The following is a 57671-nucleotide window of genomic DNA, read 5'->3' as shown; positions in this document are numbered from 1 at the left end:
TCAGCAGCTACCACGCTATGTGGAGTATGGACAAAGCTTCGAGCTAAAGCTAGTTATTGAAAAAACGCTTCAAACACCTCCGGTCTCTTTCCAATATGAGTTAGAGCTTGAGCATGCAGATATTATTGATGGTCTTGTCGATGGTAAAGTTGTTTTCAGTGAGCCAACCGATGCGAATGCCACAAGATATGAAAAAATAATTACATTACGCGCGCATCCAGCTGATGGAGATGAAAAGAGCAAACAGATTCAATTATCTTCAGTTTCAAGTAGCGCAAAGCTAGTTATCGGAGAGCGTTTGTTGTATGAGTTATCTCAGCCTAAGCAGACGGTTCAGATTAGTAGAGAATCGGTCGCAGAGCGAATTCTTCATGCTTACTATGCACGTCCATTGGATCAAGCGATGGAGGCTCCGAGTGATCCTTGTATTTATATCGCGCAAATTAATTTGTTGCAGATGGGTGCAAGTTATGTCATCGACAAAGTCATTCAGCAGCCGTTTCATGATTATGTTGTGAATCCAACGCTGCTCTATAAAATGCTGCTAGCTAGTAATCTTTCAGCTCCTGAGCATGTAGAGCAAACGGTGCAAGAGGAATCTGTTAAGTCAGAAGAACAGATTATTCCGTTCCCGACCATTGAGGAGGAATTTGCTAGACTGATCCCACCTCAGATTGAAGAGTTAGAAGAGCAGCAGGTGATTACGGGGATTGTAGAAATCTCGATTGAGCCTCCGAAGAAGTTGAAGTGGTATCATCGTAAGCAACGTCGCTTTATTTCAGAGGAAATTGAGCATGGATTCGATGCTCATCTTCCAGTACTGCTTACACTTGCGCTTAGTGATGAGGATGGGCAAAGTAATATTCCTGTTCCTGAAATGTGGAAGCGGAGTGATACGATTGTAGTGGGGGATAAAGATGTATTTAAGGGAAGTGAGTACGAATTAGATTTCCCTAAAGTATCACTAGCACATATTCAATACCCGAGTAAAGGTAGCTTCCGGATTGGGGTAAAGGTGAATCAGAAGACGGAAAGATTACGTTTGCGAGTACGCTGGTGGGCAGTGAAGGCAGTAGAAGAGGAAGCGGCAGGATTAGCTGCTGAAGCGATTGAGCAAAGTCACAATAGCGCGGCAACAGGCCAAGCGTAGTAGGTGGGTCTAGTGAGAAATAAAAAGGGATGCTCCAAAGTCATGGGGGAAATATGACTACGGAACATCCCTTCTTTATGCTTATTAAGGGAGTATAAGATTTGGTGGAACCGAAGGTTCCACCTTTTTCTGTCTGTCTGGAGTACCATGTATGATGCATAACGAGGAGAGATAGAATTAGAACAGAAATAAGATGCTGTAGCGTCAAAATTGATGTTACAGAGCGAGTAGGCAGTTTGCTCGGATTATTGCTCCACAGACACTAGTTTTTCTTGTTTTTTGTGAGAATTGTACAGCAACGCCACCGCGATACGAAATAAAGGTAAAAGTAAACTTGTTTTTATCCTTTCACCTACATCCTAGCGATTTGGTCTCGCAGCAGTCTCCTATTTGTTATTTCGGTTCATCGGGTACTTTGGACGGTGTTGGTAAACCATTTATCGATTGCGTCGTTAGATCTACTATTGCCGAGACGGCTTTTTCATCACGATTAAGTTTGATTTGATACGTAATATTATCAATTGAGAAAGATCGCGTTAATCCAGATGCGATTAGCTTAACTCTATCTGGTGCAGCTGTTACTCGTTCCAGCAGCTCCTTATAAAATTGATCGAGTACATGCCCCTCTGATATCGTCATCGATAGCAATTCATATTCCTCAACTGAAATATCATGCTGCCTCGTTGTAAACGTTAGACTTAGCTGAGGATAGAAGTGCTGTACATCAGCTCCTTGTATAATAGCTGCCTGCTCCGTTGTTACTGGAGCAGTTGTAGTAGGCTGCTCAGTTGTTTCAGACGATAACATAGACTCTAATGCTGCGGTAACGATTGTAGAACTACTATTATTAAGCGCAAGTGCTTCCATAGGCTTAGAAGCTGCTTCTGAAGGATCAGCTTGCTCGTCAATAATAGGTTCAACAGGTGGAATAACTTCAGGCAATTCATCTAATTGTGTCTTTACGGAAGCTGGCTTACCGAGTAATGCTTCTCGTTCAGAAAATGATAGCTTAAGTGTTTCATTAAAATCGATATAGTTATCTTGGAAGTTCCCGATGTAGATAATGCGAGTTCCATCCTCATACCAATTGCCAATTCCGTTAAGTTTATTGTATTTGAAGCTACCATCATACTCTAACAAGCCGTCACTATTATATTTCTCACCAGAACCATGATATTGATTATTCATAAAGCTTCCAGTATAGATTGTATTTCCTTTCAGGTCGAATAGCGTGCCATTTCCATGATATTGATTCGACAGAAATTCACCTTGATATTGCACATTACCTTCTTCAAAAAACTCCGTGCCTTGACCCGAGCGTTTACCATTACTGAAACTACCCTCATACGCTATAAATCCATTATCATATAACGTTTTTCCTGCTCCGTGGTAGTTTCCATTCAAAAATTGACCCTGATAAATAATCGTCTGCTCCGTGTCATATAGCGTTCCTGTTCCGGTATAAATGCCATTAGACCATTCACCTTCATAGACTAATACATTGTTCTCAGTATATTTCCTACCTTGCCCGTGCGGAATAGCAGCCTTGAAGTTACCTTGATAGGATGCAGTACCATTGCTGTAATATAACGTTCCTTCACCTTCATAGATACGATTAACAAAGCTACCTGTATAAATGAGCGAGCCATCGTTATGGTACTGGGAGCCTTCTGTTAATATACCTAGCGTAAAAACTCCTTGCTCAATGAGTTTACCATCCGGATTGAATAGCTTGCCTGCTCCTTCATATTGACCATTGGCAAAGCTACCATCGTAGACCAATAAACCGGTATCAGCATATAGTTTTCCTATACCATGGAATTGGCCTCTTGAAAACTGTCCTTCATAGTGTAATTCTTTATTCAAATAATAGAGTTTACCTTTACCTTCATAGACGCCATTAGCAAGTTCACCTTCGTATATAAGCGCTTTATCACTAGTCAATAGCTTTGCTTTGCCCGTGTAGGCTGTAGCTGCACCGTCTGCCTGTACAGTAATCGCAGGTGTACGATTTAATAACTTATTGATGAATTTAGGTGGCTTAATAAAAATAAAGAAATATAGGACGAGAATAACGATAATAATAATGATAACGAGTTTTTTGGATATGTAATAATTACCTAGAGCAAAATAACTTTCCCTCGTCGTTTCTTTTTTACCTAATATTTGTTTAAACTTGCGTTTAATCCATTTTGCAAGAAGCTTAGGCCAATTTTTTAACCGCTTAAGCGGCATAATTATACGCTTTTTAATCGGATTAAGAAACGGCTTAATAATTTTTTCAATCATGAGCCATTACTCCTTTGTACTTCTATAGGTGATAAGATAGCTAAGGTACCTGAACAGTAAATTGACCTGGTGCATTAATAGAGATTACACCTCCAAAAGAGCACATACATTTTGAAGAATTGTTGAGTGCAGGCATATTGGCGATCATAACGGTGGGAGAGCCTGGTGCCCATGGTGCAACCGTTACAGGGACACAAGGCATTGGTGTTAATACGCCGAGTGCAACTGCCGTAGCAGCAGCTACTGTGGGGTTAGCAAGTGATGAACACATCGCAAAAGGTAATATATTAACCATAGGTTTGTTATCTAATATGTTGGCGTAAGGAAGTGTGGTTGTCACTCTATTGATTGGGAGAGAGAGAAAGATACTAGGTGCCATTCCAAAACTACACTGGAGCGATGCTCCGCCGCAAACGAGTTGTCCGATGTTTATCACCTATCTTTATATAATAATATTCGTATGCCATATTGAGAGGAATATCACATACATATGAGTAGAAAGGGAGGATTCCATTTCATTTTACTATTAGTATTGTAGTAGGGCAATAAATAAGTACAAAATCAACACAAAATTACTTAAATATAGTAAAATAAAGTTAAGTGCCGTATAATAGCTAGGTTTCTCGATGGATTAACATAAATCAATTTCAAGTACAGGAGAGATTGTATTGAGAACAAAGCTAATGTTATTACTTGTGAGTATACTTATTTGTATTGTTTTTATCGTTAGTTTAAGAGATATGGCCACCTTCCAGCCAGTTAAATCTAGCGAGCAATACGCAATGATCTCCCAAGCTATTAAAGGTGAGCAAGGATCATTGTACACGATTGCTGATTCTAAAAAGTTTTTACGGAAAATCGATGCTTCAGGTAAGCTTATTTACTCGCTAGCAAGTGAGATGAATCAAGATGCTAGACATACTTATATGTTCAATGATGTCACGACAGATACATATGGAAATGCCTATGCATTACTTACCATTCTCGATGATTATGGACTGCAAGTGACAGGCGAGAAAATATTGAAAATAAGCGCCGATGGTAAGGAGCAATTAGTTATTCATAGCGAGCAATATGACGCATCAGATTCTCTAATGCGGGTAGGGCGCATACAAAACTTGTACATCGAAGGCTCGGAACTTTATTTTTTCAATGTACAGACACATGCGACAACGATGTTCAGTATGAATGTTAATAGTGGCTTGCTGCAATATCCGACTCAAGTTTCCCGATTTGAAATGCCAAGTAATCATTTTTTGAAAGAAGTGACTGGCAAACCTAACTCCCCAGTTTTTTATACTACAAAGCAAGGATTCCTTTTCTCCCAAAAAGGAACAGAATCAACGGGGCTATTCCCTGCTGCTGAGGCAGATATCCTTAACTTTCCGGTTGAAATTGATATAGCACAAAATTCTTATATTTATTATTTGGATCAGCATGCTGAAGCTGTCATGCGTATTGCATTGGACAACCAGCAAGCAAACCCAGAGCAAATACTTTCACGATCACAGCTTATGCAGCAATATGACGATATCGCATGGTCTAACTTTACTGATCTATCGCTTGACTATGGAAATATTCTCGTTACGACGTCTGAGCATATTATTGAGCTTGACTCGCAGGGTCAGGTTGCAAACATTTACGATGGATACAAATATAGTTCAATGCACAATGTGTTAGCTGTAGCGTTCTGGATAATTGCTGCGTTGCTTCTATTTGTTGTTATCTATACGATTCGATTTATTTATCGCGATTTGATGAAGCGCAAAATGTATCTTCTGATGAAGCAGTTGCTTATTATACTGCCTGTACTATTACTATGTATGGCTTGGTTGTCTTACACAGTCTATCAAACAGTTTCGGCAGAGAAGAAGCAAGACGCATTTAAACAATTGAAAATATTAGCTGCCAATGGTAACTATCTTGTTGATGGAGACGAGCTGGAGCAATTAACATCTCCGCTAGATTATAAGAGTAGCTCGTTTGTCTATGTGAAGCAACGATTGAACGAAGTATTCTCACTTTCTGGTGAGGAACGTGATGGTCTATACAATACGATCTATCGTTACATGAATGGCAAGCTATATATTGTAATGGACGATGATGATGGTATTACGATGTTTACACCATTTGAAATTACGGAAGATAATCAACTTGTGCTTGAGAAAGGTGAACTTGTATTAGGTGAATGGCAGGATTCCAGTGGTGAATGGATGTTTGGGCTTGGACCAATCTACAATAGTGCAGGCGAAGTCATTGGAATTTATGAGACAGGTAAAGATATGGCGAGTATTACACGCAGCAATATGAATTTACTTGGTAAAGTACTGGAAATCGTTGCATGGATCGGAATTGTGCTAGCTGTAGTTATTACAATTATGACGATTTACTTTTTGGCGTCAATTCGTAAGCTACGTCGTAGTGTTAATCAAATTGCGAGTGGTGAATGGGATGTTAATGTTCAAATTACGACAAGAGATGAAGTGGCTGAATTAGGGGATCGCTTCAATATGATGGCAGGTGCCATCAAAAGGTATGTACTTGAAGTGACCAAATTAAGCAATATGTATTTCCGATTTGTACCACAGCAATTTTTGGAGGTACTTGGAAAAAAGAAGATGTCCGATGTACAACTAGGCGAACAACAGACGCGTAATATGACGATACTCGTTTGCTATATGCGTCAGTTCAATGATATGTCCAGTAAGCTGAGTACTGCTGAAAACTTTATTTTTATCAATTCATTTCTGAAGCAATTTGGACCGATTATTCGTGAGCATGGTGGATTTATTAGCCGTTACTTAGGACCTGGTATGCTAACGATGTTCCCGAATGACACGAATCATTCGCTAATGGCAGCGTATCATATACGTCGTGCACTTGAAGAGTACAACGAGCAACGAACAGAGCAAGGTTTGCCGTTCATTGATATTGGTGTAGCTATTCATGCAGGCGATGTTATGCTGGGTATTATTGGTGAAGAGCAGCGTCTTGAAGGTAGTGTTGTTTCTAATCATGTACAGCTTACACTTGACCTTGAACGGTTATCTGAAAAGCTTGGCGTATCTGTATTGTTGACTGCGCATGCAAGAGAGCAGTTAGATCTTGCAAGAACGATGCAATGCCGTTCTCTAGGGTGGATTCAGCTAGATTCGGATCAAGCGCCTATTCAATTATTTGATTGGTATGAGGGTGATTCTATCCATATTCGCCAATTGAAAGCAGAAACAAAGAAACAATTTGAAACGGCGATTGAAGCTTATCGCAACGGAAGATTTTATGATGCGCGTGAAGGTTTTGTACAGGTAGTGAAGCGCAATCGTTATGATCTTATTGCGAAGTTATATTTCTTTGAAAGTGATCGTTATTATCAAGAGGGTGCGCAATTAAACTGGAATGCCGCTCTAAAAATATCATAAGTGAACAACAGATGCTGGAAATGAGGGTGAATTATGAATGAGATGATTCAACAACATATTAATATTAAGCCTGTCACAACTGGAACGGAAGCGGGCAAAGTATCAGACTTTTTGCTAGGTGAGGATTGTTTTGATGACCAACGATTTACACCTGGGGAGACGGAGCAATTACGTTGGTTGCCGATGCGAAGTTTACAAGAGAAACATGTATTTTGTTGGTTTGAAGAAGAGGATGATCACATTATTTCTGCGATCATATTTGTTGAAAATGAACATCGTAGTGGTGGTTATCGATTAGAATATTTCGGTGTACATCGCGAATATCGTCACCGTAAGCTAGGCTGGAAGCTGATGGATGCTATGTTCCAATATTGCCAAGCGCAGCAAGGCCGCTATATTGAGACGTTTACTTGCGATCTGCCTGAGTATGAAAGTGCTAGAAAAATGTTTCAGCGCAACGGTTTTACATTTATGTGTCATATGCCGGAGTATTATTATCCGGGTGAAGGCAAGCTATTATATATAAAGCAATTATAGAGGAAGAGGGGAAGTTCAAAACAGCGGACTTTGATAACGAAGATTATGCTAACGGAGCTTAGTCTGCGTCGAAGCTGCCATTCCTCGGAAGCTTGTGTTATTCATTACTAATAGGGTGCTACATATGCTGTGATTTGATCTCATTGTTAATATGCAATGGTGGTCACAGCAGCAGTGTAGTCCCTTTTTTTAGCTGGAATCAGATTATTATTTAATCTATCGGGCAATATCTTGTATAATGGAAAGTAGAGTAGAAAGTGAGGCGTATTTATGAATCCAATTGAGGTTGAAGATATTCAGAAACATATCGATGCTTTTCGAAACACTCCATTATATATCCATTTGGAATTAACGACAGGCGCTTACGCTGCACATTTGGATGCAACAAAGCATCCAGCAGCTAATTTTATACGGAACGCAGTTATTACGTATTCACATGGTTCAATTGAAGGGAAAGGTCCCTACCGAGTGGGCTTAAAGCTTGAGCATGGTTGGGTTTATGCAGAAGGATTAACACATTTTGTGGATGATGAGCAAGGTAGGTTGGCATTGGCAGGAATTAATTCGGAGGGGAAGCTGGTCGTAGCCCTACAACTCAGCACAACCCCCTTCTAAATAGGTAACTCTAAACGTCCGACTGTGATCACGATGATTATGCTGACGTAGCTTAGTCGACATCGAATATGAAGCGAACTTGGAAAGTACGGTTCGCATGTACCAATAACGTACATTTACGCTTCCGCCTTTCACAAGTAACGCTCCATCTTCTCGGTGCTGACAGCCGAACGTTTAGAGTCTTATTATAATAGGTAACTCTAAACGACTGACTTGTGATCACGACGATTATGCTGACGTAGCGTAGTCGATGTAGAATATGAAATTCATCTTTACACCTAATAATAGGAGGTTTCACCATGTCAGAAAAAATATTGGTTGTTTTACCGCATCCTGATGATGAAGCATTCGGGTTATCAGGTACGCTTGCGAAATTTATAGATGAAGGTGCTCAAGTCACTTATGCATGCTTAACATTAGGCGAGATGGGACGAGGACTTGGTAATCCTTTGATTGCTGATCGAATTAGTTTGCCCCATTATCGTAAGCAAGAATTAATTCAAGCCTGTAAGGCGATTGGTTTTGAAGATGTACGCATGTTAGGATTTCTTGATAAAACCGTTGAATTTGAGCCGAAGGAATATATTGACTCGGTCATTAGAGAGATATATAACGATGTACAGCCAACGTTAGTGCTTACATTCTTCCCTGGGTTCAGTGTTCATCCCGATCATGATGCTACTGGTGCCTCGGTCATTCGCGTTCTTGAAGATATACCAGCAAGTGAACGTCCCCCCGTGTGGTGCATTGCGTTCGCACATGATATGTACGATATGAATGGGGATCCTGATATCACTGTCGATGTGTCATCGTATCTGAAGCAGAAAAAAGATGCGATTGCGGCACATGCTACGCAGTTCCAAATATCAGAGATGTTTGGTAATGGTGATACTGAATCACCAGAAGTTAAATCGAAATTCGGTAAGGAACATTTCTGGACATATCATTTTAACAAGTAAAATAAACAATATAGGTGGTATGGGAAGAGTCATCTTACGATGGCTCTTCTTATGTCCTTACAGCTAGGAGAGATAGAGTGGAGCATTATAACAAGTTAAGAAAATCTGTACAAATTCAAGCATTTAAGTATCCGAATCGCTTACATTATGAATGGGAAGCTGACTTAATTGAGCTTAATGAACAATATGCGATGGTTGCCTGTCACGCAGGTCGGAAATTTCACCATTATACAAAGCAGAAGCAATTTATTATGCCTTACCCATCCATAGAAATTTTCTTTTTTGAAGAGTGGTATACGTTTTCGGTATCATTTCGAGAAAATGGTGAAATGATGCACTATTGTAATGTAGCAATGCCATCCCGATTGGATAATGGTATTATTTCATTTGTTGATCTAGATCTTGATTATTTGCAGGAGCCGCATGAGGATTGGAAAGTAGTAGATGAAGATGAATTCCTTCATAATCAACAAACATATAATTATCCTAAAGCGTTAATTGAGGGTGCCCAATTAGGGCTAGCAAAGCTGCAGCAACTCGTTGCCACCAAACAATTCCCGTTCGATGGAAAAATAGATATTAAAAAGTATGAAAGCGTTTTATAATAGTAAAGAGCTCATTCCGCAATGACCACTGCTGACGGGAGAATTTAATGAGGACGGACATCCATAATAAGTGGGAAATAGGAAGCAAAGGCTTAAAAACGAAATGGGCAGATCAAGTTACTCCAGATCATATATTACCCCATTATCCGAGACCTTAACTAGAGCGATCCTTATGGCACAATTTGAATGATTTATGGGAATACTGCGTTACAAATAAAGATGAGCAATTGCAAGAGAAACCCTTTCAGTCAGAAGGTAAGATTCTTGTGCCATTTCCAATAGAATCTGCATTATCAGGTGGTTATTGTGCTTTTTATTTCGATATTACTAAGTATATTGTTCAAGGTGGTAATAACGAAGTACTAGTAGCAGTGTGGGACTCAACAGATCAAGGATATCAGGAGCGCGGTAAGCAATCATTAGAGCCAAAAGGGATATTCTATACGGCAGTAACAGGCATATGGCAAACGGTTTGGCTTGAAAATGTTGCTGCTAATGGTATTGCGAAACTTGTATGTACTCCGAATGTGGATGAACAATTAATATCATTACATATATATAGCATGAAGGAAGGGCAACGACACACGCTGAAAATTACTGTGTCGTTCAAAGATCGAGTCGTAGTACAGCAGGATGTTCAATGTAAGTTTAATAGTAATCAATGTGACGTTAACATTAGGATAGAGAAAATGGAGCTTTGGAGTCCTGAGCAACCCAATTTATACGATTTGAAGATTGAAGTTTGGGATCTGGTTCAGTGCATCGATCAAGTGAGTAGTTATTTTGCAATGAGAAAATGCTCTATTGAGCGCGATCGTAATGGACAAAAACGGTTATGTTTGAACAATCAACCGTTAATTCAAGCAGGACGTTTTGCCAAATCGCGTTTTCAAAAATAACGGAGGTGTAGTTATGCAATATGAAATTGTTACTCCAGGTCCACTACTTAGTAATGATGGTATGTTGAACCAGAAAGGCTACAGTACATCTGCAGTATTAACGTATAATCGCGAACATATTAAAGCATCTCCATGGCAAATTAAAGAATGGGATTTCTATCAAGTAAATAATGCGGATTATTGCTTGCAGATGACCATTGGTCATGTCGGCTATGCAGGTCATGTATCTGTTAAATTATTTGAATTTGCATCAGGTCAGCATTATGAAATAACAAAAATGATAGTACTACCTTTTAATAGTTTGAAAATGCCTCGCTCTGCGGAACAAGGTGATTTACATTATCGTAGCAAAGATGTAGAGATGCATTTTGAAGTATATGCTGGTGGTAGAAGGTTACGTTGCCGTTCAACGAGTAAACAGCATCCGACGATTGAAGTCGATGTTACTTTATCACAGCCAGATCTTACTTCACTTGTAATAGCAACTCCTTTTGCAGAGAAGGAAACACAATTCTTCTACAATCATAAGACGAATTGTATGCCGGCTACAGGAGTTGTGAAGATCGGAGAAGGCGAGAAAGAGTATACGTTTGAACCTGACACTGCATTCGGTCTAATCGACTGGGGCAGAGGCGTATGGTCGTTCAGTCATGAATGGATTTGGGGTAGTGGCAGTAGCTATGTGAATGGCAAACGTTTTGGCTTCAATATCGGCTTTGGATTTGGAGATACTTCGGCGGCTACTGAGAACATGCTATTCTATGACGGAAAAGCACATAAAATAAGTAAGATTAATATTACGCTGAATGAGAATGGCTTTATGTCTCCTAAGAAAATAACGAGTGAAGATGGCCGCTTTGAGATGATGTTCATCCCTATATACGACCAACAAACTGCTACGAAAATGTTATTCGTTGATAATAGTTGTCACCAAGTTTTTGCTAGATTCGATGGTAAAGTCATACTGGATAACGGAGAAGTGTTGGAGATTAATAATTTGGTAGGTTTTGTGGAGCATGCGATTAATAATTGGTAGAGTTACAAAAAAAGATTAGATATTAAATGACTTTAGGGGAAATCAGAGGCTATTTCAACAGACATAATGTCTCATGTAATCGTTATTGCATCGCCAAGAGAATAAGAACTGCTTCCATCGCTATTATGCTCCCGTTTCTTATGTTTGACTAATTTGAAATGGGAGACATAAGGGCAAACGTATTGCTATTCAGCTAGTTTATATTCTCTCCGCCGCGAAGTATTTTATCTACTGAAAACCTTCCACTTTTCATGCGCCTACGAATTAGTAAACCGAAATACTAGCTTATCACTTCCTTCTGTATCCTTTCCATGCTCTTCCGAATATTGTCCATTGGTGTAAGCGGCTAAAGCCTTACGCCAAAACATTTGCGCTCTCATATTTCGATCCATTAGCCCTGTCTGTACTTCCCAGTTTCCTTTGAATTGGTCAAACACCTGCCTAGCAGCTTCTTCTCCCACACCCTTGCTACGGAAAGGGCGTAGCAGGAAAAATTCATTCAAATAATAATTAATATATGAAGGGCAAGGTGTAAATGGCGGGGTTGCGACAAAAGCAAGTCCAGCAGGAATATCATCAACCGTAATTAGGAAAGGGAATAATAGGGATGGTTTTTCCCACCATATATCAAACACTGTATTTTGCTCAATCAGCGTCATCATGTCATTTTCTTCATACACCCCGAACCGATTAGGTTTGTTTTCCCATATTTCAGATAAATCGTGCAGATAGAGCGGGTAGATATTATTTATAATAAACTTGTTATCTACATCACAGAGCTGAACTTTAATATCCATTGTTAAATCCTCTTTTCTATTTTAGGGGGCTCTTTGATCTCGACCGGCTCGATAGGATTGAACAGGAATGGAGCACCCTTAATATACTCTCTTATTATGGCTTGAGCGTATGGTTGTTCTTCGATTAATCCGGCAGTTTCTCTCGGGTCGGAGGCATGACTACAGTAATTCGTGATCATGGCCATTACAAAGAAACAAGATAAATCCTCGATGTAGTTAGGTTCAAGATTTCTAACGCTTTCATAAGCTTGGAGAAACAATTGCCGCTGATAGGGATACAATCCAACAAGAGCTCCTGCAATATCATAGAGATGATGCCCATATCCACATCTGCCAAAATCGATAGGAAACGGATCATCGGCTTTGAATACAACATTGCCTGTATGCAAGTCTGCATGAATTAACCCATAGTTATGATCGTTTATTTGCATTGCCGCAAGTTGAAGCTCAATTTTCTCAGCAGCTTCTTGGTACGAGCTCCATGCCTGGTCTGTTAAAAAACACTCATAGTAAATTTTTAGCTTAGTCATATCACTCTTTAAGCTATCTGCTCCCCAAGTTGGACGCGTAAAATCATGAGTTGGCACGAAGGTTGCGGCTGCTTCATGTAGATTCGCCATTAATAACCCCATATTCATCACCTGACGATCTGTTAGACCAGTACACTGCTGATCTCCTTCTAACCAGCTCATCAAAGTAACGTATATGTGACTGTCGTGATTTGTTGCAATCTCAAGCACATAGACGCCGTCACGTGTTGCTATCCCATTCGGAACGATGGTACCCTCACATTGGTCTAGCGCATTAAGCCATATGATTTCAGAAAGAATTTCCTCTTTAGTCATATCATTTGAATGAATTCGTAGCAGGAAACAACCATCCTTCTCCGTCTCTATCTTGAAAGTGATCGTATCAGATAATTGATTAAAGTGGATACTTGTCCATGCCAGGTCGTACGATTGTATTGCTGACAATGCTGCTTTTCTTGCCTGTGCAAGCAGTCCACTTACATCTTCCTCCATCTCTAATTGAAAAAAACTATTCATTTGCTACCCTCCAGTTTTCTCATTTCATGGTAATATGGATTATACTACTATACAAATGAGCTTGGCAATGAACCAATCTTGCGCTTTTTTCGAAAGGGGTTAGAGATACAGATGAACAGAAGCATGCTTGAAACGATTGAATCCGCTCTGATTTATATACAGTCGAGGTTGAAATACAAATTAAATGTTTTAGAAATTGCACAAACTGTTCATATGTCCAAATATCATGCGCATAGATTGCTAAGTCGCGCAGTCGGGCAATCACTTATGAACTATATTCGTGCAAGAAAGCTATCCGCGAGCATCGAATTGTTATTAGAGTCGCGCTACAACGTTATCGATATTAGCAATTACTTCGCATTTGAGCATGAGCAGTCTTATATTCGTGCATTTAAAAAGCTGTACGGTTTAAGCCCCACCCAATTCAGAAAAACACAGCCCGAGTTATCTCTCACAGAGAAAGCTGACCTATCCCATTTAACGGAACTTCATGGGGGCCTAATTTTTACACCAACCGTTGTGTTCAAGTCTGCTATCAATTTAGTCGGTTCCAAACATAAAATTATGCAGGAAGAAANCATTTAAAAAGCTGTACGGTTTAAGCCCCACCCAATTCAGAAAAACACAGCCCGAGTTATCTCTCACAGAGAAAGCTGACCTATCCCATTTAACGGAACTTCATGGGGGCCTAATTTTTACACCAACCGTTGTGTTCAAGTCTGCTATCAATTTAGTCGGTTCCAAACATAAAATTATGCAGGAAGAAAACTTGAATAATTTCACGGCAAATACGGTTGGGAATGAATTTTTTATGAAACATAGAGATTCCATAAAGCATAAGATCTACGATCAAGTTTATATCGGATTGACAAAATACGAGTCTTGGGAAGAGGAGTCATACAGCTATTATTTCCCTTCTGTCCAAGTGTCTTCATTCAACGAAATTCCTGCTGGCGTGGAAATGAATTCCCTTCCGGCGAGCAAGTACGCGATTTTTACATACATCGGTGATTTCCATCCGAGGAGTTTGACTAGCAAGCATTTGGAACAGATAGGGGTTTATATCCAGAACTATGTCCGTTTACATAAGCCAAGTTTCTATCAATCCGAACTCTTTCATTATGAATATATCGATGAGAAATTAGCTACTAATCATTACTGTGAGGTGGATATTTATTTTCCTATCAAGTCATTGACAGTAAAAGAGGGACTTTGTTAAAGATCAAGGGGATGTTGCTACAGTCAGAAAAATTGCAAAAAGGTGGTCTCCAGCTTGGAGATCACCTTTTTGCTTACTGTTCTATCTAGTTATCTGCATCCACAGGTCTTTCTTGCTCATCTTTTACAACTTGTTCTTCATACAATACTTTCAAATCATCCTGTACACTTATGGGAGCAAGTGGTGTACCGTAACGATGTGCAGAACGAGTAACAAGATGGCCAGCGACAGGAGCGGTTAGAAACACGAACACGATCGCTAGCAATAGACGAACACTTGAAACGCCATGTGTGAACGAGAAATAAATAAATGCACCTAATAATATGGATAGTATTCCTAATGTAGCGCTCTTCGTTGTGGCATGAGCACGATTATATACATCCGGCAGGCGAATTAGTCCGAACGAGCTTAGCAAACTCATCGCTGTGCCAAATAGTACGAGGATAATGACAATCCATTCAATCATTCCGTTTACGCCCAATGACGACACCCCTTTCCATATATCTGCTTAATGCAATCGTACTAAGGAATGCTAGAATACCGATCAATAATATCGTTTCTAGATAAGCATGAGAGTTGAGATGGATCGATAATATGGCCACTATTCCGATAATGATGTAGGCAATAGAATCGAGCGCAAGAATTCGATCATGAATCGTCGGTCCTTTAATAATACGATAAAGCGTAATAATAAGTGAGATAGAAAGGAGAAACATCGCAAGCAACATAATTGTATTAAACATTATCGCATCACCTCGATAATCGCATTTTCGAATTTCTTCTTAGTTTTTGTAATATTGTTATGAAAATCTTTTGCATCCATTGCATGTATATACAATACCTTTTGCTTTGGATCGACTTCCATGACGACTGATCCTGGTGTTAACGTAAGCAATGAAATAAGTAATGAGATTTCAAAATCAGTTTCAAGAATCGTCTCTGATTTGAAGATGCCGGGCTGAATCGTTAACCTAGGACGAAGAATTTCCTTAAGAACGGTGATGCTTGATTTGAATAGTTCAACGATAAATAGTAGCAATAGTTTTACTGCAGCAGACAGCTTCTTCCCATAGAATGGAGTAGCAAAAAAGCGTCGCATCGTTAGGATGATGATAAAGCCAACTACGTAGCCGACTGCAAAAATAACGATATTCCAGCTTTCATTCAGTAGCATCCAAATAAAAGCAATTAATAGGTTAATTAGTATCTGCGTTGTCATTGATTTACACTTCCCTTTTACTTAGGCTGGGGTCAAGGACTAATCTGCTGGAGTACCGCCTCGATATATATATTTGGATTGACCATAACATCCGTTGCTTGTGAGATAAATGTCATGATCCATTCTGCACCAATACCCATACCAGCAATACAGATGACAAGAATCGTACCTGGTAGTAATGCGTTTGTGCCAGTAGAATATTCTTGGCCTTCACTCATTAACGTCTCGCCCCAGAAGCTATGGATAAATATTTTCATGACGGAGTATAGCACGAGTAAGCTTGTTAACAAGCCAATAATCGATATAATTAATTCTCCTTCGGCTACGGCACCTTTCAAGATCATTACTTTACCGACAAAGCCGCCGAGAGGTGGAACACCTGCTAATGCTAATGCTCCGATAAAGAATAACCAGCCAAGCAGTGGACGGAATAGAATTAAGCCGCTAAATTCTTTAAGCTTGTCTGTACCAAAGATACTAATGATCGCACCGCCAGTAATAAAGATTAATGCTTTAGAAAGCATATCATGAATGAGATAGAAGAGAGAGCCACTAAGTGATTGCTCGGTCGCTATCGATACTCCGAATAAGATGAAACCTACAGAAACGATAACATTATAGGAGAGAATCTTCTTAATTTCCCATTGTGAGATTGCGCCAAGAGCGCCGAGTATCATCGTTATGGCGGCCATCCACATCATCACTGTATGTGTAACCTCCGGATTATGGTAGAAAATAAGTGTGAACATACGGATAATCGTATATACACCTACTTTCGTTAACAATGCTGCAAACAATGCTGCAATCGGTGCAGGTGGGGCACTGTATGAACCAGGCAGCCAGAAGAACAGCAATAGCCCTGATTTCAATCCGAATACGGTTAAGTATAAGAAGCTTATTGCTGTAAGTAGGCCATCTAGGCTAGCCATTGCAACACGCTCAGATAGATGCGCCATATTCAAAGTTCCAGTTACAGAATACAAATAACCGGTTGCGATAACGAACAAGGTAGAAGCAATAACATTGATAAGTACATATTTAATGGATTCTCGCAGCTGAATTTTCTTACCACCGAGTACGATTAGTACATACGATGCAATTAACATAACCTCAAAAAATACGAATAGATTGAAAATATCTCCTGTTAAGAAGCTACCATTGACACCCGCAAGTAGTATAAGAATCATCGGATAGACAAAATGGCGTTTATGACCAACTTCGAATGAATTGAAGCCAAATAGTAAACACATTAACGTTACAAAGCTTGCTACCGTAACTAGAATAACAGCTAACATATCACCAACGAGCACAATACCATAAGGTGCGGACCAACCACCTAGCTCAAGCACGGCAATGCCTTGCTCAGAAACATGGTAGACAGTGAAAGCAGATATCGCAATAACAGCGAGTACACTTATACCGGTTAACCATTGCTGCAGCTTAATTTTTTCGCGAATAAATACAAGAACCATTGCCATTAGCAAAGGGATAATAATGGGATAGATTAGAATATTACTCATGCGATTCTCCTTTCAGCTTTTTCATGTTGTCAGTTCCAAGCTCGATATAGGTTCGATAGCCCAGCACAAGTAATAATGCAGTAAGTGCGAAGCTAATGACGATAGATGTTAATATTAATGCTTGTGGAATTGGATCTGTATAAATTTCACCGTGCTCACTTAGCAATGGAGCATTACCTTTCTTAAGTCCGTTAATAGCGATTAACATAAGGTGAGTAGCATGACTGAACAATGTTACACCCAGAATGATCCGCAGAAAGTTTTTATTCAAAATAAGATAAACTGCAATCGTAAAAAGTATCCCAGCAATAATAATAATAAATGTTTCCATTAGATGTCATCCTCACTTATGCTCGTAATGATCGTCATTGTCGTCCCCAGAACGGTCAAGTATACACCTAGATCAAAGATCGCTGCACTTGCGAGCTCTGTTTTCCCAAGGAAAGGCAGATCAACGTAAGTGTAGGTTTGTGAGAGAAAAGGAACATCCAGCACAAGTGAAACGACGCCTGTTAATACAGCAATAAGTACACCTGTTGCAGCAAGTTTCTTGAAATCAACAGGAATAATATCACGTACCGATTGGAGATCGAAGGCAATATAGAGCAATATTAGCGCAGAAGCAGTAATTAACCCTCCAATAAAACCTCCACCAGGATTATTATGACCTGCAAAGAGTACATAGATAGAGAAGGTCATGATTATAAATACGAGAATTTTCGTAGCTGTTTGCAAATAAACATCAGTAAACTTCATATTTTATTCATTCCTTCCCGCATGTCTTAATTTAATCAAAGTGTAAATTCCGATACCGGCTGAGAACAATACAACAATCTCAAGCATCGTATCGAAAGCTCGGAAATCTACAAGGATTGCATTAACGATATTTTTCGCACCAGCTAATTGATAGGCATCGTTGAAGTAGGATGCGATAGGCTGGAAAATACGATGACCATAAGCAGAGAGACCAATTAACGTTAATGTCGTTCCAACCCCTACAGCGACAATCGCATTAGTAAGTTTGAATTTTAGAGATGTAATATTCGTCTTCAACTTCGGTAAAAAGTAGAAGCATAGTAAGAACAGTGTAGTAGAGATCGTCTCGACAACTAACTGAGTTAAGGCAAGATCAGGCGCTCGGAAAATGACGAAGAAGAGCGACACTGTAAAGCCGATAACGCTAACTCCCATAATAGACATTAGTCGTGATTTGGAGAATAGAACAAATACTGCAGCAATAACAGTCGCGATACCTAATACGAATTCATACCATTCAATTGGCGAATCATTAGATATATCTAAGTAAAAGGAATTTGTTGCCAACAACGTTCCGAGTACAGTAATAATTAAGAAACAGAAAATATAAATTAAATAATGTGTCGTAGAGCCCGTCATATAACTACGAGTTACTGCCGCACCGAATTTTTCTAGGTTTACAATGCCTTTATCATATAACTGATTCAAGCTATATCGTTTGGACAATAAAGAAAAGATGGGTGATTTCCATTTCTCTATTCTCAAAAATAGGAATATTCCGATAATAATAAGCCCAATCGTCATAAATAATTCTAAGTTAAGTCCATGCCAAGCAGTAATATGAGGTGCATGCCAGTTGGGATCCTTTGCAAATACATTAGGTGCCATCCCTTTAACCGTAGGTTCTAAAATAGAGGTTACGATAAGACTAGGGAAGAAGAATAGAGCAATGGCTAATATAGAAAGTGTTGCAGGTGACGCTAACATCCCAATTGGAGCCTCATGAGGCACACGTTCTAACAGATTAGCATGATACGTCCCTGTGAACGATTTGAAAATAATAATCATACAGTAAATAAATGTGAAAATACTTGCTATCCATGCGACAACAGGAATGATGTTGACCCATGAACTATTGTTTTCAGATAACGTAAGCATGCTAGTAAAGAACATTTCTTTACTAAGAAATCCACTAAATGGCGGTAAACCAGCCATCGAGAAGGCACCTATCATCGTCAATGTGAATGATATTGGCATAAGATGCATAATACCACCCAGTTTACGAATGTCACGTGTACCTGTTTCATGATCGAGAATACCTACCATCATGAACAGACTACCTTTGAACACAGAGTGATTAATAAGGTGGAAGATCGCTGCAAGAAATGCGCCCATAAAAGCAAAGCTTATTTCATCCTCAAACATTCCATTCATCCCCAGGGAGCCGACACCGAGTAAACTCATAATTAATCCGAGTTGACTTATGGTGGAATAAGCGAGCAAAGCCTTTAGATCGTATTGCTTGAGCGCATTGAATGAGCCCCAGAACAGCGTTACAATACCGACAATAATAATGGTCCAAGACCATTCTAGCTGAGCACCGAATATTGGCGTCATCCGAGCGACTAGATATACACCAGCCTTCACCATCGTAGCTGAATGTAAGTATGCGCTAATTGGTGTAGGTGCTTCCATCGCATCAGGCAACCAAATATGGAACGGAAACTGTGCTGATTTCGTAAATGCTCCTAGTAGAATAAAGAACATTGCTGGAATGAACAAGTAATGTGCAGAAACAGTATCACTCATTGCAATAATTTCACGAATGCTGAACGTGCCGGAGGCTACATATAAAATAATGAAGCCTAGCAGCATGGAAAAACCGCCTGTCATCGTAATGTACATTGCTTTCTGAGCACCATATCTTGAACGCTGTCGTTGATACCAATAAGCAATTAGTAAAAATGATGAAACGCTAGTAAGCTCCCAGAACGTATATAATACAAGTAAATTATCTGATAGTACCGAACCAAGCATTGCGCCCATAAATAACATAAGGTAGGTATAGAAGTGATGAAGTCGTTCGCGGTCCTTAGATAAGTAAAAGATGGAATAAAGAACGACTAATGAACCAATACCTGTTATGAGTAAGGCAAATAGCAATGATAAGCTATCTAAATAAAGCGTAAAGTGAATATCAAGCGAGGGAATCCATGGGACAGAAACGATTATTGGCTCAATCGCTTCATAGATCGAGAAATAGCCTGCGAAATAGACAAACAAAGCGACAGGAACAAATAACGCAATCCAACCGGTATGTATAGCAGATGTGTATTTGTATAACAATGGGATTATTATGACAAATACAAAGGGAAGTAAGATCGCTAGATGTAATGTAGACAAAAAGGCTTCCTCCTTAAACTTTTTATATTCTGCTCACGATGCAACCACTTGTATATAAAAAGTAGCATCGTAAGCATAAGCTTAAACTTTTTATATTCTGCTCACGATGCAACCACTTGTATATAAAAAGTAGCATCGTAAGCATAAGCTTGATTAATTTCTATTAATTATACAACACTACATTGACAAGAGCACCCCAATTATGTAGGCTAAAGCTATTATTAAGATGAGGTGAATGAATAATCATGAAGACTGCAGGTATGGATGAATGCATACTGGTCTGTGTGTATTATGGGCCAAACGGTGAACGACTTATTCGGAGAGGCGGCAAAATTGCAGAAATGCTCAATTGTCCTCTTTACGTATTGACAGTAGACGCTCAACCAGAAAGTGAATGGGATATAGAAAAAACTCATTATATTTCTGCCTGGAAAAAATTAGCACAGGAGCATGGCGCTGAACAATTTATTATTAAATATAATGAAAAACGACCAGTTGCAAAAGTTATTGCAGAAGTTGCGACTGATAAAAAGATTACACAAGTAGTGCTCGGTCAAACTGCACAAAATCGTTGGGAAGAGATTACTCGCGGTTCATTTATCAACGTATTGTTGGGCGAAATTCCTTTCATAGATTTGCATATTATTTCAGTTTCCCGTGGCGCTAACAACCAAGATGAGTTCTACGAAAAAGGAATTAGAGCATACTTGACATGTACGGAGGATGAATATAAACTTTGCTTCAATCATACACATAATGCAAAATACGAAGGTATCTTCTATAAAGAAGTTGGCACTGACTTTAACAATGGAGTGTTCAAGTTTTTGAAAGAAGATGAGATGATTGAGGTTCGTATTACTGATGATTATGTGAAAAATATAAATGAACGAATTAATGTTTAATTAAAGAACCACCCTATAAATGACAAAGAGAGCTATCAACGTAGTAATACGTTGATAGCTCTCTTTCGTTTCGAAAATTTTAAGAATAATCTAAGAAAGTACTGGGGAAGTTAGTATTATCAATAGTTATTAAGAAAAAAATATGAATTAAATTTGGAAAAAGGAGAGAGATAAAAAAAACAATTGTCATTTATAAATGTCTGTGATACCACATGTTTGCATGTGAAATCGTTTTCGGTATCGTTTCCGATAAGCTTTCCGGAATACGCTTTTACTTTATGAATTTCATTTTAGAGGGGGATTTTAGAATGAAGAAATTCAACAAAGTTTTGAGTGTGCTTTTGGTAATGTCACTAGTATTTATCGCAGCTTGTTCCAACAATGGTGGAACAAATGCTCCAAAAGGAACGGATAATGGTCAAGGTAATGAAGGTGCCAAATCAAACGAAACGATTTATTACCTTAACTTCAAACCGGAAATTGCTGAAGTATACAAAAAAATTGCTAAAGATTACGAAGCAGAAACTGGAGTTAAAGTTAAAGTTGAAACAGCAGCGGCGGGTACTTATGAAACAATGTTGAAATCAGAAATTGCAAAATCAGAAGCTCCAACAATTTTCCAAATTAACGGTCCTGTTGGATACGATGCTTGGAAAGAATACACACTTGATTTGAAAGATACTAAATTATACAGCTACCTTTCTGATCAAAGCCTTGCAGTATCCGAAGGCGAAGGCGTATATGGTATTCCTTACGTAGTAGAAGGATATGGCATTATCTACAACAACGCGATTATGGAGAAATACTTTGCTCTAGGTACTAAAGCAACATCCATCTCTTCAATGGAAGAAGTAAATAACTTCGATACATTGAAATCAGTAGTTGAAGATATGCAAGCTAATGCTGATGCGCTTGGAATTAAAGGTGTATTCTCTTCTACTTCTCTAGGTGCTGGTGAGCAATGGAGATGGCAAACGCATCTAGCGAACATTCCTTTGTTCTATGAATTCAATGATATTCAAGGTTTCGACAATGCTACAAGAGCAGGTCTTTCTGCTGATGAGATCAAATTCTCTTACGGCAACAACTTCAAAAACATTTTTGATCTTTACATCAATAACTCTACTGTAAAACCTACGCTTCTAGGTAGTAAAACAGCTGCAGATTCTATGGCAGAATTCGCACTTGGTCAATCTGCTATGGTTCAAAATGGTAACTGGGCTTGGAATCAAATCAATGAAGTTAGCGGTAACACTGTAAACTCTGAGGATATTAAATTCCTTCCTATCTACACTGGTGTAACTGGTGAAGAAAACCAAGGGTTAGCTGTTGGTACTGAAAACTACTTCGCCATTAACAGCAAAGTTTCTGAGTCTAAGCAACAAGCTTCAATCGCATTCCTTGAGTGGTTGTTCACAAGTGAAACGGGTAAAGCTTATGTAACGAATGATCTTGGCTTCATCGCTCCATTCAATACATTTGCAGAAAATGAAAAACCAGCTGATCCACTTGCTAAAGAAATTTTAGCTTGGATGGAAAAAGATACAACATCTGTAGCTTGGACATTCGCAGCATTCCCAAGTGAAGATTTCAAAAACAGCTTCGGTGATGCATTACTCCAATATGCTCAAGGTAACGAAACTTGGGATAAAGTATCCACAGTTGTCGTAAATTCTTGGAAAAGTGAAAAAGCGAAGTAATAGATAAGTTAGAAGTAAATAAGCTAAGCAATAAATAAGTAGTTTAAACAGATGTCACTATACAAGACAGTCGTATAGTGACATCTGTTATTACACGAGATAGCAGAACAGGAGAGAACGCTATGCAGAAGTTGATTCAGAAATATTTTGCTCTTTTTGCATTGCCGACATTAATTGCATTTACACTAGCTTTCATTGTTCCGTTTATTATGGGGATATACTTGTCATTTACACAGTTTACAACAGTAAATGATGCTACATGGGTTGGATTAGACAACTATATTAAAGCATTCGCAGACAAGGACTTTCTTAATGCTTTATGGTTTACAGCTAGATTTACAATTGTGTCTGTAATTTCAATTAATGTGTTCGCATTTTTGATCGCTTTATTACTAACCAAAAAAGTGCTAGGTAAGAATGTATTCCGTACAGTTTTCTTCATGCCTAACCTTATTGGTGGTATCGTACTAGGTTATATCTGGCAACTAATATTCAACGGTATTCTTTATAAGTTCGATGTTACACTTACGAATGATCCTGCCTTTGGTTTTTGGGGATTAGTTATTCTAATGAATTGGCAACTTATCGGTTATATGATGATCATCTACATTGCTGGTATTCAAAACGTTCCGAAAGAGCAGCTTGAAGCAGCAAAAATTGATGGTGCTTCGAATAGAGTTATCCTTCGTAAAATCATTTTACCGCTTGTTATGCCTTCGATTACGATTTGTTTGTTCTTAAGTATTTCCAATTCATTTAAGCTATTTGACCAAAACTTAGCATTGACTGCAGGTGCTCCTGCCAAACAAACGGCAATGCTAGCTCTGGATATTTTTAATACATTCTATGGTAAAGCTGGATTTGAAGGTGTTGGTCAAGCTAAAGCTGTTATGTTTTTCCTAATGGTAGGAATTATTGTAATTGTTCAACTTGCTATTACTAGAAGAAAGGAGATCGAAAACTAATGGATGATACACAACAAAAGCGACCGTTTCTCTTTCTCTTTCTTTTCGTATTGGCAGCAGCATTTCTATCCCCGATACTGATTGTTTTAATGAACTCCTTTAAAGGAAAATTTTTCATAAGTGATGCACCGTTTGTATTCCCAAACAGTGATACGTATGTTGGACTTGAAAACTATACAAGCGGTATTCAGAAAATCAATTTCTTTTCAGCTTTCGGAATGTCCTTGTTCATAACGATAGGCGCAGTTGCAGCAATTGTATTTTTCACATCCATGACGGGTTGGTATTTAACGCGTGTGAAAACAAAATGGGCTAGCACATTATTTTACATGTTTGTCTTTTCTATGATCGTACCATTCCAAATGGTTATGTTTACAATGTCAAAAACAGCTAACGTATTAGGTTTAGACAACCCCATAGGTATTTTAATTATTTATTTAGGGTTTGGTTCGGGGCTTTCGGTCTTCTTGTTTAGTGGTTTTGTCAAATCAATACCGCTTGAAATTGAGGAAGCTGTAATGATAGATGGCGGTGGACCACCAGAAATGTTCTTTAAAGTTATTCTTCCTATATTGAAACCAATCGCTATTACAGTAGCTATTTTGAATGTCATGTGGGTATGGAATGACTACTTACTACCATTTCTAATCATCGGTACAGAATATAAAACGATTCCGATTGCTGTTCAATATCTTAAAGGTGGATATGGATCAATTGATATGGGCGCAATGATGGCCATGCTAGTTCTAGCGATTATTCCTATTGTCATTTTCTATTTATTCTGTCAGAAATACATTATTGAAGGCGTTGTTGCAGGCGCAGTAAAGGGTTAATACTCAATGGATGACGAATAAGTAGTGTTGTAGATGTAACCACCGTATCTAGAGCAATTAATAATCATCCAGATATTAGTGTCGATACAAAAGCAATGATTATGAAGGTTATGAAAGAGAACAATGATATTCCGAATAACAACGCTCGTAATTTGAAACGTATAATTACTCTTATGTTTCGATCGATGATTTTGCGGAAAGCTATAAAATGGTCGATTATTTATGCAGACAAGGACATAAGCGAATTGTGCTGATCTCTACTTCAATGGAAGATCGAAGTATTGGTCAATTGCGATAAGAGGGGTATAAGCAAGCGCTAGAAGATCATGGACTAACCATTGATCAGCGATTGGTTCTTGTAGCGGCAATTTAAAACAAAAAAAGAGCCCCGAAGGACTCTATGTCGTTAAAATAATGGCGGAGCTGACGAGATTCGAACTCGCGATCTCCTGCGTGACAGGCAGGCATGTTGGGCCACTACACCACAGCTCCATGTATTAAATATCTCTTAGAGACAAGTAGTATCTTATCACGCAGGAACTATATAAGCAAGAGTTATTTCAAAATAAATGAATTATTGTCGAAATTCCTTTAATTGTGCAGTAAGAAGTGGCACAACTTCAAATAAATCACCGACAATACCATAATCAGCAATAGAGAAGATCGGTGCTTCACGATCCTTATTGATCGCTATAATAGTACGAGACTGACTCATTCCAGCAAGATGTTGGATTGCACCACTAATTCCGCAAGCGATGTAGAGCTCTGGAGTGACAACTTTTCCAGTTTGACCAATTTGCAGAGCATAATCGCAATAACCTGCATCGCAAGCTGCACGCGATGCACCAACAGCACCACCGAGTTCATCAGCTAGTTGCTTCAATACTACAAAACCTTCAGTCCCGCGAACACCTCTTCCTCCTGCGACAATAATATCTGCTTCTGTAAGATCAATTCCTTCATTAATACGCTTTACTACATGTTGCACAATCGATGAGAGTTGTATCCCTTCACAATTGACAGGATGTATATGTTCCTCTAGCTCAGTAATCGTTGCCTGTTCAACGAATGGTGCAGGGGCATTATTATTCGGACGAATAGAAAAAACATAAGGGGCAACCCCTTGGAATTTCCGACGTTCAAATGCTTTGCCTGCATAGATCGGACGTATAAAGCTAACTTTATCCTGGGATGATTCTATTGTTGTAACGTCGGCAATATAGCCGCTATGTAAGGCTGCTGCTAGACGAGGCGCAAGCTCGCGACCATTAGATGTATGCCCGATAATGACATAACTAGGCTGTAATGTTCGCACGATATCTGTTAGCGCAGGTAGGACAATCGTTGCTTGATACGGCTCAAAATGAACATGTTTGGCAATATGTACTTCATGGACGCCATGTTGGATTAGTTCCTTCGCTGAAGCCATTAAGCTATCATCGGTATCGCTACCCGATAGGAAGGCGTGAATCACTCTTGATTGTCCATTGCATAGCGTTATGGCAGCAGTAATAGCTTCCAATGTAACTCTTCGTAATTGTTGACCTTTGCGCTCAGCGACAATAACGATAGGTTGACTCATTAGCATTCTCCACCTTTTTTAATAATAGAACGTGCAAATAATTGCTCTAATAGAGTAGAAGCTTGCTGCTGGGCTGTTCCTGTAATGAACTGCCCAGCAGGTCGAGCAGCTGGAGGGAGAACCTGTTCACAATATGTAGCGCTTGTCGAGATTTTATCTATTACGTCTGATAGTAGTAAATCAGATGAAAATAATTCTGTTAATGGCTTTTTCTTGGCCTTCATAATGCCTGGCAAGGAAGGGTAGCGCGGATCATTCAAGCCTTGCTGTGCTGTAATAAGTGCCGGGAGTGGAAGTAGCACGGTTTCTGTGTCGCCTTCAACATCTCGCTCGACTAAGGCAAGCTTACCTTCCCATGGTGCTGCCTTAATATTCAATTCCAGCGCATCACCAAGCCGCAGCTTAATTGCAGCTGAAGCATGCGGTAATTGCAGCAATTCTGCTACTTGTAAAGCAACGCTACCGCTACCACTATCGACTGCGAACAGTCCTGCCAGAATAAGATCCACGTTCATCGGTCGTATGGCAGCTGCTAGTAAATGAGCAATCGAACTACTTTGACTTAAATTATGATCAGCAATCAGAATGGCATGATCAGCGCCTACCGCAAGAGCTGAGCGTAAGGCATGCGTACTGCGTTCCGGACCTACCGAAATGACGATAATTTCTGCGTCATGCTGTTCCTTAATCCGCAATGCTTCTTCAAGTGCATATTCATCATAGGGATTAATAATGAATTTCGCACCGTCCTCATTAACTACACCATTATCAATATGAATCTTTTCCTCTGTATCAAACGTTTGCTTCAATAAGACAACAATTTTGAACATACGGATGCCCCTTTCATAGCGTTGTGCATTTGAACATATAACATGGTCCGAAGAGATTATAGCTCGTACGGTATAACCATATGAAAGCATGCAGCAAAATAGACCGCTAGTTTACTCATTGCGCGAAAGCATGTTAACTCTTTTGGCTACATATAATTGAACAACGATCATCAAATAATTAATGTGGTTACTGGCGAAAGGGGGAAGCGATATGGAGGATGCCCATTACATTAGACTATTCATTACGGTATGTGTAGCTGGAGCATCGATTTGGATGTTTGTCGAAATCATAAAGCGAAGAATCCAATATATATCACTGGCAACATCTACGGAATGGATCAAAAGAAAACCATCCTCAAAAACAACAATAGAGATTATAACGCATCGTAAATTATTGAAAGACATTCGTAGCGGCTTGCTGCATATTATTTATTTTTATGGGTTTCTATCGCTACAGCTCGGTGCACTTGATCTAATGCTTAAGGGCTTATTTGGCATACCATTAATTCCGTGGATGCCGCTATATGGCTATTTCAGTTGGCTCCAGGAATGGATCGTAGTTATTGTATTAGTTGCTATTATTTTAGGAGCATTTCGTCGTTACGGAGAACGACTACCCCGGTTAAAACGTGGTGCAAAGCCGTCGTTAGTTTATTGGTTTATTGGCATGCTTATGGTAAGTGTGCTGATGTCATTGAGCTTTGAAAGATTAACTCATACTGCAGCATCTGTAACTGCTAAAGCAACTGCATCGATGAGCGATCCACTTGCGGCAACGTACGCACCGATTAGTCATTCACTTGCAACAGCTATACAAGCGCTAGGTATTAACGAAGGCAGCCAGAATGCGGCAATTGGATTCGAGATCAGCTGGGGGTTGCATTTACTTATTCTATTAAGTTTCCTTATCTATGTTCCACAGTCGAAGCATTTTCATTTATTAGTAGCACCGATTAATTTATGGTATCGACGCTCTGTTCCTACAGGACAATTGAGTCATATCGACCTTGAAAATGAGGACGCTGAAACCTTTGGCGTAGGGCATATTCACGCATTTAACCAGAAACAAATGTTAGACTTGTACGCTTGTGTAGAATGTGGTCGCTGTACTAATGTATGTCCTGCAACAAGTACAGGGAAAATCTTATCGCCGATGCATATGATTATTAAACTTCGCGATCATGCAACAGAAAAAGGGGCAGCGATTACATCAAAGTCACCATGGCTGCCGCAAGGACTTTGGCAACAACCCCCTTGGGGAATCGGTGATCTTACGCAAGGCGCTCATATTATGAAAACAATGTGTAGTACAGCGGATCAGCAACAGCCACCAAACGGAGATAGTCAGGTGCATAACGCTCAAGCAGCAACGATGTCTGACAAATCCACATGGAAGGGAGATATTTCAGAGACGATGAACAAGCAAAGTAAAGCTTGGCAATACGATGTGAGCCGTAATCCGCTACAAGTAGAGTTAATTGGTGATGTGATGACGGAAGAAGAGTTATGGTCATGCACAACCTGTCGCAATTGCGAAGAACAGTGCCCTGTAGGCAATGAGCATGTTGATAAAATTATTGATATGCGCAGACATCTCGTGTTGATGGAAGGGAGAATGCCTGCGGATGCACAACGCGCATTGCAAAACATTGAACGACAAAGCAATCCATGGGGAATTAGTCGAAGCGAGCGTGCAGACTGGCTTCTTGATTGTCAGAAAAAGACGGGAATTACAGTTGAGACGATGAAGGAGCGGCAAGCTTTAGGAGCACCAACAGATATTTTACTATGGGCCGGTTCAATGGGCTCTTATGATAATCGTAGTCGCAAACTGTTGTATGATTTTATCCGCCTTCTAACACATGCGGGTATTAACTTTGCAGTATTAGGGCTAGAAGAGAAAAGCTCAGGTGATACCGCACGCAGAATTGGTAATGAGATGCTCTATCAAGAGCTAGCATTGCAAAATATTGCAACGATCCACCGCTATCATATTAAACATATCGTTACGCCGTGCCCCCATACATTCCACACCTTCAAGCAGGAATATCCGCAGCTTGGATTGGCAACTCATATTCAAGTGCAGCACCATACAGAAATACTTGATGAATTGGTACAGCAGGGCAGGTTGAGGCCGAATATTCAATTAGATGAAACGATTACGCTGCATGATTCTTGCTACTTAGGCCGGTATAACGGACTTTATGATGCGCCTAGAAGGATATTGCAAGCAATACCAGGTGTCGTTCTGAAAGAGATGGAGCGTTCAAAGGAAAATGCAATGTGTTGTGGTGCTGGTGGTGGATTAATGTGGATGGAAGAACATAGCGGTACTCGTGTGAACTACGCTAGAACGACGCAAGCGCTGGAGGTACAACCAACGATGATAAGCTCGGCATGTCCTTATTGTCTGACGATGTTAGAAGATGGTGTAAAAGCATTGGTGGAGGATGGCAGCGTTGCGACGAAAGATGTTGCTGAGGTGCTGGCTATTAGTGTACTAGGAATTATAGATAATGAAGAAACCATGTAAATGTATGGCGATAAGAATGAACCATCATGAGATATGCCCCCTTCACATACATATAGTAGTACGTATGAATTGAAGAAGGAAAGGAGTGGATCTACTATGAGTTCAACTATTGTGAACAATAAGAAGTCAGTAATAAATGTGCGCAAAGTAGCAGTCATTGGTTCAGGAGTTATGGGAGCTGGAATTGCAGCACATATGGCTAATAGCGGCTATTCCGTCTGGTTGCTTGATATTGTCCCCGTGACGCTCACTGCACAGGAGCAATCACTAGGTCTAACGTTACAATCTCCAGCAGTACGCAATCGACTTGCCAATGCAGCAATTGGAGCTATGGTCAAGCAAAAGCCTGCGCCACTCTATGATAATAGCTTTGTTCATCGTATTACTGCTGGTAATCTAACCGACCATACTAAGCAGTTAGGTGAAGTAGATTGGATTGTCGAAGCAGTTGTAGAGCGACTAGATATTAAGCAGCAAGTATGTACGCTTATTGATCAAGCAAGACGAATGGGCACGCTTGTCAGCACAAATACATCAGGATTATCTGCTCATCAGATGGTTGAGCATTGTAGTAAAGATATGCGAGAGCATTTTGCCGTGACACATTTCTTCAATCCACCACGTTATATGAATCTCGTAGAGGTTGTCCCAACTTCAGATACACTACCACAAATCGTCGATACACTTCAGTACTTATGTGAACAAAAACTTGGTAAAGGTGTTGTGCGTGCGAAGGATACTCCTAACTTTATTGCTAATCGCATCGGTACATATGGCATGCTCGTGACGTTAGGGGCAACGGAGCATTATGGGTTAAGTATAGATGAGGTAGATGCACTTACCGGTGTCGCGATGGGACGTCCGAAAACAGCGACCTATCGCATGCTTGATCTTGTTGGTCTGGATACGTTATTACATGTTGTAGATAACGTCCATAATCGAAGTAGCGATGAAGCGGAGAAATTCGTATTTACACGCCCACCGTTATTAGAAGCATTGGTTAAGAAAGGTGCACTCGGTCAAAAGAGTGGTGAAGGATTTTATCGCAAATCCAAATCACCAGTTGGAAAAAGCTTTATCGAATCGTTGCAGCTAGATTCGCTTACCTATGAGAGGGCCGAGCCGATTGTTTCTCCTGTTATCGAGGCGGCGAAGAAAGGTAAAGGTGCAGCTGGTAAGGTGAAAGCTTTACTCCATACCTACCCTGAGCATCCTCATGCTCTGTTCGCATGGGACACGATAAAGCCTATTCTACTTTATTCTGCCAAAGTTTTAAGTGAAATTGCGGATTCTATCGTAGATATTGATAAGGCAATGAAGCTTGGGTTCAACTGGGAACTAGGTCCTTTCGAATTATGGGATGCGATTGGGGTGCAGGCTTCAGTGACAAGGATGAAGGAAGAAGGCGAGTCTATTCCGCAGTGGGTAGAGGAGTGGCTTGCGAATGGTCACACTCATTTCTATAGGCAAGAGCTCGGCAATACTTGGCATGTTCATCAACAACAATTTGTACAACTAGATGAAGATGCTAATGTTATTTCACTTCACCAATGCAAGGAACGTGGAGCAACGATTTGGAGTAATTCGGGAGCAAGCCTGATCGATATTGGGGATGATGTGGTCGCACTGGAATTTCACTCCAAAAGCAATGCGATAGGCTCAGAAGTATTAAGTGCGATTCGTTATGCTAGTCATGAAGTAGCTCGTAATTGGCGTGGGCTTGTACTTGCCAATGAAGGTAAAAATTTCTGCGTCGGTGCCAATATTATGCTGTTACTTATGGAAGCGCAAAATGAAGAGTGGGATGAGGTAGAAGACATTATTCGTTTCTTCCAACAAAGTATGATGCAGTTGAAACGATTGGATCGCCCAGTTGTTGCTGCACCGCATCGCATGACTTTAGGCGGTGGAGTAGAAGCTTGCTTGCCAGCAGATGTTATTATTGCTTCCCCTGAAACGTATTATGGATTAGTAGAAACAGGGGTAGGCTTAATACCAGCTGGTGGTGGTAGTAAAGAGGCTGCTATATTTGCGATGAATCGAGCTGCTGCTGGTGCAGGACCGAATGGAGTCATCCAGCGGAAGCTGCTAGCGGGAGACTTACAGCCTCATCTCAATCATATGTTTGAAACGATCGCCATGGCCAAGACATCAACAAGTGGTCATGAAATTGCACGTTTAGGCTTTGCAAGGCCACAGGATCGCGTCATTATGCGTCAGGAAAATCGGATTTCCGAGGCAAAGAAAGAAGTACTACGACTAGACCAAGCAGGTTATGAAGCGCCGAAGGAACAACTTGTTGCGGTAGCAGGCAAAGAAGGTAAAGCCGTCTTAAAGCTTGCTATTCAGTCCATGAAGCTAGGTAAATATATTAGCAGTCACGACGAATTAATAGCCTCGAAGCTAGCACATGTATTAAGCGGGGGGGATCTTGCTTCCGGTGAGATGGTCAGTGAGCAATATTTGCTAGATCTTGAATGCGAAGCATTTTTAAGTCTATGTGGTGAGGCGAAAACGCAGGCAAGAATGAGTTATATGTTAACGACAGGCAAGCCGCTTCGTAACTAATTTGGAGCAAATTAGAAGGGAGAATGGGAGATGCCGAGCAAATACTTCGATGATCATGATACAGATGCGGTTATTGTAGCTGCGGTACGAACAGCCGTTGGGAAAGCCCAAAAAGGAAGTTTATCAAATACGAGAGCCGAAGATCTTGGGAAAAGTGTGATCGAAGGGCTGCTAGCTACAGTTCCGACGATGTCTAAGACATTAATTGAAGATGTCATCATTGGCTGTGCTATGCCTGAAGGTGAGCAGGGCTTGAATATGGCAAGAATAATAGCTCTTCATGCAGGCTTAGAGCAATCGACACCAGCGGTAACGGTCAATCGCTTTTGCGCCTCAGGCTTACAGTCAATCGCTTATGCTGCTGAGCGAATTAAGCTCGGTGAAGCTGAAGTTATAGTAGCGGGTGGTGTCGAAAGTATGAGCCATGTGCCGATGACAGGATTCAGATTATCACCGCATCCCGATATCGTTGATCGTATCCCCGAAGTTTATATGGGAATGGGGCATACCGCAGAGGAAGTAGCTCGCAGGTATGGGGTAACTAGAGAGGATCAGGATGAATTTGCAACTGGTAGTCATCAGAAAGCGGCTTGGGCCATTGCTTCAGGGGCATTTGAAGATGAGATTGTACCAATTGTGGTAACACGTTCCATCTGTAATGAAAAGGGCGAGTATCGCGATAAAAGCTTTGAATTCAAGCTTGATGAAGGTGTTCGTGCAACGACTTCACCGCAAGGGTTAGCAGCATTGAAGCCAGCGTTCACAATTGGTGGGTCAGTTACAGCAGGGAACTCCTCGCAAATGAGTGATGGTGCAGCTGCTGTATTAGTAATGAGTCGCAGTAAGGCGAAGGAATTAGAACTGAAGCCGCTAGCTGTATTTCGTCATTACGCTGTAGCGGGGGTAGCACCAGAAGTGATGGGAATTGGTCCAATCGTAGCAATCCCTAAGTTACTAGACAAGGCTAAAGTGACAATCAAAGATATTGATCTATTCGAGCTGAACGAAGCATTTGCTGCACAATGTATTCCGATTGTTCGTGAATTATCGATTCCGATTGAACGGGTAAATGTGAACGGGGGAGCTATCGCGCTTGGCCATCCACTTGGCTGTACAGGGACGAAGTTAAGCGTCACACTTATTCATGAATTAGCGCGTCGTGGTGGGGGATTAGGCATTGTCACGATGTGTGTTGGTGGGGGAATGGGGGCAGCTGGTTTGCTCGAGGTCTACTCCAACTGAACAATTCGCTTGTATGAGGGATGATTATGCTGACGTTGCATAATCGGCTAACGTTGCTGAAAGGGGAATACGATAACAATAATTTTGGAGGTGATTATGATGTCTATAACGAAGGTAACTTCTTTCGGCGGACGATTCGTTATTGAGAATAGTGATCCGCTGCTAACTACAATTCCTGAGGATTTTACGAGTGAGCAGCGGCTAATGTCTGAAGCAGCACAACAATATGTGGATGCTGAGATCGCTCCGAAGGATGCTGAGATTGAGGCACTTAATTATGAACTAACGGTTCAATTAATGCGTATTGCTGGGGAGCAGGGTTTGCTAAGTGCGGATATACCAGAACAGTACGGTGGTCTAGGTCTTGATAAGGTCAGTACAACATTACTCGCAGAAACGTTAGCCAAAAGCTCATCATTTGCTTTGTCGGTAGGTGCTCATACAGGGATAGGAACACTTCCGATTGTCTTTTTTGGCACTACTGAGCAGAAGGAAAAGTACTTGCCGCTACTCGCAACTGGTGAAAAGATCGCCGCTTATTGTCTGACAGAACCAGCTTCGGGCTCCGATGCACTAGGTGCGAAGACGAGTGCGAGGCTAAGTGACGATGGTCAATATTATATATTGAACGGCTCGAAAATATTTATTACGAATGCTGGCTTTGCAGATGTATTTATCGTCTATGCGAAAATAGATAATGAACAGTTTACGGCATTCATTGTAGAACGCGATATGGCGGGATTTAGCATTGGTCCTGAGGAACATAAAATGGGCATAAAAGGCTCATCTACTTGTCCACTGTACTTTGAAGATGTGCATGTTCCTGTTGATAATGTATTAGGTGAAATCGGCAAAGGTCATCTGATTGCTTTTAACATATTAAATATTGGCAGATTTAAGCTCGGTGCAGCCTGTCTAGGTACATCGAAGGAAGCGATTCAATTGGCAGCCTCCTATGCTAATGTTCGTAAGCAATTTAATCAGCCAATTTCCTCATATCCACTAATTGGAGCTAAATTAGCGGATATGAATATTGTTACTTTCGTAATGGAAAGTATGGTCTATCGAATTGCGGGTTGGATGGATGCGATGCTATCTGAGATCGATCAAACCTCATCCGATGCAGCTGCTCATAGCGGCAGACTTGCAGCCAAAGCAATCGGTGAATATGCGATGGAATGTTCGATGGTTAAAGTGTTTGCATCAGAAGCATTAGATTTTGTAAGTGATGAAGCTGTGCAAATACATGGTGGCTATGGATTTATTAAGGAATATAAGGTTGAGCGAATTTATCGAGATTCAAGAATTAACCGCATATTTGAAGGTACGAATGAAATTAATCGCTTATTAATTCCCGGAACACTCATTAAGAAAGCAATGAAAAATGAGCTACCATTACTTGATAAAATTCAAGAACTGCAAGCGCAGTTATTAGAACCACAATCGGCCCCTAATCTTGAAGGAGTTCTAAGTCTAGAAGGTCATCGCATTAAGCAAGCGAAGAAGTTATTTTTGATGCTTGGTGGTATTGCTGTCCAGCGATATGGTGCAAGGCTTGAAAAGGAACAAGAAATATTAGAGGGGCTTGCTAATATAATGATTTTAACGTTTGCAATGGAGAGCGCTTACTTACGAGCTCAGAAACGATTACTACTTCGACTTGATCATGATGAGTCTTCTATTGTAGCAATGATGACAAAAGTTTATGTGCAAGAAGCGATGGAGCAAATTGAGAGTATTGCTAGAACAGCACTTGTGCGAATGGAATCAGGTGACACCTTGCGTATGCAATTATCGATTGTGAAGAAATTAACGAAAGCATCTCTCACAGACGTCATTACATTGAAACGCCAAATCGCTGCAAAGGTTATCGGAAGTGAGCAATATATTGTGTGAAGGAGTGATCTAGTATGGAATCACAAAATCCTCAACACTCCAATGTTCATGATGAGACGCAGAAAGAGACCGAAAGAGATGTTCAAGTAGAATCAGAGGTATCGAGCGAAGAAGTGGTTGAAAGTACGGAACAAGTCGAGGATACTAGCTCAGAAGCAGAAGCAGAAGCAGAAGCAGAAGCAGAAGCAGAAGCAGAAGCAGAAACTGAGGTTGAGCAGTCGTCCGATAAAATATGGTATAAGCATTATCCTAAGGATATACGGACTACAATCGATTACCCTGAAGTTAATATTGCTCAGTTTTTGATTGATTCGGCGACTAATTATGCTAATAAGTCAGCTATCTCTTTCATGGGTAAGACGTTAACGTATCAACAACTATATGTAGCAGCTGATCAACTAGCAAGAGGATTAGGTAGACTAGGCATCCATAAAGGAGACCGCGTAGCAATTATGTTACCTAACTGTCCGCAGGCGGTAATTGCTTATTACGGCGTATTGCTGGCTGGTGCAGTTGTTGTGCAGACGAATCCTTTGTACGTAGAGCGAGAACTGAAGCATCAATTGCAGGATAGCGGTGCAATATCATTAATTACTTTAGATCTACTTTACCCAAGAATCGAGCGAGTTAGAGGCAAAGATCCTGAGAATGGGCCATTGTCGAAATTGAAAAATGTAATTGTCACTTCTATTAAGGATGGCTTACCATTCCCCAAAAATTTACTGTATCCGATTAAGCAACGTAAGGAAGGGTTTAAGTCGGTAATCCCATATGGTCTGGATGGATATGTTGCTTGGAGTACACTATTAACCAAAAAATCTTTATCATATGAGCGACCTACATTAGCTCAGCATCATGAATTAGCTGCTTTGCAATATACAGGAGGTACAACAGGAACTCCTAAGGGAGTTATGCTCACTCATCGTAATCTCGTTACTAATACATTACAAACGATGGAATGGTGTAGTCGAGTTAAAATTGGAGAAGAGAGGTATTTAGCCGCGTTGCCGTTGTTTCATGTATTTGGGTTAACGGTACTAATGAACATGTCGTTACGAACAGCAGGATGTCTCGTGCTCCTACCAAAATTTGATGTTAATGAAGTGTTAAAAACGATAGATAAGATGAAGCCTACAATTTTCCCAGGTGCTCCAACGATGTATGTTGCGTTAATACAAGCTGCAAGAAAACAAACAACACCATTAAATTTATCCTCAATTGAAGTATGTATTAGTGGTTCTGCAGCGTTGCCATTAGAAGTACAAGAGCAATTTGAAAGCTTAACTGGAGGCAGGTTAATTGAAGGCTATGGCTTAACCGAGACTTCACCAGTTACACATGCTAATCCGATATGGGGGAAACGAAAAATTGGAACGATAGGTTTGCCATTCCCAGATACGGATGCTGCCATTATCTCCGTTGAGACTGGTGAAAGATTACCACCAGGTCAATTAGGTGAACTTATTGTTAAAGGCCCTCAAGTGATGAGCGGTTATTGGAATAGACAAGAAGCAACTGCTGAGGTTCTTGCTGATGGGTGGCTAAAAACGGGTGATCTAGCGAAGATGGACGAAGATGGTTACTTCATCATTATGGATCGGATTAAAGATATTATTATCGCAAGTGGATTTAACATTTATCCTCGTGAAATTGAAGAAGTACTTTTTGAACATCCTGGAATAGCCGAAGCTTCAGTGGTGGGTATTAAAGATGCTTATCGCGGAGAAACGGTGAAAGCCTTTATTGTATTGAAGGATAACTATATGGTTTCAGATGAGCAATTGGATGCTTGGTGTCGAGAAAGGTTAGCTGCATTTAAAGTGCCTCATCAATATGCGTTCAGAGATAGCTTGCCAAAGACTATGGTTGGAAAAGTGCTTAGACGTAAGTTGGTAGAAGAGGAACAACAACATGAATGATCAGAACAGAGATGATCAGAACAGAGATGATCAAAACAGATATGAGCAGCTACAGGAGCTTGCCAAATCAACATTTTGGGGATATTTAGGTTGTGAATTGGTTGAAGCTACGGAAAAATCGGTTATTATTTCGCTTGAACTTGCTGACCATCATAAAAATTTAATGGGGATAGTACATGGCGGAGTAATGATGTCAATGCTCGATAATGCTATGGGGTTAATTATTATGCTTGGAACAGGAGAGAATACAGTTACAGCAACGATGAACACTCATTTTTTATCTAATGTCGCTTCTGGAAAAATTTTCTGCAAGGCGGAACTTTTACATTGTACCAAGCGTACTAATACTATGACAGCTTCTTTATACGATGAGCATGATGAGTTACTCGCGTGGGCAAGTGGTGCTTACAGAAGAGGAAATTCAACAAGCAGACTTTGATAACGAAGTGATGCAAGAGCTTAATCGGCATTGAATATGAAGTGAACTTGGAAAGTACGGTTCGTGTGTACCAAACACGTACACTTGCGCTTCCGCCTTTCTCAAGTAGCACTCCATCTTCTCGGCTCTGAAAGCCCGCTTGTTGAACTATTATTGTTAAGAGGAAATTCAAAAAGCCCGCATTTTGAAAATGCAACTATAGACTAATGAAGTAATCAAGAAAATAATGTAAAATAATAGTAGGAAGGAGGAGGTCGTATTGTGGCAAAATATTGCAGCGCTCGTATTGGTGATATTTGGAGTAGTTGTAGCCATTATCGGTGTAATTATCTATTTGCAAATGTTTAGAAAGCAAAGACAATCGCAGGACAAAGCTCATGATTCGACCTCTTTCGATAATACTAGTAATGATGAACAATTATCGTAGAGAGCACACACATACCTTTACAATATCGATAAAATTTTCTAATCATTGAAATGCTTTTATATTGTTATCTGAAATGTTATAATAGTAAGAATATTGAAACAGTTACCTAATAGCCGTGGAATGAATTACACCTAAGGAGGAATAAGAGTCGGAACGATGACGACAACTTCTTGTTGTTGTTCTCGAGTAGTACTATAGGACGACCATCCATTATTATATAAGGGAGGAGATTTCATGGCAAAGCACAGCCAAAATGAAGTCAAGGAAAGCCTGAAGGAATTGACGAGAATATTCCAACCTAAGGACCCAAGGAAATTTGTGAAAGAGTATGTCCGCAAGTATCGAATTACTGGCGGCTATGAAGATGAATTAACCTCACTAGTTGAGGATGAACTTGGAAGAATGAACTCCTCGGCTGTATAGGTCAAATATACGGAAAAGAGTCTGATAGGCGCAAAGCGCTCATCAGGCTCTTTTTTGCGTTGTCAGCGTAAGTAATTCAGCGTTGAGGTAGTAATCATTGCTTAGTTGGAACGTTAAAACATACTTAGTATCGGACATGCATCGACATGAAATGAGCATGAAGCTTAGTTTCGCGGAATATATTTAAGTGGGAGGTGTTAACGATGCAGTCGATTGTTCCAAAGACAGCTGAGGAAATTAGACGAATTGCGCGAGCAGGTAAAATTGTTGCAGGATGTCATAAAGCAATAGTGGGGAAATGTGTCCCTGGAATAACAACAGCGGCAATCGATCGATTCATTGATTGGTATATGGTTGAGCATGGTGCATATCCTGCACAAAAAGGTCATAAAGGCTATCCATATGCAAGTTGTATCTCTGTAAATGAAGTAGCATGTCATGGATTTCCAAGTTCCTATAAGCTAGAAAAAGGAGATATCGTTACGATTGATATCGTTGCTGATTATAAAGGTTGGAAGGCTGATTCCGCATGGACGTATATGGTTGGTGAAGTATCACCGCAAGCTCGTCGGTTAGTAAGAGCAGCAAAGGCAGCTTTTCGAGCTGGATTGGCTCAAGCGAACATTGGTAATGATATTTCAGATATTGGTTATGCGATCGAGCAAAGGGCGCAACGAGATGGCTTTCAAGTGATTGCTTCATTTCTCGGGCATGGTATTGGTAGGGAGTTACATGAAGCTCCACATGTGCACCATGTACGTACGCGAACATCTGGCATTAAGCTTGAAGAAGGTATGGTTATTACGATCGAGCCGATTCTATCAACAGGATCTCCAGAAATTTATATTGAACACGATGGATGGACAGCAAGAACAGTCGATCATGCGCTAACTGCACAATTTGAACATACGATTGCAATTACGAAAGCAGGACCAAAAATATTAACACAATTAACGCCAAGTAAGCCAAAGCGGTAGACTATTATTGAAATATAAGGGCTTTCTCACTGAGATGGTCCTCTTTGTTGCTATACCTATAAATTAGTTTGGGAGAATGCAGTAATAATAAATTTATATTTGATTAATCATGTTCATTGCTGTGAATACATACAATATATAGGCTAGTACACAATTAATTAATGGAGTAAACTAAATGCAAAGGTATTGAATTAAAAAGGATTCCGATGCGACTTATTATTATGAAGCAATACAAGTGAAGTCACAAAAAGTTTTAGATAATGCTTCCGAAGTAACTTTTTATTTACAGGAAGCAATTAAGGAAGTCACAAAAAGTTTTAGGTAATGCTCTCGAAGTAACTTTTTATTTGCAGGAAGTAACTCAGGAAGTCACAAAAAGTTTTAGCTTATGCTTCCGAAGTAACTTTTTGTTTGCGGGAAGCAATTAAGGAAGTCACAAAAAGTTTTAGGAGGAGCAATATGTCATATTTCGTTAGTAAGGAATGGTTGCAGCAGCAGTTAACAGTAGCAAATGCTGATGATGCTCAGCTTGTTATTGTAGATGTTAGATATGATCTTGCAGATGAAGATGCTGGGGAATTTGCTTATCGTGAAGGTCATATTCCACAAGCACATTATGCTAATCTAAGTTATGATCTATCAAGTGGAAAACGTCCAGATGGAGTAGGCGGCAGACATCCGTTACCTGATCCACAGACGGTGGCATAATTTTTTGGAACAATTGGTATTACAACTGGATCAGTAGTTGTAGCCTATGATGATCAAGGTGGTGCTATGGCATCTCGTCTTCGTTGGTTGTTGCAATGGATTGGTTTTGACGGAGAAGTATATGTGCTAGAAGGCGGGTTCAAGTCTTGGCAAGAAGCTGGACTTGCAGTTAGTACGGACATTCCAGATCGAGTACAAGACTGCGAGCTACCTGTATTATTGAATGATCATATACTGGTCGATCAGCAATATGTGCGTAGCAAGATTGGTGTTGCAGGGACAGTAATTATAGATTCACGAGATGGCGCAAGATATCGTGGCGAGGTAGAGCCAATTGATAAAGCAGCAGGACATGTTCCATCGGCAATCAATCATTTCTGGCAAGAAGGTAAGAAGGCTGACGGGTCATGGAAAAGTGCTGAAGAACAAGCTCAGCGTTTTGTAGCGATAGATAAGAATGCTGAAGTGATTGTCTACTGTGGTTCAGGTGTCACGGCGACACCGAATTTCTTCGCTTTGCAGGAAGCTGGTTTCAGTAATGTAAAGCTTTATGCGGGTAGCTGGAGCGACTGGAGCTCGGACAGCGTGAATCCGGTGACAACAGGGGAAGAAGAGAAGGCTTAAACGGCATAGTAGTATATGGCTTGAAGTACATCGATCATGTGGCGATGTACTTCTTTGAGTTATGCTCAGGGACGTAAAGATTAACACGGAGTCAACACACGTTTCATGAAAATGCTTTTGTGAAGATTCGCACTGAGCGCTTATATGTAAAGTTTCTGCTTCTAAAGGGCATTACGAACGAGCTGATCATTACGTCCAGCCCGACCATGAAGAACGGCAACGCGCATGTCGGCATGCCTGGGATCTGGCCTCGTGGATGCCGCTTATTTTCGTGCTTTGCGTGAATGGCTAGATTATCGTTTGTTGCGAATGCGGCTAAGCGATACAGGATTGATCGCGAGGAAGGCTGCGATTTGATATTGGGGTATTCGGCTCTCGAGATCAGGGTACTGCTTCTGGAACAAGCGGTATCTTTCCTCGGCAGTTAATTCGACCAGTTCGCGTTCTTTGCGCGACTTGGCAATGAACAGTTCTTCCGCCAGCTTCCTGCCGAACCGTTCCCAGCAGGCATGGCGATCATATAGCGTCTCCATTACGGATTTCGTAAAGAGAGCGATGTGGGAATCCTCCAACGCCTGGATCGACAAGAACGCTGACTCGGCGGTCAGAAGCGAGCGGTAGTCCGTGAATAGTTGGCCATCTGTGACGAAGCTTTTGATATGTTCGGAGCCATCCTCGTTCTCGTAAAACATGCGGAACAGCCCATCCTCGCAATAGTAGACACTCTCGCAGAAGTCTCCGGCATGGACGAGAAATTTCCCTTTTTTGACGTTCTTCCAGATCAGTTGATCAAGGAAATACTGTTTCTCTTCGTCGGGGATCGTCGTCATGCGAGCGAGCGCACCGATAATGGTCGATGGTTTCATGCGTCACCTCAAATCGTATCGTTCGTCATTAACATAGGTTATGGATCGTACCTCATCTGTCTTATACACTGATCATAGCATAATCTTGGCAAGAGAGAATGCAAACATTGGAGAGGAATGAGGTGCGGTATTGAAGAAAAAGTTATGGTGGGTTATGACGGTACTCGCGATTCTCGTAGCAGGGTACGCGATCGTTCAGTATTACGTATTAGGTCCCGATAAGGCAGCTCTTGTGAACGGGAAGTTGGAGGAACAAACATTGCATCGGATTTGGTATGGCATGCTCTACGTCCATGTGGCGGGGAGTTGTGGTTGGTGGCTTGACGGGTGCTTACCTCGCCTTTCAAGCGACGGGCGGACTTGTGTCCACGTTAGGATTTCTCAGTCTCGCTATCGGCTGGTTGGGCAGTATTTATCTGGCAGTAAAGACGATAAGAGCAAAGCGGACGGACTTGCATCGCAGATGGATGATCCGCAATTATACCCTGACCCTTGCGGCCGTCATGCTTAGGTTATGGCTCGGCATCTTTATATTCGTCTTTGGGGGGGAGAACTTCGTCGCAAGCTATACGGTTATTGCCTGGTTATGCTGGGTACCGAACCTGATCGCCGCGGAGTGGTATCTTAGGAGGCGAAGGAGCGTTTCGATGGAAAGTACAGTAGAGGCTTGAGACTGTTTCGCCTTGCAAGAAACAGGATTTACTAAAGTGAGGCTGTATGCAGGGAGCTGGAGTGATTGGAATAGTAATGAGGGGAATCCAGTTACGACTGGGGACGCAGAGAAGGAGTAAACTGAACTGAATAGTAGTATATAAATCCTGAATACAGAGCATGACGGGGGAATACCCCAGTTGCTCTGTATTTTTTATGTTCGGAATCAACAATCAACATCGTTTTGCATCATCATATCGTTAAAAGGTTTGTTCTATCTTCGCTATGATAAAATCCCCTTCGGTAGTTGAGTCTATCATAACTGTCTACCGTGCGGCTAACTCTTAAGTTCACTCTATACTTATTTGGTTGTAACCTAAGTTACAGAAAAATATTAATAATGAAATTATAATATTTTATAGAAGTAATTTCCCAGAGGTTTTTTATGGAAGGATAACCAAAGTGGGAGTGATATAAAAAGTGAAGATAAAATTTGGTAAAGGGAGATTTAAAATGATGAAAAAAAATTTAATCGCACTACTTGTTTTTGTATTAATTGTATTCAGCGTATCTGCTATACCCGCAGCTGCGGAAACAGTAAGTAAGCAAGGGAAAGTAACATATACACCAATCTACGTTGATGGCAAGAAAACAGAAGCGGATATTCTATCGATTTCAATCAATAATTCATTATATTTACCGCTTCGGGCAACTTCTCAGTTACTTGGATTCAAGATAAGCTGGAGTCAAGAGGATCGAGCGGTTTACATTACCACTGGTTCTGCGACATCGGTGGCTTCTACAAACAACGAGAATGGGATGAAGGTAGGCGCAACAGTATCGGTATTGAAATCCACCCCCTCAATCTATGTTGACGGAAAGCTAGTTCAATTATTGGACACGAATCAAAATCGAATTTATCCGATATCATACAAAAATAGCATATATTTACCAATACGGGCATTAGCTACTTCACTTGGACTAGAAATCAAATGGGACAGTATGAATGGGCAAGTCAATATTAATACTCAGACAATTGAAAAGCCAAAGGGAGAAAAGGGTGAGACAGGTCCGCAAGGTCCAGAGGGTGATAAAGGAGATAAAGGTGATCCGGGGTATTCAGGCTCACAAGGTTCCAAGGGTGATCCGGGATCAGCGGGCTCGCAAGGAGATAAGGGTGATAAAGGCGATCCGGGAGCAGTAGGCTCGCAAGGAGATAAAGGTGATAAAGGCGATCCGGGATCAGCAGGACCGCAAGGAGATAAGGGTGATAAAGGCGATCCGGGAGCAGTAGGAGCGCAAGGAGATAAAGGTGAAAAAGGCGATCCGGGAGCAGTAGGCTCGCAAGGAGATAAAGGTGACCAAGGCGATCCGGGAGCAGTAGGAGCGCAAGGAGATAAAGGGGATAAAGGCGATCTGGGAGTAGCAGGTCCGCAAGGAGATAAGGGTGAAAAAGGCGATCCAGGAGCAGTAGGAGCGCAAGGAGAAAAAGGCGATAAAGGCGATCCGGGAGCAGTAGGACCGCAAGGAGATAAAGGTGACCAAGGAGATCCAGGGCCAGAGGGTCCTGCAGGCCCGGCAGGGACTGGGACTTCTGTTACCTCGGAAGGATTTTCTGCTTCGGGTACGACATCCTCCATCGCTAGTAGCACGGAATTCACGAATTGGAGTGATGTATCCCCTTATTACGGAAGCCTTGCATTCGATCCTGCTACAGGGATATTTACGGCACCAGCCACTGGTAAGTATGCGATACATGCTACTGTTAACTATAAGACTAACTCTTCAGTTAGTGCAAGCATAGGAAACGGTATTGATCCAGTTTTTACTGTGAAGAAGAATGGCAACACCGATTTAATAAAAGGTTATATGCCTATCTTAGACGTCAATATAGCACTGATTTTAACTCTAAGGACCGTACTAAGTAGTGCGACGGTGACGCTAACCGGTAATGTAGAGCTACAAGCTGGTGATGACGTTAGATTATATTACGAAGCAGACGGCCTAACCCTTGGTTTCAGTACGGATATAGTCTGGTCGATTCATCAGCTACCCTAATACAAGATTGCATGAGGGGCAGTTGTGTCTTGGGTAATAGAAACAGCTCTTAACAGAAATGGAGTCGGGCTATTCTCTTTGGGAGAATGGTCCGACTCTATTTTCAAATAGGACTCTTTAACGAGGTGCCATGCCGACAACTACTTAATATGCTCCGATGTAGTTACACTTTAAAGTTGATGGCGCCGGCTGCATTTTTGACTCCACTACAAGTGACGCGTAGCTTCGGACTGAAATACGTTGTTCCTGTCATGAAGAAGCAAGGGTACGGCAGTATTGTAAATACTTCTTCAGGTGCAGGGCTAATGGGTACTCCGGGATTCGTTGGTTACAATAGCTCCAAACATGCTGTAATGGGAATGACCAAAGTAGTTGCATTGGAAACAGCTCCATTCGGAGTTCGTGTGAACGCAGTGGCACCAGGAGTGATCAATACTCGCATGATGCGTCAAATTGAGAAAAATACAGTCCCACAGGATAGCGAAGGGGCAAGAAAAGCATTTGGTACTGCAGTACCTATGGGAAGATATGGAGAAGCAGAAGAAGTAGCAAATGTAGCAGTCTTCTTACTATCAGATGACGCCTCATATGTGTCTCAATCGATTTATACGGTGGATGGCGCTCAATTAGGGCAGTAAAATTTAATATATGAATTACAGTAAATAGCCACTTATCCGAGTGGCTATTTTTTTGTTTAAATCTATTTTGAGTGAATTAAATTTCAATTAGAGATGCTATAGAAACAAGTAAGGTACATAAATGGTTTAAAGTTAAAAAATTAATGTTTAGCTTCTGTCATTTTTGCGAAAGATAACAGATAATCTGGCAATATAAAAAGTGAGGTGCTGAATATGACAAATACACATGAATTAGATCAGGAGGCAATTGAAACGGTAAGGAATTTAATTATAGGAATAGACATAGCCATGCTAACATCAGCCACGGAGCAAGGTCTAGTATCGCGTCCTATGAAGACTCAAGAGGTTGAATTTGATGGAGACTTATGGTTTATGACAATGAAAGACACCAATGTATATGATGAACTCGTTAACTATCCGAATGTGAATGTAGCATATGCGGGTAAATCCTATGTTTCGATACGGGGAAAAGCTGAATTAGTGGATAGCAGGGATAAGATAAAAGAATTTTGGAATATAGCTTACGAAAAGATGCTGAAAACGACTAGTGATGATCCTAATCTAATATTAATCAAAGTTAAAGCTGACACTGCAGAGTATTGGGAGATGGGAAACTGGACTAAGGTAGTAAAGGAGTTAATGAACAAACTAACAGGTAAACAGTCCGAGGAATCAGCTTTGAACCAAGTTGTCGATCTAAGTAACTAAGACATGATAAAAAACATCGTGCTGGACAAACTATTTATGAAAATATAGCTACGAGATATAATATTTTTTCTGTATTTCGTAAAAGGGATTAATGAGGAGGATTAACAATGTTAAATGAAGAAGTGAACCATACGAAATCGAAAGACGGTTCCAATGAAAAAGGAAATAAGGCAAAGAAGAGTCATAACAAACAGAGTTTCAAAAACACCAACGAAGAGTTTGCTACTGAATTAGGAGTTAATGATAATTCTACCGAGAGAAATCCTGTAAGCGAACGATCTGCATGGAATTAGATGCATGTTAGGCAACGACAAAACAAACGGACTAGATGTCACTAGTCCGTTTTCATATGGTTATACAATTATTTGAATCTACTATTTAAGTTCAACTTGAATACGTCCAGTTCCATCTAAATATTGCTCATAGCGTGCAATCTCTAGTTTTACTGGGTTAACGGGTAGCTTTTCGACATTTCTTATATCAAAAAATTGCCCAATTAACATATAGTTTTCGTAATCTGAAATCCATGTACTATATGAATTATAAATTTCACCATCTGCATCAATTAAATTATCAAACACGCCCTTATGTTCATTCTTTGCATATGAAAATAATTTATATTCAATTTCAAAGTTATCTTTTATTTCAAGCTCAATATTAATATTTTCAGACTGAGTAATAACTTTTTTCTTTTCAAAATCAATCACAATAAATTGATCAGCTTTATTAATCGCTTCAATTTCTCGTAGTTCAATCGTAATACTTTCTGGGATACGGAAATAATTACTTTCTAGCATGATACTAAATTGCTCATCCTTATAACTACCAAATCCAACGTAACCGTTTCGGATTTTACCCCATTCCTCTTGATGCTCATCATATATGCGAATATCCTCGAAGCTTAATATTTTTTTTGAATTTGATGGATCAATAGACATTTTTAGTTCAGATCTAATCGGAGAAATAATCAATTCATGTATCGTAAAGCCTTGCCCATCAACTATTACATGCTTATTAATAGGGTAGCTTTTTGATAGTTTAATCTCATTCTTTAATGTAAATGGAATCTCGAAGACTGTTTCTGGGCGTTCACGAAGCGATAATATAAGCTCAAAGTCCCTAGATGAATAATCCATACCTTGGCTTGTGCCGATGTCAATTGTATTTTCAACTTCATATGTTCCTTCTTGTTGTCCTGTCCAGCCACTACCAACAGATGCATTTACTAGTTGAGAATTCTGTTTAACGTCTGTTTTTACGCCAGTGAAAATTGCTAAGTCTTCATCTGACTGAATGTTATAGGAAATGATCATTCCGGATTCATCCGCTACAACACCTGTAATCGTGAGTGTTTTTCCATTAATGGTTTGGCTCGCATTAATGGGTTCATAATATTCGTTGTTAATAATATCTTCAATTCCCTTATCTAAAGCAATCATTTCAACAAGAGCCTTTAATCCGGGAATTTGTGCGGCCGCATATGCAAGAGCAGGGGACATCCGGATGGATCCAATGAAGATAGTCATAATGATTGCAACAGCAATTGTGGATTGTAAAAGTATTTTATTACGAATTCTTTGTTTTTTTAATCGCTTATACGCAATAAGTTGAGCTTCGGACTCTAATGATCCCATTGGTATTGTTTCAAGTAATTCAAAATATTGTTGTTCTTTCTCAAACTGACTCATGAAATGCCCCCCTCTCCTAATAATTGACGAAGTTTCTTTAACGTTTTATGTAACCTTGATTTTACAGTACCTTCAGGAATGTTATGTAATGTTGCAATTTCACTATTTTTTAGATCCTTAAAGTACTTTAAGTGAATAAGCTCCTGTTGCTCAATAGGTAGTTGTGAAATTACATCACCTAGCTCAAATAACTCATCCATATGCTGAGGTAGTTCTGCTATATCATTGGTTAAGACAATTCGTTTTTGCTGTCGCTTCATCATTAAACATGTATTAATAACAATACGTACGAGCCAAGTTTTGAAATATAGAGGCGTCTGAACTCTATGTATGTTTTTTAGGCATTGATACGTCATCTCCTGCAAAGCATCATTTGCATCATGTTCATTTTGCATATAGCTATATGCAACACGATACATAGGTTCTTTATATAAATTTAGTAGCTGAAGTTGAGCAGCTTCATTTCCACTAATCGCTTGTTTGGCAAGTTCAATTTCGTCCATCGCAATACCTCCTTTAATGATTAGATGCAGCAATCGAATGGTTCGTTCATTTTATTTTATAAAAAAACCATATTCTAATCCAACTTTGCTCAAATTAAATATAGGCATTCACCTAATTCCTCTCAAATGAATACGTTATTGTTATCAAGAATATCATTATCGGAGGAGTTAGCGTGGGAAACTATGTAACCGTAGAACCGGGTGTAAGTGTTTATATTGAAGATATTAATCCGACGGGAAAGAAGACAATTCTCTTTTTACATGGATGGCCATTGAGTCATAAACAGTTTGAATATCAATATAACATTCTTCCTGCTATGGGATATCGTTGTATAGGTATGGATTGGAGAGGTTTCGGGAATTCAGATAAACCGTTCACTGGATACAGTTTTGATAGATTGGCAGACGATGTTCGTGCTGTAGTCGATGCTTTGCAATTGAAAGATTTTGCCTTAGCGGGTCATTCCACGGGCGGAGCGATATGTATTCGCTATATGGCGAAGCATCAAGGATATGGAGTAACTAAGCTCGTACTTATAGATGCTGTGTCTCCACACGCATTACCTGCAGATACTGCAAATCACTTCATTGCAGAAACACTTAATGATAGACCCAAAATGTTGTGGGGTTTATCGGATCTCTTTTTCTTTCAATATATAACGCCACCATTATCGGATTGGTTCTTTCAGCTAGGATTGCAAGCGGCTGGTTGGTCCACTGTTGCAATTATGGAAACACTAAGAGATGAGAATGTGAATAACGATCTGGATAAAATAGAAGTACCTACACTAATTATTCATGGTATCCATGATCAAGTCATCCCATTTTCTAATGCTGAGGAAACAAGTAAACTGATTAAAAATAGTAAGCTTGTCCCTTTCCAATATAGTGGTCATGCGACGTTTTATGATGAACGTGATAAGTTTAACAAGCTATTGATGGAATTTATTTAGTGAGACATTTTAGTTGAAACATTATACGGGTCATTTATTCCCATTAACGAATGAATCGATATTTTATATGGCTAGTTTTCTTCCTTTACTACTATTATGATATTTGCTATATTAAAAATGCAATAACAAGCAAAAAAAAGGATAAAGAGGCGGTTTCATGTTAGCGTCAGAACGTCATCGTATAATTTTACAAGAGCTTGAGGAACGTGGAAATGTAACAGTTAAGGAACTAAAGGATACAATGCAGGTCTCACTTGATACTGTAAGACGAGATCTAGATTATCTAGAACAAGTAAATAAATTAATACGTGTACATGGTGGAGCTGTAGTAATCGATGAAGCGGTTACCAATAAATCTTTCCATAAGAGAACAATTACCTATCTACAAAGAAAGAAGCAAATTGCGACAAAAGCAATGTCCCTAATAAAAGAAAATCAAGCAATCGCATTAAATGCAGGAACAACTAATATTGAAGTGGCTAAGAAGTTAGTAGATAGCTTTAATCGATTAACGATCATTACTAATTCGCTTAAGGTAGCAGAAGTATTAGCTGAGAACCGAAACTTTACGATTATTGTTCCAGGTGGAATATTAAATGCTGAGGAGTATTCTTTATATGGCAGATCGTTTGAACAGGAATTATCTCGTTTTAATATTGATGTAGCTTTCATTGCAGTTAATGCTATTTCTTTGGAGAAGGGACTTACTGATTTTAGACAGGGTGAATCTGAGGTTATTAATGCAATGTTGCAATTTGCTAATCAGAAGATTGTTGTTGCTGACTCAAGTAAGTTTGAATCTATGTCTTACCTCAATATTTGTCCGATACAGGCGATTGACTCGATCATTACGGACTCACAGTTAGATGCTAGCCTACATGAAAAATACATAGAGCAACAGGTCAATATTATTGTCTCAGATTAGCTGCATAAGAAATTAAATACCTTTACACAAAAATGAGCATTCGCTATGGAATGCTTTTTTTTATTGCGATTATTATATAAAACAGCAAAATAAATTAAAATATTGTAAAACTTATGTAAATAAACGCAAAATACATTGAATTATATTTTGAATTATATATAATCCGAGGAGTAAGATAAAAAATCTTGAGAGGAGGTTTAATATGAACAAGAGTATACAGGCAGTTATTTTTGATTGGGCAGGAACGACTGTAGACTATGGTTGCTTTGCACCAGTTCAAGCCTTTGTTTCTGCTTTTGCAAAAAAAGAAATTGTTGTTACAACTGAAGAGGTCCGTAGACCGATGGGACTTTTGAAGATGGATCATATCAAAACAATGCTTACATTTGAACGAATAGAAAAGCTATGGCTTGACAGATATGGGAGTTCACCAACGGAAGAGGATATTTATGAGCTATACGACTATTTTGAGCAGGAGCTAATGCTTTCCTTAGAAGACTATACAGATCCAATACCTGGTGTGTTAAATCTAATAAAAAGACTTAAAGCAGACGGAATTAAAATCGGATCAACTACAGGCTATACTAAAAAAATGATGGAGGTTGTAGCGCCTCATGCAGCATTGAAAGGATACCAGCCTGACTACTTAGTATGTGGAGATGAATTAAAGGCAGGTCGTCCTTATCCCTATATGATTTATAAAAATATGGAAGAGCTTGAGGTGTTTCCACCACATGCAGTGATTAAGATTGGGGATACGATTTCAGATATTCATGAAGCAAAAAATGCTGGTGTATGGAGTGTAGGCGTAATAAAAGGGGGAAGTGAGCTTGGTTTAACAGAAGCAGAGGTTCATGCATTGAGTGAGCAAGCACTTTCACAAAAAATGGATGACGTTCGTGCTCGTTATATTGCTGCCCAAGCAGATTTTGTTATCGATGAAATAGGAGATATATATAGTGTCATTATGCAAATTGAACAAAGGTAAATGATTGGATTGAAGGAATTGGAGTGATGCAGGTGAGTAAATTTTTCAATCCAGTATGCTTATATTTTGAAGCGGATGGAGCAAAGCAACTAGCGGCAGCAATAGAAACATCCTTTTCACATATCAACAATGTTCTGCTTTTAACTAGGGGAGCAAGTGTAGAGAAAATGGAAGTTTTAGCGCCAATTATGGAGCAGCTATATCAAAAAAACGTGTTAATTAAGGAGATTACACTATCTAATCCTAATTTAACAGACATTGTCGAACTTACTAATCAAATCTCTAAGTTCAATTATGAGCTAATTATATCAATTGGCGGTGGTAGTGTACTGGACATTGCCAAAACATTAATTGCGACAAAATCTCAAGAAATTAAAGATACGAATAGCTTGCGAACTATTATTGTGGAGCAAAGTTATTCAGAAAAAGATTTATCGATTCCTTGGATTGGAATTCCTACTACTTCTGGTACAGGTTCTGAACTGACAAAGTGGGCAACGGTTTGGGATACTGAGTTGGATTTGAAATACTCTGTATCACATGAGAAATTGTATGCTCACAGTGCATTGATTACGCCACAGTTAACACAGCATATGCCATTAAAGTTAAGTGTAATCACGTCTCTAGATGCACTATGTCATGCGACGGAAGCATATTGGTCTATTAATAGTAATCCTAATACGAGAGTTTATTCTCTACAAGCAATCCGAGAGATTATGATGTATTTACCTTTACTAAAGCATGATCCAACAAGCTTAACGATCCGTAATAAGCTTGCACTTGCAAGTGCATATGCGGGAATGGCCTTTAGCAATACGATGACGACGGCATGTCATTCCATTTCTTATCCACTAACACTGATGTTTGGCATTGAGCACGGCATAGCAACAAGTATTACACTAGGCTCTCTGTTTTTTATTAACGCTAAAAACATTGAAGAGCTTGAACCGTTATTGCAAGCATTTGGTGTTGATAGTGCTGAACACGTAGAAGATAAAGTGTTCAAGATATATGAACAATATGAACTTTCTACAAAGCTTCAAAGCTACGGCGTAAGTGAAAGCTCACTTCATGACATTGTAGATCGTGCATACACAAAGGGACGTATGAACAATAACCCAGTTATTTTAACGAAGGATCAACTCATCACAGTTTTGCAACGATTACTATAAAACTTTGTCCATCAATAAGGAGGATACTGTGCTAAAGTGGAAAAAAATATGCTCATTAATTGTATTGGTATGTATGATTAGCATTACGATGGTACCACAAACTGAGGCTGCTGTATCAGACACTGTATCGTTCAACTATGATAACAAAAATGTAAGAGTAAAGGTCTATTCGCGAGATGTTGGAGACACTAAAAACAGTCCATTATTTAAATATGGTGATTTGATTAACAGAGCTATTTTATATAAGCAGGATAACCCTAATAAAGACGTGAACATAAAGTTTGCCATGTATAAGGCTAGCTTAAGTGCGTATGTTGGATTTGATCCGAGTCATGCATCCTATGGTTATGTAAAAGGAAATGATCATGGAGGAAGTAGTTCAGAAAAGCTCATCTACTCATTAGTAAAGGCAGCCGAAAATGGTGTGCAAGTCGATTTTGTGTATCACAAGGATACAAATAATGATGTCTATAATTATTTGAACAGTTTTCTTAATAACCCTTCGGATATTAATCCTGCTCAAACCATCGGTGACTTTTTGAAATTTAAAAAGATATCTTGGGGAAATGAAGCCGCTGAGCAAATGCATTCAAAATTTATGACTGTAAGTCATTATAAAGCGGATAATGGAGGGACATTATATGATACTGTCTATGTTTCAACTGGAAATATAGATGAACATAATAATAGCGGTATCCCAATAAATAAGGATTGGGTGCAATCTGGATTATTAATTAATGGTCATCAGCAACTCATGGATTCATTTAATACCTATTTTAAGCTTATCTATGATCATGATAGCAATCAATCACAGTTCCATGCTGCAGTTCGTCAGAAGCATGCAATAGGTGAATTGAATTATGATGATGCACATTTTAGTAGCTATTTCTTTCCAATACCAACATCACCACAAGGGAATTACGTTTATATCCCCGAAACAGGAGATGGAGATCCTTCTAACGGCAATGCTTGGGACATCGAGTTTAACCCTATAGCTAAATATGTAAATCGTATGGCTTCAATGAATGGTAATGTGTATTTTAAGGCAACTGTGTACCATCTTAAGTTTGATAACTTTGGGGATAAGTTTTATAACGAAATGTCCAATATTTACAATAGTGGGTCAAGTGGGTTGAAGCATTTTAGATGGGTGATAAACTTGAATTCTTATGAGCATGTCGTACCAGTCTCAAAATTTAATAATATAGGCATCTTAAAGAGCGGAAAATATACACATGCCAAGGACTATTTATTCGCTTTCAGTAATGCAAGTGAGTATTATACTATTACTGGTTCAACAAATATGAAGCTAGACGAATTTGCGTCTAAGGCAAATGCTAGCATTGTCATTAAAGAGTTTACAAGTACTCATCCCATTTATGATGAATACAAAAATATTTATAACTATCAATACAACTAAATTGGAGGAATCATAATGAAAAGTCCACTGGTTAAAAAGCTAATGATTTTACTTTTCTGTGTTTCGATGTTAGCAGCTTGCACGAATAATGCCCCTAACAACAAGAAATCATCATCTAATACGTCTATACCAATGAATACTGAGAGTCCGGCACCTAGCACAGCAACGGAAACTGGGGAAATTGAACACTTACGAATTGGTACGAATCAGTTTACTGCAGGTCTTGAAAATACAAGAACGTCAAATGCTGATGCACAATTTCAATACAATATCTATGATACTTTAATCCTGCGAGATCCGCACTCTAAAGACTTAGTATATTTGCCTGGTCTAGCTGTAAGCTGGGAAAAAGTAGAGCCTACAGTGTGGGAGTTTAAACTACGCGAAAACGTAAAATTTCATGATGATACGATAATGGATGCAGAGGATGTTGCCTATTCTCTAAATCGTATTTTCGAACAAAGTGAAGAACGTTTTGACAACGCTTATGGACGCTATTTTAATACGTTCGATAAAGTTGAAATTGTTGACAGCTTAACTGTACGTGTACATACATTAGTTGAAGATCCACTTTTGGAAATATTTATATCAGACATTAGTGGTGCTATTACATCAAAGGAATATATTGAGCAGGTCGGACTAGACGCGGCTGATGCCATGCCAGTAGGAACAGGACCATACAAGGTAACTTCTTTTGTACCAAAGGAAAGTGCGGTGCTAGAACGCTTTGATGATTTCTGGGGTGAAAAGGCTCAAGTGAAGAAAGTAACGTATACTTTTATCTCAGAGATTGCATCTCGTGTCACCGCCTTAGCTAATGGTGAGATTGACATCGCTGTAGGTATCCCACCTGAGCAAGAACAAGTATTAGCAAATCAACCGAATGTTCAGTTAGTAGAAGCTGCTTACCCACTATTCCACGTTTTAGTGCTGAACATGAATAATGAATTTATGAAAAATAAAAAATTACGACAAGCTTTAGATTTAGCTGTCGATCGTGAAGCGTTAGTAAGTGCACTATGGAACGATAAAGCAAAAGTCCCAACATCCTTACAATTTTCCGATTATGGGGATATGTATTTAGATGACTTGAAAACAGTTGAATATAATGTTGAGAAGGCTAAACAATTAGTTGCTGAGTCAGGCTATGATGGCACCCCAGTTGAAGTTGTCATTCGTGCAGATTACTATACTAATGGTGATTTAGCTGTTCAAGCTATGATTGAAATGTGGAAGCAAATTGGTGTAACTGCGACATTGACGCAAGTACCAGATGTTAATGCCATTCCAGATTCAGAGGTTATGGTTCGAACTTGGTCCAACCCGCTTTACTACCCAGATCCAATGGGTTTAATTGATGCTTCTTGGTCAGATACGATTTGGGTAAGCACTCGCGGATTATGGGACCCACAAAATCCTGATTGGGATGTTTATATGGAAAAAGCACGTTATTCAACTGACGTAACAGAAAGAAAGGACGCAATTCGTCAATTGAATGAAATTGCAAAAGATGAAGCAGGATTTATTTTAATGTACCAACCTTTTGAATACATTGGAGTTAGCAGTTCTTATGAATGGGAGCTACCTAAAAATTATCGTGCGTATACAATCTCTTTACGCTCTGGTGAAATTAAGTTAACAAATGAATGATAAAATGAATGTTTAGACTATAGAAAAGTCAAATGAAAGCTATTATGACGGTTACCTTCATAGTAGCTTTCTTATTCTAAATGGAAAGAGTGATAGTAGAGTGTATAGTTATCTTTTACAACGAATTGTAAAAGCGATTGTTACCGTATTGGCTGTACTTGCATTTGTTTTTATAGGTGCACGCTTAACAGGTGATCCATTTAGTATGATGTTTCCAGAAGGCTTAACATTAGAGCAAGGACAGGCGTTAAAGGTAAAGTATGGTTTAGATAAACCAATCTATGAACAATTCATTATTTATATAAAAGAAGTATCGCATGGTCATTTTGGTAACAGCATTCATGATGGTCGTGATGTTACGCTCATATTTAAGAATGCAGCCATAGAAACATTTAAACTCGGCATTTGGGCATTTTTGGTGAGTGCAATCATAGGTATAGCATTAGGATTTTTGGCAGCATTTTTCAATAATAGTAAATATGTTAACGTCATTATGTTCATCGCATGTCTCGGATATGCCATTCCTGGTTTTGTGATTGCAATACTATTAATTGTCGTATTTAGCTTTCATCTTAATCTTCTTCCATCAATGGGAATGGGAAGCTGGAAGAGTTATATTATGCCTGTAATTGCTATTTCTATTCATCCCATTGCGACCATTATTAGATATGTTTATACGAGTTTAACAGAAGTACTTTCTCAAGATTACATTCGAACAGCAAGAGCAAAGGGATTAAAGGAGATTGTTGTTATATGTAAGCACGCCTTTCGCAATGCACTGATTCCCATTACAACTGTGCTCGGTATGCTCGTTATAAATATTTTAGGAGGCGCTCTTTTTGTAGAGAGTGTATTCTCATGGCCTGGCTTAGGGAAGCTATTAGTAGATTCTGTAATGAATAAGGATTTTCCGGTTATACAGTTTGCAGTAGTAGGGTTTGCTATCATCGTAGTTATTGTTAATTTATGTGTTGATTTATTGTACGGGATCATTGATCCAAGAGTTCGAAAGGCGGGATAACTTGATTAAATTAACTAGATTTTGGACCTCCTTATCTTGGTATATGAAGCTTAATATGCTTTTGCTAGGCGTGCTTATTTTTATAATCGTTTTTGCACGTTGGATTATTCCATATGATTCTAATGCGACAAACCTTATGCATAATAATTTACCCCCAGTATTTTTAGGCGGTGAATGGGCTCATCCATTGGGCACTGATCAACTAGGTAGAGATTTATTAAGTAGAGTTATTTATGGTATGCAAACAACGATAGGTATAGCTATTATCGGGCTTGTTATTGGCTGTATAGTCGGCGTTGCAGCCGGCTTATTAAGTGGTTATATGGGAGGGATTGTTGATCGCATAATTATGGCTGTAGTTGATTTTCAATTCGCCGTTCCTTATACCTTAATTTTATTAATGGGTATTGTTATTTTTGGTACAGATCCCATTGTTTTTATAGTTTTATTAGGACTTGCAAACTGGGAAAATTACGCGAGGATTGTACGAGGTCTTGTATTATCTCTTCGTGAAAATCAATATATTGAAGCCGCTCAAGCTTCTGGAGGATCTACTTTATATATTATTCGCAAACATATTCTACCTAATATTTTACCAACAGTATTAGTAATGATCACTTTATATTTTCCTGCAATTTTAACGATGGAATCTTCGCTATCATTTTTAGGATTCGGAATTCAGCCACCTACAGCGAGCTTAGGTCGGATGGTCGGTGAAGGTAGAAATTATCTGATGACCTCATGGTGGATCTCAATATTACCAGCGCTACTAATCGTATGTATGTCCTTTATTGTACAAAACATCGGTGATTATTTTAAAGAACGCATGCAGCTTTCGAGTCACAGAGAATAGAGGAGTGTGATTATATGGAGCCATTACTAGAGATAAAACAACTAAAGGTTAAGTTTAGAAAGGACAAAACGGACATTCATGCTGTACATGGTGTTAATTTAACGATTCATAAGGGTGAAATTGTAGCAGTGGTAGGTGAATCAGGCTGTGGAAAAAGTCTAACTGCTTTAGCTATTATGGGGCTAATTGGTCAAAATTCGAAGTTAAAAAACACCCATATTGAGGGAGAAATGCTACTTTATACTGACAAGGACCCTATCTCTTTAACGCAACTTTCAACAAAGGAGTATGAGCAGATCAGAGGCTCACGTATTTCAATGATATTTCAAGAGCCTATGACAGCACTAAATCCTTTATTGACTATAGGTGATCAAATTTCTGAGGTGCTTATTAAGCACAAAGAGATGTCACGTAAATTAGCTAAGCTAAAATCTATTGAATTACTTGAACAGGTAGGCATACCAGAAGCAAAAAATCGCTATCATTCTTACCCCTTTCAATTTTCCGGAGGTCAAAAACAACGAGTTATGATCGCTATGG

General features: G+C 39.6%; 55 protein-coding genes, 1 tRNA gene and 2 pseudogenes (2 of these 58 cut by a window edge). 41 read left to right on the top strand and 17 right to left on the bottom strand.

From position 1 onward, the window contains the following. Positions 1-1150: the 3' portion of a hypothetical protein gene (locus AC1TO5_RS11460; protein ID WP_482062929.1), read on the top strand. 521 nt of this gene lie to the left of the window's left edge; only the last 1150 of its 1671 coding nucleotides appear in the window; its start codon lies beyond the left edge, outside the window; it ends in the stop codon at positions 1148-1150. Positions 1151-1543: 393 nt separating this feature from the next. On the opposite strand, the gene AC1TO5_RS11455 is transcribed toward AC1TO5_RS11460, so the two are convergent. Beyond that, positions 1544-3439, bottom strand: coding sequence for an MORN repeat-containing protein (locus tag AC1TO5_RS11455; protein WP_482062928.1), 1896 nt, complete (start codon positions 3437-3439; stop codon positions 1544-1546). 40 nt (positions 3440-3479) lie between these two features. After that, positions 3480-3818, bottom strand: coding sequence for a DUF4280 domain-containing protein (locus AC1TO5_RS11450; protein WP_482062927.1), 339 nt, complete (start codon positions 3816-3818; stop codon positions 3480-3482). 289 nt (positions 3819-4107) lie between these two features. On the opposite strand from AC1TO5_RS11450, the gene AC1TO5_RS11445 reads away from it, so the two are divergent. From AC1TO5_RS11445 to AC1TO5_RS11415, 7 genes are all read left to right on the top strand, one after another. Beyond that, entirely contained in the window at positions 4108-6858 is a 2751-nt protein-coding gene (locus tag AC1TO5_RS11445; protein WP_482062926.1) for a HAMP domain-containing protein, read from the top strand. Positions 6859-6891: 33 nt separating this feature from the next. Further along, positions 6892-7395 (top strand): GNAT family N-acetyltransferase, encoded by a 504-nt coding sequence (locus AC1TO5_RS11440; RefSeq protein ID WP_482062925.1) that lies wholly within the window; start codon positions 6892-6894, stop codon positions 7393-7395. 270 nt (positions 7396-7665) lie between these two features. After that, positions 7666-8010, top strand: a complete 345-nt coding sequence (locus tag AC1TO5_RS11435) for a YojF family protein (protein ID WP_482062924.1) — start codon at positions 7666-7668, stop codon at positions 8008-8010. A gap of 299 nt (positions 8011-8309) precedes the next feature. Beyond that, entirely contained in the window at positions 8310-8969 is a 660-nt protein-coding gene (bshB2, locus tag AC1TO5_RS11430) for a bacillithiol biosynthesis deacetylase BshB2 (RefSeq protein ID WP_482062923.1), read from the top strand. A gap of 77 nt (positions 8970-9046) precedes the next feature. Continuing rightward, positions 9047-9574, top strand: a complete 528-nt coding sequence (locus AC1TO5_RS11425; RefSeq protein WP_482062922.1) for a DUF402 domain-containing protein — start codon at positions 9047-9049, stop codon at positions 9572-9574. A 266-nt stretch (positions 9575-9840) separates the two neighbouring features. After that, positions 9841-10473 (top strand): hypothetical protein, encoded by a 633-nt coding sequence (locus AC1TO5_RS11420; RefSeq protein WP_482062921.1) that lies wholly within the window; start codon positions 9841-9843, stop codon positions 10471-10473. A gap of 13 nt (positions 10474-10486) precedes the next feature. Continuing rightward, positions 10487-11509: a DUF2804 domain-containing protein gene (locus AC1TO5_RS11415; RefSeq protein WP_482062920.1), complete on the top strand. Its 1023-nt coding sequence runs from the start codon at positions 10487-10489 to the stop codon at positions 11507-11509. A gap of 257 nt (positions 11510-11766) precedes the next feature. Here the strand turns inward: AC1TO5_RS11415 and AC1TO5_RS11410 are convergent, their stop codons facing one another. Together AC1TO5_RS11410 and AC1TO5_RS11405 are read right to left on the bottom strand one after the other, a co-directional pair. Next, positions 11767-12306 carry a GNAT family N-acetyltransferase gene (locus AC1TO5_RS11410; RefSeq protein WP_482062919.1) on the bottom strand — a complete coding sequence of 180 codons (540 nt, stop codon included), beginning with the start codon at positions 12304-12306 and terminating at the stop codon, positions 11767-11769. Positions 12307-12308: 2 nt separating this feature from the next. Then, a complete protein-coding gene (locus tag AC1TO5_RS11405; RefSeq protein ID WP_482062918.1) occupies positions 12309-13352 on the bottom strand; it encodes a phosphotransferase enzyme family protein in 1044 nt (347 codons plus the stop codon). 111 nt (positions 13353-13463) lie between these two features. On the opposite strand from AC1TO5_RS11405, the gene AC1TO5_RS11400 reads away from it, so the two are divergent. Both AC1TO5_RS11400 and AC1TO5_RS11395 read left to right on the top strand, forming a co-directional pair. After that, positions 13464-13937, top strand: coding sequence for a helix-turn-helix transcriptional regulator (locus tag AC1TO5_RS11400; RefSeq protein ID WP_482062917.1), 474 nt, complete (start codon positions 13464-13466; stop codon positions 13935-13937). Positions 13938-14061: 124 nt separating this feature from the next. After that, a complete protein-coding gene (locus AC1TO5_RS11395; RefSeq protein WP_482062916.1) occupies positions 14062-14571 on the top strand; it encodes a GyrI-like domain-containing protein in 510 nt (169 codons plus the stop codon). 85 nt (positions 14572-14656) lie between these two features. Here the strand turns inward: AC1TO5_RS11395 and mnhG are convergent, their stop codons facing one another. The 7 genes from mnhG to AC1TO5_RS11360 are packed head-to-tail and all read right to left on the bottom strand — an operon-like array spanning position 14657 to position 20469. Beyond that, positions 14657-15037 carry a monovalent cation/H(+) antiporter subunit G gene (gene mnhG / locus AC1TO5_RS11390; protein WP_482062915.1) on the bottom strand — a complete coding sequence of 127 codons (381 nt, stop codon included), beginning with the start codon at positions 15035-15037 and terminating at the stop codon, positions 14657-14659. Then, a complete protein-coding gene (locus tag AC1TO5_RS11385) occupies positions 15030-15314 on the bottom strand; it encodes a Na(+)/H(+) antiporter subunit F1 (RefSeq protein ID WP_482062914.1) in 285 nt (94 codons plus the stop codon). Before AC1TO5_RS11385 ends, mnhG begins: the two co-directional genes overlap by 8 nt. Next, the gene (locus tag AC1TO5_RS11380) at positions 15314-15790 is read right to left on the bottom strand and encodes a Na+/H+ antiporter subunit E (protein WP_482062913.1); all 477 of its coding nucleotides are present in this window, start codon (positions 15788-15790) and stop codon (positions 15314-15316) included. Before AC1TO5_RS11380 ends, AC1TO5_RS11385 begins: the two co-directional genes overlap by 1 nt. A 32-nt stretch (positions 15791-15822) precedes the next feature. Beyond that, on the bottom strand, positions 15823-17310 hold the full coding sequence (locus AC1TO5_RS11375; RefSeq protein ID WP_482062912.1) for a Na+/H+ antiporter subunit D: 1488 nt from the start codon (positions 17308-17310) through the stop codon (positions 15823-15825). Next, on the bottom strand, positions 17303-17641 hold the full coding sequence (locus AC1TO5_RS11370) for a Na(+)/H(+) antiporter subunit C (RefSeq protein WP_482062911.1): 339 nt from the start codon (positions 17639-17641) through the stop codon (positions 17303-17305). Before AC1TO5_RS11370 ends, AC1TO5_RS11375 begins: the two co-directional genes overlap by 8 nt. Then, positions 17641-18066 carry a Na(+)/H(+) antiporter subunit B gene (locus AC1TO5_RS11365; protein WP_482062910.1) on the bottom strand — a complete coding sequence of 142 codons (426 nt, stop codon included), beginning with the start codon at positions 18064-18066 and terminating at the stop codon, positions 17641-17643. Before AC1TO5_RS11365 ends, AC1TO5_RS11370 begins: the two co-directional genes overlap by 1 nt. Before the next feature lie 3 nt (positions 18067-18069). Then, entirely contained in the window at positions 18070-20469 is a 2400-nt protein-coding gene (locus tag AC1TO5_RS11360) for a Na+/H+ antiporter subunit A (protein WP_482062909.1), read from the bottom strand. 245 nt (positions 20470-20714) lie between these two features. Between AC1TO5_RS11360 and AC1TO5_RS11355 the strand changes: the two genes are divergently transcribed. The 5 genes from AC1TO5_RS11355 to AC1TO5_RS11335 all read left to right on the top strand — a co-directional run bounded on the left by AC1TO5_RS11355 (position 20715) and on the right by AC1TO5_RS11335 (position 25123). Beyond that, positions 20715-21371: a universal stress protein gene (locus tag AC1TO5_RS11355; RefSeq protein ID WP_482062908.1), complete on the top strand. Its 657-nt coding sequence runs from the start codon at positions 20715-20717 to the stop codon at positions 21369-21371. Positions 21372-21679: 308 nt separating this feature from the next. Then, complete coding sequence (locus AC1TO5_RS11350) at positions 21680-23071, top strand: ABC transporter substrate-binding protein (protein ID WP_482062907.1); 1392 nt, start codon at positions 21680-21682, stop codon at positions 23069-23071. 122 nt (positions 23072-23193) lie between these two features. Further along, complete coding sequence (locus tag AC1TO5_RS11345) at positions 23194-24036, top strand: carbohydrate ABC transporter permease (RefSeq protein WP_482062906.1); 843 nt, start codon at positions 23194-23196, stop codon at positions 24034-24036. Then, positions 24036-24869: a carbohydrate ABC transporter permease gene (locus AC1TO5_RS11340; RefSeq protein WP_482062905.1), complete on the top strand. Its 834-nt coding sequence runs from the start codon at positions 24036-24038 to the stop codon at positions 24867-24869. Before AC1TO5_RS11345 ends, AC1TO5_RS11340 begins: the two co-directional genes overlap by 1 nt. 17 nt (positions 24870-24886) lie before the next feature. Next, a complete protein-coding gene (locus tag AC1TO5_RS11335; protein WP_482063118.1) occupies positions 24887-25123 on the top strand; it encodes a LacI family DNA-binding transcriptional regulator in 237 nt (78 codons plus the stop codon). 161 nt (positions 25124-25284) lie between these two features. Here the strand turns inward: AC1TO5_RS11335 and AC1TO5_RS11330 are convergent. The 3 genes from AC1TO5_RS11330 to AC1TO5_RS11320 form a co-directional block, all read right to left on the bottom strand. Continuing rightward, positions 25285-25361, bottom strand: a tRNA-Asp gene (locus AC1TO5_RS11330). 82 nt (positions 25362-25443) lie between these two features. Then, positions 25444-26451, bottom strand: a complete 1008-nt coding sequence (locus tag AC1TO5_RS11325; RefSeq protein WP_482062904.1) for an electron transfer flavoprotein subunit alpha/FixB family protein — start codon at positions 26449-26451, stop codon at positions 25444-25446. Next, positions 26451-27281, bottom strand: a complete 831-nt coding sequence (locus AC1TO5_RS11320; RefSeq protein ID WP_482062903.1) for an electron transfer flavoprotein subunit beta/FixA family protein — start codon at positions 27279-27281, stop codon at positions 26451-26453. Before AC1TO5_RS11320 ends, AC1TO5_RS11325 begins: the two co-directional genes overlap by 1 nt. A 211-nt stretch (positions 27282-27492) precedes the next feature. Here AC1TO5_RS11320 and AC1TO5_RS11315 point away from each other — a divergent pair, with 211 nt between their 5' ends. The 11 genes from AC1TO5_RS11315 (at position 27493) to AC1TO5_RS11265 (ending at position 41037) form a co-directional block, all read left to right on the top strand. Then, positions 27493-29814 carry a (Fe-S)-binding protein gene (locus AC1TO5_RS11315; RefSeq protein ID WP_482062902.1) on the top strand — a complete coding sequence of 774 codons (2322 nt, stop codon included), beginning with the start codon at positions 27493-27495 and terminating at the stop codon, positions 29812-29814. 96 nt (positions 29815-29910) lie between these two features. Continuing rightward, positions 29911-32382, top strand: coding sequence for a 3-hydroxyacyl-CoA dehydrogenase NAD-binding domain-containing protein (locus tag AC1TO5_RS11310; RefSeq protein ID WP_482062901.1), 2472 nt, complete (start codon positions 29911-29913; stop codon positions 32380-32382). A gap of 30 nt (positions 32383-32412) precedes the next feature. Next, positions 32413-33624 (top strand): acetyl-CoA C-acyltransferase, encoded by a 1212-nt coding sequence (locus AC1TO5_RS11305; RefSeq protein ID WP_482062900.1) that lies wholly within the window; start codon positions 32413-32415, stop codon positions 33622-33624. 96 nt (positions 33625-33720) lie between these two features. Continuing rightward, positions 33721-35520 (top strand): acyl-CoA dehydrogenase family protein, encoded by a 1800-nt coding sequence (locus tag AC1TO5_RS11300; RefSeq protein WP_482062899.1) that lies wholly within the window; start codon positions 33721-33723, stop codon positions 35518-35520. Between the two features lie 14 nt (positions 35521-35534). Then, positions 35535-37439: a long-chain-fatty-acid--CoA ligase gene (locus tag AC1TO5_RS11295; RefSeq protein ID WP_482062898.1), complete on the top strand. Its 1905-nt coding sequence runs from the start codon at positions 35535-35537 to the stop codon at positions 37437-37439. Then, a complete protein-coding gene (locus AC1TO5_RS11290) occupies positions 37432-37878 on the top strand; it encodes a PaaI family thioesterase (protein WP_482062897.1) in 447 nt (148 codons plus the stop codon). Before AC1TO5_RS11295 ends, AC1TO5_RS11290 begins: the two co-directional genes overlap by 8 nt. A 259-nt stretch (positions 37879-38137) precedes the next feature. Next, entirely contained in the window at positions 38138-38305 is a 168-nt protein-coding gene (locus AC1TO5_RS11285) for a hypothetical protein (RefSeq protein WP_482062896.1), read from the top strand. Positions 38306-38539: 234 nt separating this feature from the next. Continuing rightward, positions 38540-38728 carry a hypothetical protein gene (locus AC1TO5_RS11280; RefSeq protein WP_482062895.1) on the top strand — a complete coding sequence of 63 codons (189 nt, stop codon included), beginning with the start codon at positions 38540-38542 and terminating at the stop codon, positions 38726-38728. Between the two features lie 203 nt (positions 38729-38931). Next, complete coding sequence (gene map / locus AC1TO5_RS11275) at positions 38932-39705, top strand: type I methionyl aminopeptidase (protein WP_482062894.1); 774 nt, start codon at positions 38932-38934, stop codon at positions 39703-39705. Positions 39706-40164: 459 nt separating this feature from the next. Further along, the gene (locus tag AC1TO5_RS11270; protein WP_482062893.1) at positions 40165-40413 is read left to right on the top strand and encodes a hypothetical protein; all 249 of its coding nucleotides are present in this window, start codon (positions 40165-40167) and stop codon (positions 40411-40413) included. Positions 40414-40425: 12 nt separating this feature from the next. Beyond that, complete coding sequence (locus AC1TO5_RS11265; protein ID WP_482063117.1) at positions 40426-41037, top strand: sulfurtransferase; 612 nt, start codon at positions 40426-40428, stop codon at positions 41035-41037. 293 nt (positions 41038-41330) lie between these two features. On the opposite strand, the gene AC1TO5_RS11260 is transcribed toward AC1TO5_RS11265, so the two are convergent. Further along, positions 41331-41903, bottom strand: a complete 573-nt coding sequence (locus tag AC1TO5_RS11260) for a Crp/Fnr family transcriptional regulator (protein ID WP_482062892.1) — start codon at positions 41901-41903, stop codon at positions 41331-41333. Positions 41904-42178: 275 nt separating this feature from the next. Between AC1TO5_RS11260 and AC1TO5_RS11255 the strand changes: the two genes are divergently transcribed. The 6 genes and pseudogenes from AC1TO5_RS11255 (at position 42179) to AC1TO5_RS11230 (ending at position 46251) form a co-directional block, all read left to right on the top strand. After that, a complete protein-coding gene (locus AC1TO5_RS11255; protein WP_482062891.1) occupies positions 42179-42574 on the top strand; it encodes a DUF2306 domain-containing protein in 396 nt (131 codons plus the stop codon). Positions 42575-42583: 9 nt separating this feature from the next. Beyond that, positions 42584-42694, top strand: a pseudogene (locus AC1TO5_RS11250) (sulfurtransferase); the annotation flags it as partial. Positions 42695-43067: 373 nt separating this feature from the next. Beyond that, on the top strand, positions 43068-44612 hold the full coding sequence (locus tag AC1TO5_RS11245) for a stalk domain-containing protein (protein WP_482062890.1): 1545 nt from the start codon (positions 43068-43070) through the stop codon (positions 44610-44612). Positions 44613-44839: 227 nt separating this feature from the next. Next, positions 44840-45250, top strand: a pseudogene (locus AC1TO5_RS11240) (SDR family NAD(P)-dependent oxidoreductase); the annotation flags it as partial. A gap of 213 nt (positions 45251-45463) precedes the next feature. Then, positions 45464-45958: a pyridoxamine 5'-phosphate oxidase family protein gene (locus AC1TO5_RS11235; protein WP_482062889.1), complete on the top strand. Its 495-nt coding sequence runs from the start codon at positions 45464-45466 to the stop codon at positions 45956-45958. A gap of 107 nt (positions 45959-46065) precedes the next feature. After that, a complete protein-coding gene (locus AC1TO5_RS11230) occupies positions 46066-46251 on the top strand; it encodes a hypothetical protein (protein ID WP_482062888.1) in 186 nt (61 codons plus the stop codon). 81 nt (positions 46252-46332) lie between these two features. Here the strand turns inward: AC1TO5_RS11230 and AC1TO5_RS11225 are convergent, their stop codons facing one another. Then, a complete protein-coding gene (locus AC1TO5_RS11225) occupies positions 46333-47646 on the bottom strand; it encodes a DUF4179 domain-containing protein (protein WP_482062887.1) in 1314 nt (437 codons plus the stop codon). Further along, on the bottom strand, positions 47643-48149 hold the full coding sequence (locus tag AC1TO5_RS11220) for a sigma-70 family RNA polymerase sigma factor (protein ID WP_482062886.1): 507 nt from the start codon (positions 48147-48149) through the stop codon (positions 47643-47645). Before AC1TO5_RS11220 ends, AC1TO5_RS11225 begins: the two co-directional genes overlap by 4 nt. 173 nt (positions 48150-48322) lie before the next feature. On the opposite strand from AC1TO5_RS11220, the gene AC1TO5_RS11215 reads away from it, so the two are divergent. The 9 genes from AC1TO5_RS11215 to AC1TO5_RS11175 all read left to right on the top strand — a co-directional run. Continuing rightward, on the top strand, positions 48323-49102 hold the full coding sequence (locus AC1TO5_RS11215) for an alpha/beta fold hydrolase (RefSeq protein ID WP_482062885.1): 780 nt from the start codon (positions 48323-48325) through the stop codon (positions 49100-49102). A gap of 157 nt (positions 49103-49259) precedes the next feature. Next, entirely contained in the window at positions 49260-50027 is a 768-nt protein-coding gene (locus AC1TO5_RS11210; RefSeq protein ID WP_482062884.1) for a DeoR/GlpR family DNA-binding transcription regulator, read from the top strand. A 202-nt stretch (positions 50028-50229) separates the two neighbouring features. Continuing rightward, positions 50230-51015 carry a phosphonoacetaldehyde hydrolase gene (phnX, locus tag AC1TO5_RS11205; protein WP_482062883.1) on the top strand — a complete coding sequence of 262 codons (786 nt, stop codon included), beginning with the start codon at positions 50230-50232 and terminating at the stop codon, positions 51013-51015. 32 nt (positions 51016-51047) lie between these two features. After that, complete coding sequence (locus tag AC1TO5_RS11200) at positions 51048-52187, top strand: phosphonoacetaldehyde reductase (protein ID WP_482062882.1); 1140 nt, start codon at positions 51048-51050, stop codon at positions 52185-52187. A gap of 28 nt (positions 52188-52215) precedes the next feature. Then, entirely contained in the window at positions 52216-53607 is a 1392-nt protein-coding gene (locus AC1TO5_RS11195) for a hypothetical protein (RefSeq protein ID WP_482062881.1), read from the top strand. Between the two features lie 15 nt (positions 53608-53622). After that, the gene (locus AC1TO5_RS11190) at positions 53623-55257 is read left to right on the top strand and encodes an ABC transporter substrate-binding protein (protein ID WP_482062880.1); all 1635 of its coding nucleotides are present in this window, start codon (positions 53623-53625) and stop codon (positions 55255-55257) included. A 100-nt stretch (positions 55258-55357) separates the two neighbouring features. Continuing rightward, on the top strand, positions 55358-56278 hold the full coding sequence (locus AC1TO5_RS11185) for an ABC transporter permease (RefSeq protein ID WP_482062879.1): 921 nt from the start codon (positions 55358-55360) through the stop codon (positions 56276-56278). Position 56279: 1 nt separating this feature from the next. Further along, positions 56280-57131: an ABC transporter permease gene (locus AC1TO5_RS11180; protein ID WP_482062878.1), complete on the top strand. Its 852-nt coding sequence runs from the start codon at positions 56280-56282 to the stop codon at positions 57129-57131. 14 nt (positions 57132-57145) lie between these two features. Further along, positions 57146-57671, top strand: partial view of an ABC transporter ATP-binding protein gene (locus AC1TO5_RS11175; protein ID WP_482062877.1) — the 5' portion only. The gene runs 509 nt beyond the window's last position; only the first 526 of its 1035 coding nucleotides appear in the window; it begins with the start codon at positions 57146-57148; its stop codon lies beyond the right edge, outside the window.

This window comes from Paenibacillus sp. Y930 (assembly GCF_056786375.1).
Note: the sequence above shows the minus strand (reverse complement) of the source record. Positions and strands in the feature narration are given on the sequence as shown.

Excerpts from the sequence above, each read along its gene's own strand:
- AC1TO5_RS11455 (WP_482062928.1), bottom strand. The coding sequence starts at position 3,439 with ATGATTGAAAAAATTATTAAGCCGTTTCTTAATCCGATTAAAAAGCGT.
- AC1TO5_RS11450 (WP_482062927.1), bottom strand. The coding sequence starts at position 3,818 with ATGGCACCTAGTATCTTTCTCTCTCTCCCAATCAATAGAGTGACAACC.
- AC1TO5_RS11440 (WP_482062925.1), top strand. The coding sequence starts at position 6,892 with ATGAATGAGATGATTCAACAACATATTAATATTAAGCCTGTCACAACT.
- AC1TO5_RS11435 (WP_482062924.1), top strand. The coding sequence starts at position 7,666 with ATGAATCCAATTGAGGTTGAAGATATTCAGAAACATATCGATGCTTTT.
- bshB2 (WP_482062923.1), top strand. The coding sequence starts at position 8,310 with ATGTCAGAAAAAATATTGGTTGTTTTACCGCATCCTGATGATGAAGCA.
- AC1TO5_RS11415 (WP_482062920.1), top strand. The coding sequence starts at position 10,487 with ATGCAATATGAAATTGTTACTCCAGGTCCACTACTTAGTAATGATGGT.
- AC1TO5_RS11410 (WP_482062919.1), bottom strand. The coding sequence starts at position 12,306 with ATGGATATTAAAGTTCAGCTCTGTGATGTAGATAACAAGTTTATTATA.
- AC1TO5_RS11405 (WP_482062918.1), bottom strand. The coding sequence starts at position 13,352 with ATGAATAGTTTTTTTCAATTAGAGATGGAGGAAGATGTAAGTGGACTG.
- mnhG (WP_482062915.1), bottom strand. The coding sequence starts at position 15,037 with ATGATTGAATGGATTGTCATTATCCTCGTACTATTTGGCACAGCGATG.
- AC1TO5_RS11385 (WP_482062914.1), bottom strand. The coding sequence starts at position 15,314 with ATGTTTAATACAATTATGTTGCTTGCGATGTTTCTCCTTTCTATCTCA.
- AC1TO5_RS11380 (WP_482062913.1), bottom strand. The coding sequence starts at position 15,790 with ATGACAACGCAGATACTAATTAACCTATTAATTGCTTTTATTTGGATG.
- AC1TO5_RS11375 (WP_482062912.1), bottom strand. The coding sequence starts at position 17,310 with ATGAGTAATATTCTAATCTATCCCATTATTATCCCTTTGCTAATGGCA.
- AC1TO5_RS11370 (WP_482062911.1), bottom strand. The coding sequence starts at position 17,641 with ATGGAAACATTTATTATTATTATTGCTGGGATACTTTTTACGATTGCA.
- AC1TO5_RS11365 (WP_482062910.1), bottom strand. The coding sequence starts at position 18,066 with ATGAAGTTTACTGATGTTTATTTGCAAACAGCTACGAAAATTCTCGTA.
- AC1TO5_RS11355 (WP_482062908.1), top strand. The coding sequence starts at position 20,715 with ATGAAGACTGCAGGTATGGATGAATGCATACTGGTCTGTGTGTATTAT.
- AC1TO5_RS11350 (WP_482062907.1), top strand. The coding sequence starts at position 21,680 with ATGAAGAAATTCAACAAAGTTTTGAGTGTGCTTTTGGTAATGTCACTA.
- AC1TO5_RS11345 (WP_482062906.1), top strand. The coding sequence starts at position 23,194 with ATGCAGAAGTTGATTCAGAAATATTTTGCTCTTTTTGCATTGCCGACA.
- AC1TO5_RS11340 (WP_482062905.1), top strand. The coding sequence starts at position 24,036 with ATGGATGATACACAACAAAAGCGACCGTTTCTCTTTCTCTTTCTTTTC.
- AC1TO5_RS11325 (WP_482062904.1), bottom strand. The coding sequence starts at position 26,451 with ATGAGTCAACCTATCGTTATTGTCGCTGAGCGCAAAGGTCAACAATTA.
- AC1TO5_RS11320 (WP_482062903.1), bottom strand. The coding sequence starts at position 27,281 with ATGTTCAAAATTGTTGTCTTATTGAAGCAAACGTTTGATACAGAGGAA.
- AC1TO5_RS11315 (WP_482062902.1), top strand. The coding sequence starts at position 27,493 with ATGGAGGATGCCCATTACATTAGACTATTCATTACGGTATGTGTAGCT.
- AC1TO5_RS11310 (WP_482062901.1), top strand. The coding sequence starts at position 29,911 with ATGAGTTCAACTATTGTGAACAATAAGAAGTCAGTAATAAATGTGCGC.
- AC1TO5_RS11305 (WP_482062900.1), top strand. The coding sequence starts at position 32,413 with ATGCCGAGCAAATACTTCGATGATCATGATACAGATGCGGTTATTGTA.
- AC1TO5_RS11300 (WP_482062899.1), top strand. The coding sequence starts at position 33,721 with ATGATGTCTATAACGAAGGTAACTTCTTTCGGCGGACGATTCGTTATT.
- AC1TO5_RS11295 (WP_482062898.1), top strand. The coding sequence starts at position 35,535 with ATGGAATCACAAAATCCTCAACACTCCAATGTTCATGATGAGACGCAG.
- AC1TO5_RS11290 (WP_482062897.1), top strand. The coding sequence starts at position 37,432 with ATGAATGATCAGAACAGAGATGATCAGAACAGAGATGATCAAAACAGA.
- AC1TO5_RS11280 (WP_482062895.1), top strand. The coding sequence starts at position 38,540 with ATGGCAAAGCACAGCCAAAATGAAGTCAAGGAAAGCCTGAAGGAATTG.
- map (WP_482062894.1), top strand. The coding sequence starts at position 38,932 with ATGCAGTCGATTGTTCCAAAGACAGCTGAGGAAATTAGACGAATTGCG.
- AC1TO5_RS11270 (WP_482062893.1), top strand. The coding sequence starts at position 40,165 with ATGTCATATTTCGTTAGTAAGGAATGGTTGCAGCAGCAGTTAACAGTA.
- AC1TO5_RS11260 (WP_482062892.1), bottom strand. The coding sequence starts at position 41,903 with ATGAAACCATCGACCATTATCGGTGCGCTCGCTCGCATGACGACGATC.
- AC1TO5_RS11255 (WP_482062891.1), top strand. The coding sequence starts at position 42,179 with ATGGCATGCTCTACGTCCATGTGGCGGGGAGTTGTGGTTGGTGGCTTG.
- AC1TO5_RS11245 (WP_482062890.1), top strand. The coding sequence starts at position 43,068 with ATGATGAAAAAAAATTTAATCGCACTACTTGTTTTTGTATTAATTGTA.
- AC1TO5_RS11235 (WP_482062889.1), top strand. The coding sequence starts at position 45,464 with ATGACAAATACACATGAATTAGATCAGGAGGCAATTGAAACGGTAAGG.
- AC1TO5_RS11230 (WP_482062888.1), top strand. The coding sequence starts at position 46,066 with ATGTTAAATGAAGAAGTGAACCATACGAAATCGAAAGACGGTTCCAAT.
- AC1TO5_RS11225 (WP_482062887.1), bottom strand. The coding sequence starts at position 47,646 with ATGAGTCAGTTTGAGAAAGAACAACAATATTTTGAATTACTTGAAACA.
- AC1TO5_RS11220 (WP_482062886.1), bottom strand. The coding sequence starts at position 48,149 with ATGGACGAAATTGAACTTGCCAAACAAGCGATTAGTGGAAATGAAGCT.
- AC1TO5_RS11210 (WP_482062884.1), top strand. The coding sequence starts at position 49,260 with ATGTTAGCGTCAGAACGTCATCGTATAATTTTACAAGAGCTTGAGGAA.
- phnX (WP_482062883.1), top strand. The coding sequence starts at position 50,230 with ATGAACAAGAGTATACAGGCAGTTATTTTTGATTGGGCAGGAACGACT.
- AC1TO5_RS11190 (WP_482062880.1), top strand. The coding sequence starts at position 53,623 with ATGAAAAGTCCACTGGTTAAAAAGCTAATGATTTTACTTTTCTGTGTT.